The sequence below is a fragment of the Vibrio superstes genome, from assembly GCF_003569005.1.
In the GTDB taxonomy this organism is placed as follows: Bacteria; Pseudomonadota; Gammaproteobacteria; order Enterobacterales; family Vibrionaceae; genus Vibrio; species Vibrio superstes.
On record NZ_BCUR01000004.1, the window covers coordinates 2,048,482 to 2,106,152 of the forward strand.

The following is a 57,671-nucleotide window of genomic DNA, read 5'->3' on the forward strand; positions in this document are numbered from 1 at the left end:
CCAACCAAGAAGTCAATGCCACCCTCGAATAGGTCAATCGCCTCAAATACGATAGTGCCATCTTCAGAGCGAGTAACTCGTGAGCCATCACCGCCGAGTAAATCACTGCCTGCACCGCCACGAATTTCGTCAGAACCGTAACCACCAAAGATGATATCTCTATCATTACCACCGATCAGAAGATCATCACCACCGATTGCTGTATTACCGGTAGCCACCTCTATATATCTTCCGTTGGCGTCGTTGCTGATAAAGCCATCATCACCAATAATGATGCTCTCACCAGATGCGTTACGAACCTCATCATTACCAACACCCGCTATGGCATGGTCTTGACCGGCACCTAGGCTGATGACGTCGTCACCGCCAGTGCCGTTTTCAGTGTCAGTGCTGGTGATCAAACGGCGTACACCGTCAACATAGTCAACCTCACCGTTATCACCAATAACGATATCTTTATCATCACCAGTAGTGATTTGGTCACCCGAGTTACCACCCAGCACTAGGTTCTCACCATTGGCTGCATTGATGATATCCGAGCCGCCTTGGTCAAAGCCCGTGGTCTTAGCCTGAACCAAGATGCCATTGCCGTCATACTGGATCTGGCCGTTATCGCCTATGATGTGGTCCATACCGTTGGCGGTAGTAATCAAATCATTGCCGTTGCCCCCGATAACTGTATTGTCACCCTCGCCAAGGATTAATTCGTCATCACCACCAAGGGTCTCTTGAGTCGTTCTCGCCAGAATCAAATGACCATCAACGTTGTATGATAGGAAACCGTTATCTGCCAGTACGTGGGTGTCACCAGAATCAGACATCACGCTGTCGTCACCCAGACCCGCAATCACTTTATCAGAACCGGTACCAACCTTAATGGTATCGTCGCCTGTGGTGCTCTCGTCAGAATCACTGCTCTGGATAAGACGAACAACCCCATTGCTTAGCATAACCTCGCCGTTATCACCTGCTACGACGTCATCGCCAGTGAAGGTAGTAATGGTATCGTTACCCATACCACCTAGCACTAGGTTATCGCCATTGCCTAGAGTAACCTCATCATCGCCACCAAGGTTTTGAACTGTAGTGCGAGCACGGACCAACACGCCTTGAGCGTTGTAGTTAAGGATGCCGTTATCCGCAATCACATGGCTATCACCTGACTCAGACATTACGATGTCGCTGTCTAAACCCGCGATAATACGGTCAAAGCCAGTACCCGATTTGATGGAATCACTACCCGCTGTGGCATCCACGCTATCAGTGCTTTGCATAGAACGAATCACGCCACCTACAAGGTCGATCTGACCGTTATCACCGATGATGACATCGTTATCAGAGCCCGTAGTCACCTCATCACTACCAAAGCCCGCGACTACAATATTGTCGCCATTGCCTGCGTCGATAACATCATCACCGCCAAGCTCTAGTGAGGTCGATTTAACCTGCATCAATACGCCATTGGCATCGAAGCTGATCTCACCACTATCACTCGCGATAATGTCTTCACCGTTTGCCGTGTTAGCTGTATCCGAACCCATACCAGCAATAACTACGTTATCACCCTCACCTAGGGTAACGTCATCGTCACCGCCAAGGTCAGTTTCAGTGGACTTCGCATTAGTCAGAATGCCGTTGGCGCTGTAAGACAGTACGCCGTTATCCGCAATAATATGGCTATTGCCCGAATCAGACATCACGATATCGCTATCAAGGCCTGCAATCACTCGGTCAAAGCCACTACCCACCTTAATAGTGTCGCTACCCGCGGTTGCGTTCTCGGTATCCGTGCTTTGGATTACGCGAATCACGCCATCGATTAGGTCTACCTGACCGTTGTCACCGATAACCACGTCATTGCCAGAACCAGTAGTCACCTCGTCAGAACCAAAGCCTGAGATAATGCGATTATCACCGTTGCCTGCATTGATGGTGTCATTACCACCTTGGTCGATAGCGGTAGATTCTGCTTTAACGAATACGCCTTGGTCATCGAAGTTCAGCTCGCCATTATCACCCATGATGATATCGCCACCACCTGCTGTGATTACGGTATCTGCACCCTGACCCGCGATAACCACATTGTCCCCCTCACCTAGGGTCACCTCATCATCACCGCCTCGTTCGGTTTCAGTCGCCATCGCGTTAACCAAGATGCCATCAGCATTGTAAGTCAATACACCATTATCTGAGATGACATGGGTGTTACCTGAATCTGAGGTAATCTCATCATTCTCGATAGTGGTGATAAGCTCGATGCCGTTAACGGTTTCAGTAAGCTCCTCATTAAAGGTATCCAGACCTGCAATAACACGGTCTGAGCCAGCACCAAGGTGGATAGTATCGGCCGCTGCAGTAGAGCGGTCTGCATCTGTGCTTTGCATAGTGCGGATAACGCCCTCTACAAGGTCAATCTGACCGTTGTCACCGATAACAGTATCATCGCCATCATTGGTGGTTACCTCATCAGAGCCAAAGCCTGCGATGACAATGTTGTCACCAAGGCCTAGGGTGACATCATCATCACCGCCAATGTTGATATCATTGCTCAAAGCACTAACAAGCACAGAGCTGTCATTCCAAGCGCCTAAGTAATTCAACTCACCATTATCCGCAACAACATGGGTGTTACCCGAATCAGAGGTAATGGTGTCACTACCAAGACCGCCAAGCACACTGTCGTTGCCAGAGCCTAAGTGAACCTCATCATTACCAGAGGCATTGCTGCTGCCTTGCTCTGTTTTCAGCGCAATAGCGTTGTTTCTTAGGTCCACTTCACCAAAGTCACCGAACACCCAATCACTACCGGAACCAGATTCAACATAATCACTGCCTGCACCGGCTAGGATGATGTCGTCGCCTTCATCGCCATAGATGATATCGTTATTGCCAGTGTTGGTATCTGAGGTAGTAATTAGGGTAACCACACCTGTATCAATCAGGATATTACCCATATCACCTAAGATGATGTCGCTATCGTTACCTGCAATATCAGCACCCTCAGGACCATTCCCACCATAGATAGAATCCGAGGCTTGACCGCCAAGTAGGATATCATTACCTGCACTGCCCGTGATGGTGTCACCACCGCCATTGGTAAAGCCAATATTGCTCACTTCTGTTACATCACTGAGTGAGGTAGAAAGGATACGATTCACACCATCTAGTTGGTTAATCACACCCTTGTCGGCTATCACAATATCATCGCCAATGCCGGCATTGATGGTGTCGCCACCAACAGTTAGAGGGTCTGAGGTTTCTAGGTTGTCGTTCACACCATCAGCGATATTCACCACGGTTAGGATCTGAGTGCTCAAGTCCAGACGAGTGCTTACGTCGACATTAAAGCCCGCATCACCATAGATGTGATCATCACCGCCTAGGCCAGAAATAAAGTCGTTACCAGAACCACCAGCGATATGGTCACCATATTCACTGCCGGTAATCGCATCATTGCCTTGACCACCGAAGATGGTTACTGAACCGCCTGCGCCAGAGGCATTGATAATGTCATTGCCTGGGTTGTTAAACTCACGAGCCTTGTCGGTTTTCTCATCTGAGGTTGCGTTATAAGCAAAACCGTTCTGACCAGTATCACCAAATAGGATAAGCACACCATCGGCATCACTACCGGTCACGGTTAGAGTATCGCTACCACCACCGCCATGTACTACGGTAATCACATCAGCAGCCGTATCGGTAACCACTACATTGTCATTACCTTGACCTAGGAATAGCTCAACCACCTCTAGGTCTTTGTATTCGATGCCCTCACCCATACCAAAACCGGTTAGGCTGGTATCGCTAAGCATGCCACTGTCGTTCTCCTGACTGCCATCGTTAAACACATTCAGCACATCAGTCTGAAGGACTTCACTCACTTCGATATTCTTAACTGGAAGCTCGGTATCAGTCTCGCTAGGAAGCATTACCGCAACGCTCAGTGCACGCGCCTTACCTTGAGGTACACCGCCTTCAATGATCAGTTTGCCTTGAATACCAGTTAATGTGTGTGGTTGAAGTGGTGGGTTTTGAACCGGCTGAGCCTCTTGCTCTTGATACTCCTCATTTACTGATAGAGTGATGGTTATTGGTTGATCCCAGTTGGTTGAATCAAAGGTCACAGTATTGTCATCAGCATTGAAGCGCGGGTCTTCACTACTAAACAGCGTCTGACCATCGTTCAACAGATTCACAGTTACTGGAGCCGTTGGCGCTTTACTTAGCACTAAGCTGTACTCGTCATCCTGAGCCTGACTCACAAGGGTTGAGCCATCGGTCTGAGTCACGATAACCGCACCGCTATCGTTATCGGTTACAAACAGGATCTGCTCTGCATCATCCACTTGGTTGTAATCAGAATCATCGACATCACTACTTGCGGTTAACTTAACGCTACCTTGGTATAGGTTCTCTACATCTAGGTCATCCAGAGCATTCACACTAAAGCTCTTAACCTGATCCCAGTTGGTGTGGTCAAAGGTAAGCTCAGTTGTGCTGAACTCTAGTTGCGCAAAGCCGCCAGTACCTAGCATCTCTGCAATAGAGACAGTTACGGTTTCACCTACCTCTGGCTGAGTCGCAAGTCGTACATCAAATGTAGCGCTCGCGCCGCCCTCGGTAAGCTGATCGCCGCCTTGTGGAAGCACGATAATATCCGCCTGGTCATTATCAAATACATTCACCTCAACGTTAGCGATATCCAGACCATCAAACTCAGGGTTATCACTGCTTACGCTGTGGCTGATGACATAATCACGCACCCCTTCCATAGCGCTGTCATCGATAGCTTTCACATAGATCTGGGTGGTGTCTTGCCAGTTAGAGCCTGATTCATAAGTCACTACCAGTGATTCATAGAAGTTGATGTTATCGGTGGAAACCAGAATGCTGGCTGCTTGACCACTGGTGTTATCTTTGTCGCTGCTTGAAGCGCGCGCCGCAGAAACCGTCACGTAAGCCACAGTCGCGACGTTTGGTTCATCAACGCTTAGAGACAGTTCATAGCTATCTGTCATGCCAGATTCATCAACCGTTAGCGATTGAGTATCGATAGCCACAGCGCCGTTCTCTTGGCTAGCTACATTTAGAGATACACCATCAACGAAGATGCCGTTGTACGTCTCATCATCACTAAACACACTGTGATTGATAAAGCTGCTACGACCTTCAACAGAGTAAGAGACGATAGGCTTGGTCACATCGCTGGCTACATTAAATACATCAGCACCCAAACCGCCAATAATGGTGGTTTCTACATCTGCATTAGTGCTTAGTACGTAGAAGGTATCGTCACCCTCAAGGCCGTCGACTTCAGCAAATTCAATGCCTTGATATCCGATATTTAGACCTGCACCAAAGATGCCGTCCTCGGTGATCATAAAGTTATCATCACCCTCGGTACCGAGCACTACAACCTTATCGCTACCTGCACCGCCGTCGATCTTAAGGGCGGCATTGATACTGTATTCGATGGTATCGGCACCCTCACCACCAAACAGCTCTACATCTACGCTGTTGTTGGTTAGGCCACTATCGGCAAGCAAGAAGGCACGAACCACAAAGCTGTCATCACCCGCTTCACCATAAAGCTTGGTCACTGCCTTGTTTGAGTAAACCTTGATGCTATCTTCACCGTCACCACCGTAGATAACCATCGGCAGGCTGTTACCGTTACTTAAGAAGCCCAATGTGGTTTCTGTAGTCTCGATTTCATCACCGTCAGCCACAAATGGACCTACTCGGTCACTACCGAATAGCTGACCAACTTGGAAGGTATCATTGTCCGCACCGCCATCTAGGGTAAAGATGGTGCCAGTATCATCACTGTAGAAGCTATCTTCGCCCTCTAGGCCATTGATAATAAAGCGCGCATTAATGTTGCCATCGTAGTTGATGCGCTCAGCGGTATTCCCATAGCCTGCGTTGCCATCATCATGAAGCGCTGCGACAAAGTTAGCTCGAATTAAGAAGGTGTCATTGCTTACTAAACCATTAAAACTCACAACGTCAGCGCCATCATTACGGGCACCTGAGTCTTCAATATCTATGGTGTAATCGGCATCATCGCCAGTACGGTTTATGATGTAACTATCCGTACCACCCTCACCATCAAGCACCAGCTTGTCGGTACGTGTATGCAATTGATTAACAGTGATTTCATCATCACCATCTCCCATATTCACATAGGTATCGCCCAATATAGATTGTGCATCGAGAAGAAGATTATCGTTTGCATCTCCCATGCTAATGACTATCTCATCAGCTTCGAGCATACCCTGGATAATCATACTGTCTTCGTTGATACCACCAAGAAGCGCAATCTCGCCTGTAGCCGTGATGCTACCTTGGATATCTAAGATCGCACCTAGATTGTCTTGATCTCCGGTCAAGCCTGAATCTACCTGGATATTAATATCGAGAGCCGCATCCAACACCGCTCCAGCCTCAAGCACAAAACCGTCGCCAGAATTGATGTTGATGTTCTTGCTCGTCTCCAGAGTCACACCAGATACGATCGTGATATCATCATTGTCGGAGTTATCATCTGAGGTTAGGTTGATGTCCTCGCCCGCGATCAAACTCTGATCCACAGTCATAGGGCTTCGGGTAACCATGTTGATTTCGCCACCCGCCTCGAAGCCACTCGAGATGCCATCAACCACTCCGCCCACACTCAACGCGCCGGTATTCTCAACATAAGTACTACCCGTTGTTGATTGACCTTGGATATTACCCACCGCTGTCGCAAGAGCCTTGCCTTCGCTACCTATATCTAATGAAGCAAATAGATAGGTCTTGCCTGAGATAACGTTGTCGCCATTGGCGTTGTCATTCAAGATGCGACCCGCTGGCGCTGCGATAAAGGCAATCGCTGCGGCGCCCGTTTGAATGGTATTTAGATACAAATCACCGCGCGCTTCAGTGAGGTGTGTGTTGTTCGCACTGCTAACGGTGAGGTTTTCTCCCTCAACAGAGCCTGAATCTACCTCAATATCGTTGCCAGCTTGACCAACAGTATCAAAGCGTGAGGTGAGCGTTATACTCGCACCCACAACATCGGCTAGCTCACTTGGGTCATCGGTAACCGCATCTAAAATGGCCAGATGTGCGGCCAATTCAACGTCTCCTTGGCTTGACTCAACATGGTCGACATCAAGGTTTCCGTCGGTTTCACTGATGCGAATATCATTCAGCGCCGAAGCAATTAACACTCCGCCGGTTAAATTGATATCCAATAGATTACCAAAGCTACCTATATCCCCAGCGTTTGCGGTCAGCACCACATCGACAGCACGAATATTCTCATACTCGTGATCAAAGCTATCGACAATAGAGCCATTCAGAGCAACGAGATCTACCGTGCCACCACTAGAATAAATGGTCGCGATGTTGAGGTCTGAGTTGATCTCTGTAATGTAGATGTCTTGTTGTGCACGAGCGGTTAGGGTTGCGCCTGCACCTAGGTCGATAGTAAAGCGATTGCTCGAACTGCCAATGGCGCCAGAGCCTGCCTCGAGGATCAAGGTGCTACTTGCACTAACAGAGGCTGAGTTGCCGGTGTCATCGGTCAATGACTGTTTAGATTTGATACGCACATTGTCGCCGGAAACGGAGTCGATCTCCATTGACTGTTCTGAGCCAAGGTAGACATTGCCCAGCGCAGTAGCGCTAATGCCACCGGTCACTAGAACGTCGATGTCTTCACGTTGGTCAATAACAATCTTGGTAACTACGGCTGTGCGATAGTCACCCGCATCAAGGTCAACGATTGCGCTGGCTAAGTTAGGATCAACCTCCTCAAGATCAACCACCAGACCCGCGACTCGATTAATCTGATAAACCTCTGAGCCTAATGACACAAACCCATCTTGAACCAGACCCAAGCTTGCCCAGGTATCGCCATTAGTATTAATAAGCGTAGTTAAATCGGGCGTACTACTGATAGCAGCCACATCCATAGTGACAGCAATTTCAACCGAAAGTGCGGTTGAGGTTAGGGTCATGGTATTTGCCGTTACCGATGCTATCTCATAGAAGCTGCCTTCATCGTTAGCGTTTGCACTGTCTCCAGCAATTCGGATCTGCATTCCCGCAACAAAGCCATCGGTAATCCAGCTACCTGTAGAGCGAACCAGCGAATCACCGCTATCCGACTCCACCACATTTACCTCAACACTGGATGCACGCTCCGTAAACAAGAAGTACACATCATTTCGTTCAGCAGCGGCCAATTGTACACGCTCGTCATCGGTATAATCGCCATCAAGATCGATCTCAACTGACCCAACCGCGCTACCAATATCGCTTTGCGTCACAATCGTGATGTCACCACCCGCCGTGATATTTGCATCTTCTATGGTTGCCTGAGTATTGGTAATTGGCTTAAGAAGACTGCCACTAATCAGGTTGGTGAGTTCATCCTCAGTCCAAACATGAACGCTAGCGGTCAGCTCAGCACGCTTCTCATCGCTCAATTGATAAGCATAATCCGCACGATAGTCTTCCCCGCCATAGCTGGCATGAAGTGCATGATATTCCGCAGTACGCTTGTTAACTAGGGTTTGAATAGCATCATCAATAAAGGTATCCAGTGCAGAGCCACTCAAGCCGTCCTCGGCACCTATGGTCTGATACACCTCACGATAGTACGCCTCTTCGTCAACCGATAGACCTACCTCTACATCCGCAATATAAACACCATCAAACTGCCCATTGCGGATATTCCAGTAGGTACTGTATTCCATCTCACGCGCTGTTGTGTACGCTTCAATCACGTTATCAATCTTCAATTGCGCTGAGTCTGAGCCATTGATCAAACCTAGGTTTTCCCAAAGGCCTGTACTGAGTTCTTCGTAGCTACGCTCATCTCGAGCGGTTGAGCTATTGGCATCAATCAGCGAACCATAAGAAGCTGTGATGGTTACATTGCCTGAGTTGCTATTGATCTCTTTGGCTAGGAAGTCACCATCGATTTCACTCAGGTAAATATCATTCACTGCTAGCACGGAAACCGAGTCTGTGTTCTTAACTCCGCTATCGATAGCGAGAGCTTGTGTAGAGGTACCCACATGAGCCTCGGAGTTGATAAAGACCTGTCCTCCCCGTACCACACCAGCGGTACCAGATTCAGCCTCAATACCACCTACAGCAGATAGATAAACCTTACCCCCAGTGTCGTTGCTCAATTGACGACTTGTCGCTGAGGTAATGTCTTTGATCACCAAAGGACCATCGGTCTCAACAATATTGATTCGACCACCAAAGGTGCGAGCCGTAATACCTCCGTTGCCGTCATTGGTAAGATTGGTGCGCAAGGCATTGCTTGCAGCCTCAATACTGCCATCGGCATTGGTTTGAACGCTGCCACCAATTCGCTTCGCTTCGAGCACTATGTCTTCGCCACCTACCGAGCCTGTCGACTTGGTGATAATGTCGGCATCTGTGGTGATAGTAGTGGTACCTTCAGTGTTGCTGATCGCACCCTGAACAATCACACTACCGCCATTTTCAGAGGTAATATCAATAGAGCCCGCTTCCAAACCAGTAAAGGTAATGGCTACGCCGTAATCTGCTCGAATAGAATGGGTTGATTCGTAGCGAACCTTACTCTCTTCCACATATTTGGCATAGTAGGTCTTCTTACCCCACCAAGTGCTCTCGGTCCATTTGCGAACCAAAGAAACTTCATTGTCTAGCTCGATTGGGTCAGCTAACTCGCTAAAGATGTAGGTTTGACCACCCTCATCAAATTCAAAGTAAGCACCCTCACCTCTAAGAGTTGGCGATCCCACGATCTCAGGTTCACCATCGAACACCACCTTATCTGGGTCTTTGGCAAATGCGTCAATGCCAAGCCAAGACGAAGTACCTTCTGTGGTATAGCGACGCTCAAAGGTCTCTTGACCCATAGTCCAAGAATAGCGCCAGCCCGTTTTGGGGTCGTAGGTCATGTCATCGGTACCCGACGACTCAACACCGTTTGTGGTCACAGTTACGCCGTTTTCATCTTTGGTATAGATGGTTTCTAGCGGAGTATCCGAGCTACCTTTCGCTTTATCGCGAATAATCAGGGTGCCTTTACCGCGCTGCGATGCATCCAAGCCCATGATTTTCACATCAAGGTCGGTATCGTTAACGACATTAATCTCTGCATAGCCACCCAATACCTCTATCTCAGAATTCGTATTGGTGTTTAAGATATGGCCCTCTAGCTCGATATAACCGCCACTTACACGCATATCCCCAACGACTATCTGGTCATTGGTCGCATCATAGAAGACAGAGAAATCCTCACTGCCAACATCCAGACGAATCAAGCCCGTAGCTCCGTTTGCGCGAAGCTCATCAATAGTGTCTTCAATATTCTGGTCAATATTCAGGGTGAAGCTTTCTTTACCACTTTGAATCTTACCGTTGATATTGATGTATTCAGCGGTGATCGAGATATTGTCTGCGTAGATGCTAGGTCCAGTAATCGAGCGATTGATCAAGCTATTAATCTCAGCCAAGCTTGCTTCTTCTAGACCGTTATTACCGATTGCTGAGTTCCATTTCGCATACTCAGAGCCATCAACCGAATAGGTTGACCCTGGTGGCAAACTGATGACGGTAGATCCGCCCGTCATGACGACCTGGTCTTTCACATCAATATCAGCATAGATGTTGATGTCACCCTTACCTAAGGTACTAGAACCTTGACCGCTCAAGCTCTTAAGCTCTAACTTTCCGCTTCGGTTGGCAACATCACCGTTCAGTGTGATCGATGGCCAGGTCAACACGGAGTTGTTATCCACGGTATCCACGCGGTCATTCAGCTCAATTAATGCAAGGTCAAGATCTACATCATTGATAATAGAGATGATTGGGTCGCCTTCACTACCCACATCCTGGCGTTCACCATTTAAGAATACCCCACCATTTTCTTGTGGAATGGTGATGTCATTCACCACCAATGACGCCAAGGTGTGGTTCAGAATGGTGACAGAGGCGTCACCCGGAGATAATACGGTACCCGTATCCTCATAATCCCCTGAACGGATATCGATACGACCCGCTTCGGCATGAATATCGTTAACGGTAATCACTGGGATGTTAAGAGTGATGGCGAAATACTCTCCATCACCGTCCACATCCATCAATCCCTTCTCTACCATCAAGATACGCAAACGATTAATCTCTGACTTATAAAAAGCCTCAATCTCTGAGTCACTAGATTTACCATCGTTAAAGATAGAGAGTTGTTCTTCTGCGAATTCAAGGTCATCGAACAAACTTGAGCTCAGAGCCTCTATAGAGGTAGAGAAGCTCACACCATCAGTTTTGCTCACCTCATTCACGCTGCCATCATCGTTCAAACTAATGAATTCGATAGATTGGTTACGGCGAATACCCGTTTCTAGAGTACCAGCATTAATGACCGTACCTGTGGTACCTATAGTAACGTCACCGCCAAGGTCAGCGGTGCCACCGATTGCCGACGCCCAGTTGACCGTCTTGGTCTGTGCATCCATATCAGCAAAGCCAAAGCGCTCTGAGTGAAGATTCATCTGACGCGCCGTTTTCACGTGAGCACCAGAGGCAATGGTAATGTTGTTGGTTTGCGATAAAGTGGCAAATGCACCCGCATCATCGATTGGAATAATACTGTCTGAGAAGCTATCTATTAAGGCATGAACCTTGTAATCATCTCGATTGAAGTCGGTATCGGTACCTGCCGAGATGTTCATGTCGCCATAGGTGGTTAAGTCCGCTCCTAGGTCGATTAGAATGGTATTTACTGGGGTAATATTGACCCTTGCATTGGTGACTGAGACCGAGATTGCACCGCTAGAATCAGCCTCAACATTGCCCACAACCGTACCCTGACCACGAGCCGATATCTGAATATCGCCCTCAGAAAGCAATACAGCATTCTCACCAACACGTACCTTGGCTAACAGCTCATCATCTGTGATCTTAACCGTAGCCCCCGTGCCAGCCAGCGCACCTGAGGCATTCAAGATCACCTTGTCGGTAATATCTAGGTCATTGAGTGCATTCAATGCGATACCATCGGTATCCTCAATGCCCCAAGCGGTAAGGCTGGCATCATCACCCACATCAATCGTGGTTGCCATATCTAAAGTAGTAATGCTATCCGCACCTGCAGCACTTGCCAAACCTACTGCGACAACATCGATTCGGCCATTCTCATTTTTCTGAGCTCGATTAATGGCATCAACATTGATATCTGACGCGGTAATCGAAAGGTTATCACTATTGCTGGTGCCATCACCCAGAATCACATCGACATCAGAGGTGACATCGTGATTAATCTCAGCACCAGACCCAGACAGTAAACCACCAGACGCAGCCACTACCTTGGCATCAAATTTAGCTATGTGTTCCGCTTTGACATCTAAAACACCATCACCAGACGCTTCACCTAAGATGATGCTTGATTCGTCATCCACAATCACCTTAGTGGTGCTCGTTGAAGTGGTATCAGCAGCAACACCCGCTCCGGCAAGAGCACCGCCACTGCCTGCAACAGCGAGCACATAATTGTCCTCGGTTGCCTTGGCCACCATGGTAAGGTCACCACCTTGATAATCAGTAGCCGACATGCTCACAAGTGTATCTACATCGGTTTCGCTATCAGCAAACACGACACCGGCTGAAATAAAGCCAGCTGAAATACCGTATGCCTCTGATTTTTGCTTGGCATTGGCAAGCGCCTTAACCGAGCCATCACCTGCTGCTTCAACATCGGAGTCTGCCATGCTGACACCGATATCTCCGGTGACTTCACTTTCTACAAACACGCCAGCACCAGAGAAACCCAAACCTAGAGATACTGAGGTTGCGATCCCCATGGTAAACACATCATCTGTTGAGCTCGCTGTTAGGGTAAAATCACCGCTCGCATCAAGGGTTGAATTGCGAACATCACTGTTAAGATCAACATCCACCACATTGATGACACGAGTCGCACCAATAGAAATAGCGACACCACCGGCAAAGGCTCCAGCAATACTTGCAGTAGCAGCGGTAGCATCGATATCGGATGTGCTACTTGAGGTTACGGAAATGTCCGTCGCACTCACTTGAGTACTGTCCTCAATATAGCTATCTAGGTCAGAATAAACCTCATTCTCTACTCGAACGACGGCGCCAGAAATAGCGGCGCCTGCAGCCCCTGCTACAACAGCAGCACTGCCTGCCCCAACTCCCGAGTTAATGGTCATATCCTGTGTTGAATCAACGTCTAATGTACCTGACGCATAGATTTCGCTGTTGTCTATGTAGCTCTTAACCACGATTCGGTCACTGTCAGCACCAATCTCATTAACCGCTACAGAGCCACCTAGAGAGGCTCCAATACCACCACCGGCACCACCGGCCACTGCCGCTGAAGCTGCGGCAACGGTTGAGGTAATCTTAGAGGTGTTGTCTGCGCTAACATCAACATTTCCCACGGTGTTATTAGAAGCACCTAGGGTACTGTTTGCGATGTAGGCTTGAGTTTCTCCATAAATGTAGTTAGCGGTTTCAGCGCCAGCGCCACTTATCGCAACACCACCACCAACGCCACCTGCAGCCGCAATCGAAGCCGCTACTGAGGTCGCTTTAATCGTATTATCAGTCGTGGCTGAGACGCTAATATCACCACTATTTAACTCACCAACATCGGTGATATATGCAAAGGTATTCGCATCAACCGTATTTTGCGCAAGGGCAACACCTATGCTCAATGAAACGCCACCACCCGCTCCAAAGGCCGCAGCCAAAGATGCAGCACCCGCTTCTGCGGTGATCTTAGTGGTATTGTCTGCATCTAATGTGGTACTTGCGCTCTCAATCACCTTACTCGTAGCCGAGCTATTGTCGATATACGTCTCAACATCGGTATAAATATCGTTTGTGGTACTGACTCCTGCCCCCGCGCCAGAGAGTCCGCCACCGGCACCGCCTGACACTGCGACGCTACCCGCTCCGACACCTGAGAACACCGTCATATTGCCGTCAGCATCAAGGTTCAGGGCACCGCTTGTAGTAATGCCACTATTTTTCACATATGAACGAACCGCTTGGCGAGAACCGCTATTACCTATGTTATTCGTTGCCAATGCAGCACCAATCGCAAGGCCAATACCACCGCCCGCTCCACCAGCTCCACTAGCCGCTACCGCCACCACAGTGGCATCAATATCAGAGGTATCAGATGCAGTCACATCAACTTGGCTTGCACTGTTGATCTGCGAGTTTTCGATATAAGACTCGGTTGTGCCAAAGATGCTATTAACAGCCTCGGCACCGGCACCACTAATTGCAACGCCGCCACCTGCACCACCTGCGAAGGACGCGGTAGCCGCAACAGAGGTGGCATCAATATCATTGGTCGCATCAGCGCTTACATTGATAGCTCCAGCGCTATCAACCGAACCAGCACCCTTGATATAAGCTGAGGTATCTACTTCAACTCTATTTTCGGCAATTGAAATGCCAATGGTCAGAGCGCCACCCCCACCAGCACCGCCTGCAATACCAAGCGATGCAGAACCAAGCTCAGCTTCAATGGTTGATTGACTGGTTGCGCTGATAGAAATGCTGGTTGCATCTATCAGAGCGCTACCTGCGCCAGAGTTGTCAATGTAACTTTCAATCAATGCATACACATCGTTAGTCGTCACAACGCCTGAGCCTGCACCAGCAAGCCCGCCGCCTGCGCCACCAGCAACAGCCATACCGCCGGCACCAACACCAGCAGTTATCGTCATTTGTCCGTTTGCAGTGACTGACAGAGCACCTGAAGCATCGACGCTTGAATCTTGTATATACGAGGCAACTCTTAGGTTGTCACCCGAGGTGCCTATTTCATTCTCAGAAACTGATGCCCCTATGGAAACACCCACACCGCCACCTGAACCACCACCGCCTGAGACAGATACTGACGCAACGGTTGCGGTAATATCAGAGATGTTCTCAGCATCGATAGAGACAGCACCGGCACTTTCTACGTCTGCATCTTCAAGATACGCTAGCGTATCGCCGCCTATGCTGTTCATCGAGTTTGCACCAGCGCCACTAACCGCTATGCCACCGCCACTGCCGAAGGCGATACCCAAAGACGCTGCAACAGACAGCGAATCTATTGTGTTATCCGTCGATGCATCGATATCTAGGGCACCAGTGCCTAGGTCTACATCCGCGCCAGCCACATATGCCCGAGTGTTATTGTCTATTTCGTTGCGAGCCAATGCCACGCCTACTGTGATGGCCACACCTCCACCCGTACCAAATCCGGCAGCTATGGTTGCAGCAGCAGCATCGGCATCGATATCAGAGACATTGCTAGCGTTTAGGGTAAGAGAGGCACTCTTAATGGTTTGATTGGCACTGTTATCTACATAAGCATCAACATCGGCATAAATCTGATTGAGAGCACTCACACCAGAACCCGAAGCAGCAACCCCTATACCACTGCCAGCGGCGGCAATGGCCATAGAGCCTGCGCCTACACCAGCATCAATATCCAAATCCGCCGTTGAGGTAATCGAGATATCGCCCGTGGTATCAATCCCTGAGTCAATAATGCTTGCGATTACGCCCAGACGATTGCCTGACGTACCAATATTATTCTCAGTTTCAGCACCACCAATAGAAACGCCTAACCCAGCATCTGTACCACCAGCACCAGCAATAGAAACTGCGGCCACTTCTGCGTTAATCGTCGCGGTGTTACTTGCACTCACAGAGACGTTACCAGAACTGTAAGTCTGACTATTTGCAATTGAAGCAGTAGTCGTACCCTTGATGGTATTAACGGCGTTCGCGCCAGCACCACTTACCGAGATGGTGCCAGAGCTCCAACCCAAGGCAAATGATGTTGCTACTGAGGTAGCCGTAATCGTGGCATTAGTAGTCGCAACAACGTCAACATCACCCGTTCTATCATCCGAGGCACCAAGGTCCACGTTATCGATGAGCGCAACCGTGTCGTTATCAATATCATTCCCAGCCAGTGCCACACCTATGCTCAAGGAGACAGCACCGGAATTCGCAGAGAAGGTACCAGCAATAGAGGCACCAACAACCGCACTGGTGATCGTACTGGTATCTTTTGCTTCTACCGATATAGAGTCCGATTTAATGACATGATTGGCTTCCACCGCGGTAATTCCAGAGGTGGTATCAATCATGACTGAGTTATCAGCCGTTGAGCCTACCCCGCTAAGACCAACCGCTACGCCATCGGTAGACGTACCGATCGCAACTGAAGCCGCGACAACTACCGCTGTTATCTCTTGCTTACTTTCTGCATAGGTATCAACAGAGCCACTCAAGTCGACACTTGAATCAGTAATCGTTGCGCTAATGGCATTGGCTGTTCCATTGTCATCGCCAATATAGTTCTCAGCCAGTGCTACACCGATACCACCGGCAACACCGGTACCCGAAGTCGCGCCTGCCCAAGCAATCGATGCAGAAACAACGGTAGCACTGATGTCTCCATCAGCGTCGGCTTTAACAAACAAGCCATTCTCAGCATTGGATTTAGCATTAACCGTCGTTGCTTGATCAATCGTGCTGCCATCCACCTGAGCGATGGTATCGCCGTACACCTCATTTTCTACCGAGGCTCCACTACCAGAAAGGGTAATCGTTGTGTCACCGCCGCTTTGCAAACCAATAGAAGGCGCAACGACAACACCAATGATGTCAGCCTCGTTATGCGCTTTGACATCCATGCGAGATGTATCAAGGTCATGACTTGGCAGTGTAATGGTGCTATTAAGCACCTTGGCACGAGTATTCATTCGCACCTTGTTATAACTCACGGCTGCTGCAACCGATAACCCAACCTTAGTATCAAAATTAGGTGAGGTATCCTTACTTACCCCTGCACCTATGGCTACTGAGAGTATGTCAGCTTCACTATTGGCCTGATGGCGAACCTTGCCTGTTGCGACATCAATATCCACATCGCTGATAAGAGCGTCGATATCGCTGTCTATGTTATTTTCAGCGTAGGTAACCCCAACAGTAGCGTTACCTGCATAGGCCACACCTAGCGCTACCGCATAGATCTTAGAGGTATCCTTCGCCTCAATATCCACGGCGAAGTTGCTAGCGTCTTTGCCCGTAATAGAACCCGAAGATATACCCGTTAAGAAGGCATCCACATCATTATCGACGTTGTTCACCGAAACATTGCCAGTAATCGCGATACTGGTACTACTGGAGTTTGTCGGAGTATCTGAGACCCCGGAAAGAGCGGCAGAAACTGACGCAGTAACCACGGTCGTGTTGTTAGTTGCATTGATAGATAGACTTTCAAGGGTCAGGCTATTAACGCCGGCGATGCCTGCGTCAATATCCACATCTACATCATTTCGAAGGCCGATACCGGCAGCAGCCAATGCAAACTTTTGAGCATCGGAGCTTGAATAAGCGATAGGAAAAGCAAACACGCCCGAGCTATCTGTTGCACTTAGGGTCAATGCATCAGCGTTTAGACTATTGAGATTGTAAATAGAAGCGGAGGTGGTGTGGTCCGCAATATTGAAGATAAAGGATCCCGAAACCGAGATACCATAAGAACTATTATTCGTCTTAGGCGTATCCCCTCCAGATGGAGCAACCTTACCCGTGGCCCATGCCGCACTAATAGCGGAACCAATTACGAACCCTTCACTGTTCGCCTCAACCTTAACATCGCCGTTTACATCCACATCACCGGTGCGACTGCCCGCGCCACTGGTACCAATCTCAGCCTTAGTCACCTTGGTAATGATATTAACGATAGATGAAGCACCTACACCAATCGCACCACCCGAAGCACCGCCACCGGCAATCGTAATGATATCGACACGGTTATCTGCTGTTACCGTTAAACGCTCGGTTCCTGGTAGGTTGGTGATTCGCGTCCCCACCATCAAGTCTACGCCAGATTCGATGCGTGCATTGGCGCTGCTATCCACAATGTTATTGATGAATAAGCCCGAAAGACCCAATGTGCCTTTACCGTAACCGGCTGAATAACCGAGGTTAATCGCAAAGACGTTACTGTCTGCATCAACTTTGAGATCATCGGCATACACCATGGCACCATTTTCAATAATGGCATTACTGTTCAGAGTCACCGTGTTGATGTACACACTCACGCCTGAACCATTCAATGCCTCTGATTGACCCGACTTCTCGTAAATGGTTTTTAGAATTGGGATATTAGAGTTTGTCGCCGTTAACAGACCAACATAATCCACTTGCTGATTGATGGTATTTGAAGCAACCGACATGTCACGATTTGACGACGATAGAGAGCCTAAGAAGCTATCCACTAGCGTGTGGTAATCCGCCTCTGTCACTTCATCAAACGTATTTTCTAGATCTGTACGTTGGTTGATCTCGACCGTACCCAGCACCTTAGCATTGGCATTTTGGGTTACGTTTAGGTAACCAAAGTTAAGGCCGATAGATACCTTAGCACCGGCAGCCTCAGACTTAACCGTATTATCAATAAGATAAAGGTCGGAATCACCACCCAGTAACTGGCTAGGTAGACTGGTGACCTTGTCACCCAGTAGCTCCCATTCAAATGGGTCGCTAAAATCCGCCTCTGACAGACGAATAGTGGCGGTGTCATCGCCTAGATATTTATAAACTGCACCCAAGAAACCAATGTCTGGTTGTTGCGACTCAGTCTGCTTCCAATCGTAGTCTTTGTAATGAAAGCCAACCAAATCCCCTGGATTCACCGTGTAATCGGTATCTATCTCACTTGGTTGAACAAAGTCTGGTTTCACATATTTGAAGGTTGTATCAGGACTGATCAACCCGGTTAGATTCTCAGTCTCCGAATCCAACGTAATCTTATCTAGAACGTCGAGCTTAGTATTACCCTGGATGAGCGCATTGGCATTGTTGTCCATGTCTGCGATCATCACTGAAACCGCACCACCAAATGGTACCTGATTAAACTCACTCTTAGTCCCTGTTGAACCCTCCAACTGAGACGTCTGAGATACGGTACTGGAAACAGAGCTGACGCTGGTTAATTGACGACTCTCAACGGAAGCCGTCTGATCTAGAGAACCACCAACCTGTATGTCGCTACTCTTATCGGTAAGGCCAATATAGGCGTTGGCGTTGTTGGTATCATCGGCATACCCAAAGGCAATACCTAGAGTAAATTTGGTTGGCTTTAATCTATCGGATGGGGATATACGTTTTGTGATAAATTCCGGCATTCCCTTGGATGCCAATTTGTCCGCGGCTTTTTGCTTATATTTGTCTTTAAAGTTGTTGAGTACACTCGGCACTCTATCAACCACAGCCTCAACAACTGTGCCCCAAACACCATCAACTCGACCTTGTTTTTGCTCTGCATTAACATCCACATCACCGGCAATAATGATGTCGCCGGCTAGGGTTGCATTGGTATCACCGTGTTCGATATGCACCGCCACACTCGCTGCCAATTTACCCTTATCACCTGCATCACTTAGTGCACCAACGTAGATAAAGTCTGCAGTATAGGCGGATACTTCGAGATCGCCCTGACCAATAATCAACGCAGAATCAGACACTAAAGTAGTAGAGTCACTCTCCAAAATACCGACAGCGACACTAAAGGCAAAGCCTTTGAAACCAAAGAAGGGTTCCGCATTGACCTTCATGTAGTTCTCTACTTTAGAGGAGATCAATACATCCCCTTGTGCAATCACAGTACCGTTCATTTCAACGTTTGCATCAGAGCGAATGCTGCCAATCGCTACCGAGAACAAGATAGCTAAAGGTTCTGATTTAACACGTGCGATTGAGCGAGCCTCAATCACAACGTTGTCACCTTTGATTACGGCACTCTCATCAATGGTGATCGTGGTATCTACCTGAGAGCGAGAGTAGCCAAAGAAAAGAGCAAAGTTTTCTAACTCAGCCTTAAAGTCCTTGATACTCAGTTCATCAGATTCGATAGAATCTCCGCCATAGTTTACCGGGCTATCAGGGTTGGTTTCAGCAAAGGCAATGATATTAATATCACGTCCTTCGATGGTGGCAGCGCCTATGGTAATGGTTGCACTGACATCGTCAAAGTTGTAAAAACCAGCACCTTTGATCTTATTTGTAGAGTCAGATGCAATGATATTAATATCACCGCTCTCACTCAAAGAAATGCCTTTAGCCGATAGATTGACGCCATCCTCAATCACGATATTGCGCGCGTAAAAACTGATGTCACCGGCAGTATCACTGGCATCATCTGTTTCGACATTGGCCTTAACAGTGATAGTGCCACCAGCATCAAATTTAATGGACTGCCCTACCAAAAACACGTTGTTGTCTATCGTCAGATTGCCGCTAGATTCATTAACGAAAGAGAAGTTGTCACCCGTAATTGTGGCAAAGTCGAAGTCATTGATATCGAATACTTCACTCCCACCATAGAAAACCACATTGTTACTGGTAGCCAAGTCCGACACGGTCACATTGACTACGGCGATATCCGCTCGTGAACCGACATCGATACGGAATTCATTGATTCCGGTTCCACCTTTCAGCTCCGCAACAGTGCTGGATGCATCCAGGGTTGCATCAATGGTGGCACTAGAGGCATCAATCAAGGTGGCACCTGTAGTAGCACTGATCTCAGCATGCTCGATATCAGTCAAATCAACACTTTTATCGGTCTGCAAATCGCCTTTCCAGGTCAGGCTGCTATCTGCCACATCTACCTGGGTGTGAGTTGCGGTTGTGCTCGCAGCAACGGTGTCATAACCACCTTTACCGTCAACACTTGTGTCATCATCATCAATGGTGAAGAAATCAATCCCTTGTGAACCTAGATAGGTATCTGTACCCGCATTACCACGCTGGGTTGATAGTTGTACTGAGGCAAGTAGACTCAAGCTAACGCCTGTAGCCACAGAATTTGAAACGGTTTGTCCATCGAGGCCAAGTACAGACAAAATAGAGTTGTCATTACCCGCTACATCAAAAGCGGAAATGCCAGAAATCGAAAGCTGTGCAGTATTTTGGTCAAAAGAAGCAAACATAGGATCGCTTTCACGATCATCGGCAATATTAATAAGCGCAATCAGTTCTTCAAGGGTTTGCGCCGATTGAGTGTCGACTTCTAAGACTGTGCTGTCATCATCTAGCGTAAATAGCAATGAGAATTCGGCTAGATCTTCCCAACCATCGAGTAAATAGATATCTGTGCTCTCGGATAGACCATAGAAATCGGTTGCATCAAAGCTATCATCGCCATCTGCACCTATCATTTCAGCACTTTCAATGCCAAGCAGATTGATAGTCGTTAATTCAGTCGCAAGGGAGCCATCATCTAGCTCTATGGTTAATGCATCATTATTGAGGTCAAAGCTGTGATCGACAGCCGTGTTGCCACTCATATCGGCAATCAAGGTGTCTTCACCCAAACCACCATCTATGATGTCGTTAGACTTGCCGGTGACATAGATAAAGTCATCACCATCGCCAGAGTCAATGACGTTAATGCCCTGAGAACCACGTATAGTGTCAACGCCCTGCAAGGTGGCAATTTTACTGTTACCAGCAAACAATGATAAATCGACATCATCAGCGCCAACTCCACCCTCAAGATCCAGATAATCTTCATCACCAAAGTCCACTAGGGTATCTAATACTTGGCTGCCTTGTTGAGAGCTAATAACCGAAGCACCGTTGCTGACTGAAATAGACTCAATGATGGATTGACCCGAATACAAACCTGCGAACTCAATACTAAAGCCATTAGAAAGCTCAGTCGCAATTAGCTGGCCATAGGCAAGGTCTAATGCCTTTTCTATCGCACGAGAGACATCGCGAGTACGTGCATCCCATGCAATCTCTTCCGTATCGACGGTTCCACCATTCACTCCAATAGTAAGCACATAGCCTGAACCACTGGTGATGTCAGGCAAGGTAATATCAATAATGTCATTTAAGCCGTGTGATAGGTCTAATTGATAATCATCACCTAACACAGTCACAATTGCACGACCAGCGAAATTCTCAACTAGGGTATCCGTGCCAGCACCTGCGGTTATCGTATCTGCACCACCTAAACCAATTAAGGTATCACCATAGTCAGATGCAACAATCGTATCAGCGAGCTCACTACCCTCTAAGGTAATGTCATAATCGTTTGCAAGGCTTGCATCCAATATATAGCCAGCGACATCATTTTCATTTGCTTGTGTTTTGATGTAGATGGTTTCGATATCAGTCAGAGTGTCAGTTTCACTATCGCCAACTTTAATCTGGTCACCATCTAACACAAAGTCGGCCGCTCTTACTGCAATGACCTCATCGCTACCGTCACTACCAGCAATCGCATCGCTGCCTGCGCCACCGACAAATACATCATCACCAATGCCGCCAAATAGTTCGTCAGCGCCATCGCGACCGATTAAATGCACATCAAGTTCAGAAGCTGAAAAATCAAAGTAGTTGTCGCCACTACCACCCTCAGCGGCAAGTAAGGCGACATCAAAGATGGTTACCGTCTGATCCAGTGTTTCTGTGAACGTACTGCCGTCCCAACTACCGCCTTGATAGACATAGTCAATATCATCATTGTCACTGTTGAGCTGAACCGTAATATCAATTCCACCGCTGCCCGATTCTTTGAACAACACGGTATCGTATCCACCAAAGCCATCAACAGAGTCACCAAAGCCCACCACAAACACGTTATTGTTGGTGTCTCCAACAAAGCTATCAGCAAAATCTGAACCAATGATGGTGTTCATGCCGGTCACACTATCGAAACCCGTTACCGCTTCTTGCTCTAGATCTACCGTGACGCCTTCTGTGTAGGTGCTGTAATTCAGATAGTCACTGCCACTACCACCAAGCTCATCAAAACCCTTAAAGGCTATGCTGGTAGTGCTTACCGAATCTAAAAGACCGCCATCAGTCAATGTTTCAAGGGTAGATACGGTACCTTCCCCTTCCGTTGCTATCTCCCAGTTATAGCTATTATTAATCGCAGCTAGCACGTGAATAGATTCATCGCTTTGAGTTGCTTCGATATTTTCGGTATTTAAAAACTCAACGGTGCCGTTATCGCCAAGATTACCCTCATTGTCTCCATTTATTTGCCAATTACTGGTTGTGACTGTGCTCGCGACAGCGACGGTGTCATCGCCCTCACCACCATCAAATTGAACAATAAAATTGGATTCGCCAAGGTCGAGAAAGGATTGATCTACGGTGAATATGTCATCTCCATCAGTGCCGGTGACGGTGATAACGGATGCAGCACCAATACTGTCAAGCTTACGCTCACCAAGCACTGCACCATTGTCTAGATTATTGATTAACTGAATGTACTGCTCGTCCGGGGACTTCTCTATAACTTGAAGAGTCACGTCATTAGCAGTATCTGCCACTAAGGCCGCCAGCGGGTCTGCCGACAACAAAAGCCTCGGCTCGAGTTGCTCTATCGCAAAGACATTGTTTTGCGCAGGAGTAAGCCCCCAACGAGAAGACTTAATCGCATGGCTAATGCCCGTCATCAAACTAGATAAGCGAGGCATTTCGGCGTTTTTTGATGCTTTAATAGCGCCCAGTTTCGTATTCATAATTTTAACCTTCCTAGGGCTCTGCGGCACCAGATAACCCTACACTTCCTATGGCTTTTAGGGCCACTAAAAGCAAAAACGCACAGCTCAATGAGCTGTGCTATCCATTTCCTGAGCTAAGGAGCAAGCATCTGCTCCTCAGTTTTGCAACTAATGAACGTTTCCATGCTCATCAGCGCTAGTTGTTTGCGAGCCTGCATTCTGTAACATCTTGTTGAGGTTACGCAGTGAATGTAGATGCAAATAAACCAATTCAAGACCATCAGAAGTGAACAGCTGAGATAAGCTCTCTTGATCCAATGCCTTAAGCTTTTCTTTATTGATCACTTTGAAGCCGGTTAGAGTGCGCTCCTCTCCCGTAGGCAGAGTAAATTTAGCCCCCATGTCTTCAAAAAGATCCAGCTCTACTAGCTTGTTGCAGAAAGCTTGTGTTCGTTGATAATGATTTTGATAATCCTGAAGGAAGCTCAGCACCTTTTCTAGGTATTGGGTTTGCTCTCCCTCTGCATCAAAGAGGCGTTCACCTCGGTCTTCTTCATTACAACCTGAGTACGACTCGTCGATACATAGGGTTAGAGTTTTGCCCTCATCGGTACTCGCAAATACAAACGGGTAACGACGAACAAAGGCTGGAATGTATTTTGCTACCCATTGCCCCTGATCGTTAACGTATAGGTTTTCATCTTGTTTGATGCCCATCACTACCACAGGAAGCACTTGCTCTCCCTCGCCAGCAAAAACTATCGAGTAGTCTTGAGCTGCATGGGGAAACTCCGCAGCCATTAGAGGTACTGAATTGACCTTTTTAGCGAAGTCATAATTGTTCTCTGCTTTCACCGACCATTTTTGGTGGCGCTTCTTGTTTACCGCTTCTACTTGTCCATAAATTAATAGTTGAGTAGTCATGTTGAACTCCTTTTCATCCTTAAAAAATACTGCGTGTTAAGTAACATCGAAACAGTGTAGGTAAGCCCTGCCCGCTAAGCCTAGTAAGCCAATACGCTGGACAGTTCTAAGTCTTGGTCTAAGACCGATAAATCAGTAGATACCTCTTTGCCTTGTAATGCGCTATTGATCTGTTCTAGATCGAATTCAGTTAATGTGCCCACGGCTCGCTTCAAGCGCAGGTTGTTGTATAAGTAGTCATATCGTGCAGCCGAGTATTCTGTTCTTGCGATAAACAGGTCTCGCACAGCATCCAAAACGTTGACGCTGCTTTCCACTCCAGATTCAAAGGATTGCTCCTTAAAATCCACCGCAGATTCATAGGCCTCAACCGACTTTTTCAGTGCCTCAACCTTACTGATGGAACTCGTCACACCGGTAAAAGCATCGCGTGTTTCTCTCGAGGTTTGACGCCAAGTCTGCTCCAGCTCATTACGTGATTTATTGTATAGGCTCTCGGTTTCACGAACCCGCGACGATACCGAGCCACCCGCATAGATAGGGATCTTCAAACGAATCATCACATCCGCGGTCTCAATTTCACTCTCACCTTCAAAGATTGAGCCATTGATATCGGTAATGTTGTAATTCGCCACCAAATCAAGCTCTGGGTAATGCCCACCTTTTTGGCTACGAATATCCTCTCGCGCTGCATCTAGCGCACTTTGCTTAGCAATAATGGAAGGGTTATTTTTCTGAGCGTTATTTATCCATTTCTGAATATCAAACGGGTCAGGCTTTACCAAAGAAAGTTCTTCGCCAAGGGTGGCCATACTTGGGGGAATGTTGCCTGTGAGTTCGTATAACCCTTGGACTGCATCGCGCAGTGAGTTGCCAATTTCTATTTTTCGAGCTTGGGCTTGTAAAAGCCTTGCCTCAGCATCCAAGACATCGGTTTTACGTGCCAAACCGCTATTGCCCTGTGTCTGCACAAACTCATTAAGCTTCTCTAGCGATTTAACTTCGGCATCGATACCCAGATAGGTGTCTCGTCGCTTAAGTACAATAAAGTAAGCCCTTGCTACGCGTAACATGAGTTCTTGTCGTACATCTTCTAACTCAGCAGCCACTCGCTTAACGTCTTCTTCTGCTTGTGAAAATGCAGCCCAATTACTGTAGCTATAGATGGATTGAGTTAAAGAAAGATTCAATTCATTGGTTGGATAATCATAAGAGTCTGGTGCCCCCTGAATCGGGTTATCAGTGCTTATGATATCGATATAATTTTGAGTATGGCTTAACTCGAGATCCAGCGTAGGCAGTAAGAAGGCTCTAGCTTGTTCATACACTTCTTTGTCTGCATCATGCTGCGCAATACCCGCACGATAAACAGGGTCATATTGAAGAGCTTGTTGGTAAATATCGAGGAGATTTTCTGCGTTTGCGGTCGAGGTTAGTGCTCCCAGTGTCAGCGCACTGATGAGTTTCTTAATCATCTGCTATTCCCTGCATGTGACGCTGAGTAAAACAAACCTCAGCGATTTTGTTTAACCACGCCTTGTTCCTTTGGCGTGAAAATCACATTTCAGTAACAATTGTAGAAGAGTTCTGTAAAATCACCCAAAATGAGAATCATTTTAACTCTCTTTTTGATTATTCCATTAAGTGATTAATAAGAAGCAGTAGTTATTAGTTCAAAGACCATCTTGAACGTTGTTTGTTTTTCAAACAACCTCCCCGGTGCTGGGGAAAGAAGAACCCATTAACTGAATTGGTATAGATTGGGTTTAGTGGCATTAGAACAAAAAAAACCGCACCCTAGGGTGCGGTTATAAAGTACTGTTATACAGTGTACTACTCACTGCATTATCAAATAATCTCACTAAAAATGGTGAAAGAGCCAAAAGGCAAAAGGTTAAGTGAGAGATTGAAGTCAGTCTAAAAGGAAACTGTCAAAAACGTGGGCATGCAATATGCATTGAGATGTCCAACCAGATGACGGGGTGTACTATAGAGAAACTGAGTATTCATTCTTTGAATTAGATCAATTTATCTATTGTTACAACCGATAAATAAACACGCCTAACAAGGAGGTTGTGTGGCACTACTGAAGATTTTCAATAAAAAAGAAAAATCTCGAAAGAAAAGTTCGACTTCTCTGGTCGACTCTAATATGGATAAACAAAGAAAATACGAAGCGCTCGTTCGCGCTTATCATCGAGACCTATTTCGCTATGCATACTGGTTGTGTAAAGATCGCTCTATTGCAGAAGATCTTGTTCAAGAAACCTGTTTAAGAGCGTGGAAGGCACTGGACTCTTTGCAAGACGACAAAGCCGCTAAGTCATGGTTAATTACCATACTTCGACGAGAAAACGCTCGACGTTTCGAAAGGAAGCAGCTTGATCTTGTGGATATAGACGATCCTGGCAACGAAGGACACAGTAGCGATGATGGCTTTCATCAAAGTGAGTGGCTTCAAGCTCAGATAATGCGCCTTGACCTTGAATATAGAGAACCGCTATTCCTGCAAGTCGTTGGTGGATTCAGCGGAGAAGAGATCGGTGACATATTAGATCTGAATAAAAATACTGTGATGACTCGACTTTTTAGGGCTAGAAACCAACTTAAAGAGTTGCTCGATTCATCAACTTCAAATCAGGGGAGGCAAAATGGATGATTTAGAATTTCGCCGCCGTATCATGTCTGATCCGAAAGCGCGAGACGAAGACCTACTCAGTGCCATCGCAAGCAAAGACAGCAATGCCAAGTTTGCCGATGACGTGTTAAATCTCGACGCGAGGATTGAACAGGCCATGCGTGTCGATGTACCAGAGAGCTTAGCTGATAAGATTTTGTTTAATCAGAGCAGCGAAGACAACGTGGTGCGCCCAAGCTTTGCCAAACGCAGTCTAGCGGTCGCTGCTTCTGTGGCATTTGCCGCTGGGATTATGATTGGACAGCTAAATTGGTCCGCAAATATTGTACCTACGGCTCATGCTAGTCTGGCCGATGAAGCTATAGAACATGTGATTATTGAAAAGCCATTTACTGACAAACTTGACGAGCAGGTCGGATCAAATCAGATAAATACCAAGCTCGCACCGTTTGCGTATCAATTCAATGAGACTTTTCCGTACCATGTGTACTATTTAAACCATTGTGGTTTTGGTGAAAGTAACGCTTTGCACATGGTTTTCCAAGGTGAAAAAGGGCGAATCACCCTCTTTATTACCAATATCAGCTCAGATCATGCAGTGAACTTTAGCGAAAAACAAATGTCCGGCACTGTAGTACCCATTGGCACTGCTTCTATGATACTCGTCGGAGACAGTGACGAGGATGTTGCAAGTGTTGCTGAGCGGTTAGCAAGTATCATAAAGCCTATCTCATAGATATAATACCTCCATGATTTCAACCCCTTACAACTCATAATTGTTAAGGGGTTATCATTTTTCACCCATTTTTCTTATCAATAATTGATTTAGAGCAATAACTCTAAGAATCACGATATTCCACGAATATTGCACCATCTTGCTCTCAAAACTAAACAATTTAGCCATTTTGGGTAGTGGTCTGAGTTGTTAAATTTATAATAATCAATAGTATCAGCCGACTTCGACAAAAAGACCCGGTTGATGCGCTAGGATTTTGGCGTAAACCATAAGGAAATATTTCATGAATAAGACGCGTATTCTTAAACGCTCTCTACTTGCAGCAGCAGTGATTGCTTCAACTTCTCAAGCACACGCAGCAGGCTTTCAACTTAACGCACAATCAGCGACAGGTATTGGTCGTGCATTTGCAGGTGACGCAGTAATCGCAGATAACGCGTCTTCTATGGCTCGTAACCCAGCGACAATGGCCCTTTTTGATAAAACTTCTTTGTCTCTTGGTTTTGAAGCGATCATTACTGATATTTCTGTTAAAGATACAACTGCGTTCGGTCAACCTCTCCCAAGTGCTGACTACGATGATATCGGTGGCACTTCTATCGCGCCAAACATCCATTTAATAGTTCCTGTTAACGATAGATTTGCATGGGGTATTAACGCTTACTCAAACTTTGGTACTAGTACCGATTTTTCTGGCAGTGAATTTTGGGACCAAAATGGTGGTGGTGCTCCTTATGGTGGCGAGACTGACATAATGAGTCTAAACCTCGGCCTTTCTGGATCTTACCGCTTAAACGAGCAGTGGAGTTTCGGTGCTGGTCTAGACATCATTTACGGTAAAGGTACTATCCGTAGAGGTGTTCCTGCTGGTGGTATGCCTGCTGGAGATCTTGTTAACGTTGAAGACGCTGATGGTTGGGGTGTTGGTTTCAACCTAGGTACTGTATATGAGTTAAACGAGAATAACCGTTTTGGTTTGTCTTACCGTTACAGCCCAGAAATCACGGCTAAAGACGATAACAGTCAAGAGATCACCATTCCTCTACCTGATATGGCTGAGTTCTCTGGTTACCACCGTATCACTGACACAGCATTCGCCGTGCACTACTCTGTACAGTGGATTGGTTGGAGTGCATTTGACAAGATTGAGATGGAAAATCTTAACCAAGGCTTAGTTCCTGGTTCATACGAAAGTGCGTATGAGTGGCAAGACGGATGGCACTTTGCAATCGGTGGTACATGGTACCTTAACGACAGCGTAACACTGCGTACAGGTTACATGCACGACACTAGTGCTCAAGACGAACTCACGTCAATCTCTGTACCTGACTCAGATCGTAACTGGATCTCTGCTGGTGCGACGTACCACTTCAGCGATGATTCAAATATGGACTTTGGTATTACTTACCTAATCGGTGGAGATGAAGAAGTTAGCGAAGGTTACGTAACTGGTACAACTCGTGCAGATGCAATCCTAGTAGGTCTACAGTACAGCCACAGCTTCTAAGCTAAGTCTGACTGAAAGCATCTAGATGAAAGGTGTTGAACTTAGGTTCAGCACCTTTTTTGTATCTGGTGGTTTTTCACGATCTAAACTCTTATCGACAACTTCAGGCTTGTGCGTCTACAGATCCCCGATATAAGCGCTCGGGGATGACTTGGATCGCCCCTTGTGCACGCTCCTGGCTAGATAAACGCGTCATTGCCGAAGTCTCTTATCGGCAATTTTCGGCTTGTGCGGTCACAGATCCCCGATAGAAGCGCTCGGGGATGACTTGGATCGCCCCTTGTGCACGCTACTGGCTAGATAAACGCGTCATTGCCGAGGTCTCTTATCGGCAATCTATGATCTGTGCGGGCCAAAATTTCCGATAAAAGCATTCGCAGGTGGTGTGGTATCTAGAATCCTAGGTTCTAGGAACCAAAGAACCCCAGCCCCAACCCCCTAAACCCTAAACCCTATTATCCCCACAACTAAACGCAATCACCTGACTTATCTCACTCAAGCTTCTACCCGACTCTTGCTGCCAGTGGCAAAATGCTTTGTTAGCGGCAGCACGTGATTTTTTGGTGTCTCGGCCGCCATCAATAATGCCGTAATTTCGCAGGTAACTTTCAACATCTGAGGATAAAATGAAGGTATCTACGCCCATTTGGCGTAATGCGTATGGGCCGGTATTGCCGCCTAGTCTCGCGCCGTGCTTTTTCAAGTGATCCCATAGGCCAGTGATGTTTTCTGATGGCCATTCGGATACCATCTTGGCAAATGAGCCGTGTGTCAGCCTTGCATCCATCAACATCTCGGCATTGGTTTTAATGGTCATTACCTTGCCAAAATGTCGAATGATTTTTGGGTCTCTCGCTTTCGTTTCCCAGTGCTCATCAGATAGCATCAAAAGCAACTCAGGTTTAAAACCAAAAAACAGCTCTTCAAAATTTGGCCATTTGTCTCTAACAACCTTCCATGACATCCCTGACTGAAACACCTTTAGACTAAAAATAGACAGCCAGCGATCATCGGGGATCTGCGCTATTTCTTCGGTAGAAAAAGGGACAGAAAGTCGAGCTTCAAGTTGGGCACTGCCACCTTTGCGTTTAGCGGCGCGCTGATAGATATCGGAGAATTTTTCGAGATGCATAAAACAAAACCTAGCAAGCTTTTGGTAAATATTTGAGAAACAAAAAAGGGCGAAATCAAACCCGTTGATTTCGCCCTCGGTGTTATTTTGTTTAAATTACAACATCGCTTCGCGATCCGCTACCTTCTTCAGGTCGATAATTTCGCCCAGTTCAGTATCAATCAGGAAGTGGTCACTCGCCTCGCCCGTTGCGAAACGGTCAAGGATGTAGAATAGAGTACCAAAGCGCACCTTGAATACCTGTCCTACAGGCGTATGGCCCTCAGAGCCTGCTGGCAAGCGAATCTCAGTATCCATCTCAGACAGCTCATCACTCAGCAGTTTGTACTGTGGTAGACGTGACTGTTTGATATCACGGAATGCCAATTCATCAGCATTACGCAGACGATAGAAGTCTGTAGCCAGTTCAGTACCGTTCCACTCAGCAAATGACATTAGGCTCATGCCATGCTGATTAGCAAGCACAGTCGCCTTCTCTTTTGCTTTAGTCCAGTCTTGCAAGAACTTATCTAAATCTTCGTTGGCAAATGCATCTGTACAAGGGATATCTAATGCAGCTTTCAGCTGACAAACTGTAATATCTGTTTCTAGCTGAGATAGGATTAGCATCTGCTTGCCATCCATATTAAACAGCATATTCTTCAGGTCTTGTGGCCACTCATTTGGTAAGAAACGCAGTCGAGTTAGCTCCTTGATATGCCAGTCTGTTAGCTCATAGTAATCTTGAGAATCAAGGATCTCACTAGTCCATGCATCCTCTTTACCCATCGCCATTAGGTAAGCATGCTCTTCCGCATAGTGCTCAAATAGCTCATCAAAGCGTGGAACTTCTTCGATAATGACGGTTTCTACTTCAACTTGACCTTGAGGTAGGATTTCAAGAACCTTGTATGCCGGAATATAACCCGCTAACGACGGAGCTTGAATATTGAACAAGGTATAGGTTTCACCACCAATGTTGTACTGCTTTTTGCCCGTATCATTGAAGTGCATATGGCCACCCACGTGGATGCCCAAACCTGTCTGTGCCAATGCTTTCGACGTATCATCTTCTGGTACACGCTTAAGCTGGAAGTTACCCTCGCCAAAGATATCTTCAATCTCTTCTGAAGCACCATTGTAGAAATCTGTCATCGGGAAGTGGCTAAACGAGATAAGCACCTTGTCTTGCTCTTTTGCCGCTTCAACGGTATCTGCTATCCACTCGATAACATGCTCTTTGTGAGTCAGCATCATGTTATAACCAGCGTTACTAGAGCCGTCAAAGTCATTGCCATTATTTGAGTTGTCTGCGGTGCCTGCCTTTGGTCGGTATACGTTGGCGTCAATAGCCATCAACCAAACACCCTCAATAGGTTCAACCAGGTAGGTAGTATCTGGAACCATTGAACATGACGTGTAGCCTTCTTTCTTGTAGTCGCCGCCCGTGCCTTCATGACAAATCTCGAAGAAACGGTTTTCAAACTTAGACTCAACATAAGCAGTCTCATAACGATAATGGTCACGAGCTCCTTGAGATGAGTATGGAGTTTCAAAATAGAAGTGGTCTGGCGTTGGGTGGAAGCCATGTGGTGCTAGGATATCCATGATCTCCTTATAGCCCCACTCCTGTACCTCTTCAGTACATACTTGTGGCAAGTCCCACTCACCATGAATGATTGTCCAGTCACCCGCATAACCGTCACAGCCATTTGAACCACGGCTGTAGATACGCTGCTCCTTACCGCCCTCACCAAGGTAGTCGCGCTTGCCGTTTGGAATGCTAAATGGGCGCGTTGGATCGTGGTTGCCAGGGGCAGCAAAGAATTCTAAGTCATATTTTTCGGCGTAATGATCAAAAATCTCTACCAAGCCACGCATGTGCACAGGCTGGCCGTCATCACTAAAGTCGCCTGGTAGCGCAACGTGCTTAATCCCACGCTCCACCACATCATCAAGCGCAGCAATCATCGCAAAATAGTTTTCATTGAAAAGACGCGTTGATTCCATCTGAGATTGCATGGTGCGGATTGTGGCACCCTTGCCAGTGATACTATTGTACAGGCCATCAAATGAGCCATCCTTGAAATCACCGTACACATCATGAAAGTGAATATCAGGCATAAAGGCGATCTTAACACCGGATACTTCGGCCGGTGGCTTATCTCTGTCCGTAGTATCGTTTGAGCTATCGTTACACCCAGCTAGTAAAACAGCACTGGCAACAGCCAGAGCACTTAGCTTTAGTTTCATGTTTTCCCCAATAATGGTTGTCTAAAAAATCCATGGGAGAGTAATTGAATAAAATGAACAATTAGGTGAATTTTAATTACGGAGAAATGACATAATGTAAGGAAAGGTAAACAAAATAAGCTCTGAAAATCAACAGGATATAAATAACCAGCCTAAAATTTACAAGCTAGGGACTAGGGTTTTAAAATTCCTCATCTAGATAATCATCCAAGAAATCTTCTTCCTCTTCGTCAACGGCTTCGTGATCCGCAACATCGGCTTTATAGGCACGACGCTGTAGGTAGGCATCTCTAGATAACGCATAAGGATCAGGGGAGTTATTCAGCAGCTCTTCTTGTGCCACCAATGCAGAGCGAGTTTCCATCCCTTCGAACACCCACTTGCCAAAGCTTGCCCAAATATTAAGATAGGAAAGTGTCGGATATAGGCCATCGGCAAAATCCCCTACTTCGCGCAGCGTATAGGGGCCGTAGCCTGGGAACATGAAGTACCAGCCACTTCCTAGCCCCCATTTACCAAGGACATCACTGAACGCTCGATTATCTTCTTTAGCAATACCGCCATGTGCTGCCGCATCATAAAGCCCAGCAACACCAAAGGTCGTGTTTATCCAGAAGCGATTGAAGTGATTAAATGCGAGAGTGCCATTGCCCATCAAAAGGTTATTCACCACACTTGAGGGCTCGTCTAGATGAGAAAGGAAGTTGCTAATGCCGGTTCGAATAAAGCCAGGAGTGTAGCCAGTATAGGCAAGGGATACAGGGCGAACAAAGTACGGATCTAGGATGTCATAGTTGAAATCCCACATGGTGCGGTTAAAACCTTCAAAGGGATCATTGGGATGAGACAGGTCTTGTACTTCGCTATCCCCCTCGGGATTAGAAGCACAGCCTATCATCAATGTGACAATCAAGATCCAAATTCGACTCATATAGGAGATCCGTTCCCTGTCGATTCAATTAGTTAGGTGCAAAGGCGTAACCTTTGCACCCTCAATAACTAGTATTGACTATTAATGACTAAATTAACATCTTCCCCTTTAGTCGTCACTTCACTCTCACCATACCAATCGCCACCTTTAGTAGAGACATTGCCGTCGGTATCAATACGCGCACGTACGATGAACTCTTCTAGGTCTGACAGGTTATTGCCCTCTATCATGCTGTTTCCATCATCCATCATGATCATACGAGGGAAGGTGCCTAAGCCATAGCGCGCTGCTGCGACAGGCATCGGTGAACCATCGGCTCTATGCACAGATACGATCAACACGCCTTGTTCAGGTAGAGCCACATCGTCCGATAATGAAACACCAATACGCACCAGACCTGGGGCGGCTTCGCCCTCTGTGCCAAGGCTTCGCTGGGCACTATTAATGCTTCGCTCTAGCATCTCATAACGACTATCGTCAGGGCCGATAAGCTGCTGCATGGTTCTCCAGTAACGAATTGCGCCCGCATAGTCTTGCTTCTCAAATGCGCTAAAGGCAAGCAATGAGAACACACGTAAATCAACATAATCTTTGCGTAGCAAATCATGAAGAAGACGTTCGGCTTCAAGTTGATCCACCTCATCACCAGATAGGGTTAGCGCTTGCGCAAGACCTAGCTGAATATCAGGGTTCTCAGGTTCTAGCTTACGCGCTCGCTCCATTGCGCCAATAGCGGTTTGGATATCACGATTAGCCAGTCCAATACGACCCAATAGTAGCCAGCCAGTCGCATCATCACTGTTCTTATGCAGGCTAGTTCTTAGCGCTAAAGTAAGGTCTTTAAGCTCATCGTCGCTCATTGGTTGCCCATTAGCATCCATAAGCTTTTTGCTAAGAGCCGGTAAGTTAGCACTTACCCCTTGCCAATGTTTCACATCATTGATTGCGCCAAACTTAGCATAGAAGCCGTAAGAAACGCCCAATAGAAGAGCCGCTGAGACCACGGCAACAAGGACTGGAGAGGTCAATTTTGTTGACGCTAGCTGCTGATCTTGTGGAATATCATCAAGAAGAGCTTGCTTCAAGTCGACGATCAGCTCGTCTTTATCAACAACGATACCTTCTTCATCTTCAACGCCAAGCTCGGCAACACGCTCTTTAAATATCGCTTTGTTGAGCTCATCGCGACGCTCTGCATCGTTAACCGCTTTTTTGCGAACCAGTGGAATTACAATTAGTGCCGCCGAAAAGAGGACAATAACTAGGGTAGAAATCCAAAACAACGTCATTATTTGTTGTCTCCATTGTCTTCTTTAAGCAATGCATCAAGGCGTTGTTGCTCTTCTGCACTTAGTGGGGCGCTCTTTACTGCCTTGGCAGGTTTACGTCGGCTTCTAGTGAGGATAAAGCCAAATCCAACCAAGACTACGCACAATGGTCCAAGCCATAAAATAGCGGTGGCTGCGGTAAACGGCGGCTGATAAGTCACAAAGTTGCCGTAGCGCGCCACCATATAGTCGACAATTTCTTGCTTAGACTTACCCTCTTTGGTCATCTCATACACTTTCTCACGAAGATCGAGGGCGAGCTCTGCATTAGAGTCACCAATAGTGTTGTTCTGACATTTTGGGCAACGAAGCGTTTGATTGAGCTCGTGAAACTGCTGCTCTTGCTCTGGAGAATCAAATTCATGAATCTCGATAACAGCAAACGCAGTCATGCTAACCATCATTGAAGCAACTAAGGTAATTAACCACTTTTTCATGATTTCACCTCATCAAGCATCTCTTGATACATAGGACCTAGTTTTTCACGCCAGTTTGTTGCATTCACATCACCCACATGGCGATAGCGAATGACACCGTTAGCATCAATTAAGAAGGTCTCTGGCGCACCATAAACCCCTAAATCAAGTCCTAGCATTCCTCTGCCATCGAACAGGCTCACCATGTAAGGGTTGCCTAGCTCTCTTAACCATTTGATGGCTTTAACGCGATCATCTTTGTAATTCAAACCAATGATCTTCACGCCTTGAGATGACAGTTCATTCAGATACTGATGCTCTGCATAACAGGTCGGGCACCACGTTGCCCAAACATTAAGAAGCAAAGGCTGCCCGGTAAATATTGCCTGATCGTGCTGAAGCCCTTCTGTTTCTAAGTCTTCAAGCTTAAACACAGGCACTTGCTTTCCAATCAACACCGATTCCAGCTTAGTAGGATCATCGCCCCCAGCATTGCGAGTGAGCTGAGTAGCAAACACCATTGCTAACACCATAAACATCACTAGAGGTACAAATAATACTTTCTTATTCATTACGACTCCTTTTTCACCGCTTTATTACGAAAGCGGTAGCGTCTATCGCTGATGGCAATAGCGCCGCCGATAGCCATTAACAAACTACCAGCCCAGATCCAACGAACGAATGGCTTGTAATAGATACGCACAGCCCAAGAAACACCATCATCAAGCTTCTCACCCATGGCTATATACAAATCACGAGTCACACCAGCATCAATGGCCGCTTCAGTCATCATAGAGCGAGCAGTGGTGTAGAAACGCTTCTCCGCGTGTAACGTATTGATGTGCTTTCCATCTTTAGTGACATCAAAGTCGGCAATATAACCGTCGTAGTTTGGACCGTCGTTATCACGTACTTTATCAAAGTAGAAGTTATACCCTTGAATCTCGAAGTTATCACCCGGAGCAAGGCGGACATCGCGTTCGATACTGTAGTTTTGCACCATAGCGATACCAATCACCGTGACCGCCAAACCAATATGCGCTGACATCATTGCCCAGTGGTTGCGAGGCAACTTAGTGATGCCCGTTGCAAACGAATGACGGTGCGTCGCTCTGGTATAAAGCTCAAACGAGTGTAGACAGATGATCCACAGCGCCATCACCCAACCAAGGTATGCAAGGCCGGTAAAGCGCTCACCTAATAGCGTCACCATTACCGCGCCTAAAACTAGCGAGATAACCCCACTGATCACGATTGGCTTGGTAAAGTTCGCAATGCTGTCACGCTTCCAGCGCATCAAAGGACCAATACCCAATAGGAAGGCAAACGGTACCATCAACCAAGTAAACAAGGTGTTGAAAAACGGCGCACCGATAGATACCGACCCTAGGCCAATTTGTTTGTGTACTAATGGCAACAATGTACCAACAAGCACTACAACCAAAGCGGCTACGAGTAACACGTTGTTCGCCAGCAGTGCGTTCTCGCGAGAGACTAAATCAAAGTTGCCACGTACTCGTACTGAAGAGCCTTTTAGAGCGAACAGCAATAGCGAGCCGCCGATAACAAATACCAAGAAGCCCAGAATAAACATGCCACGAGCAGGATCAGATGCAAAGGCGTGCACAGAGACTAAGATACCTGAACGAACCAAGAAGGTGCCGAGCAAACTCAATGAGAAAGCAGAAATCGCCAGTAACACTGTCCATGCTTTGAAGGTTCCGCGCTTTTCAGTCACTGCTAATGAGTGCATCAAAGCGGTACCCGCTAGCCAAGGCATAAACGAAGCATTCTCTACTGGATCCCAGAACCACCAGCCGCCCCAGCCAAGCTCGTAATAAGCCCACCATGAACCCAGTGCAATACCCACAGTCAAGAAAGCCCATGCCGCAATTGTCCAAGGTCTTGACCAACGAGCCCATGCCGTATCAAGTCGACCCGTCATCAAAGAAGCGATAGCAAATGAGAAAGCAACAGAGAAACCTACATAGCCCATGTATAACATTGGCGGGTGGATAATCAAGCCGGGGTCTTGAAGCAGTGGGTTAAGGTCTCGCCCATCGACAGGAAAGTAAGGTAGCGTTCTGTCAAATGGATTCGAAGTGACGATGATAAATAGCAAGAAGCCCACAGTAATGAGGCCCATAACCGCGAGTACGCGAGCCACAGACTCTTGAGGCATTCCCTTACTGAAGGTCGCAACAGCAACCGTCCAAGCAGCTTGAATCAATACCCAAAGTAGCAGCGAGCCTTCGTGCGCACCCCAAACAGCAGTAATGCGGTAGTACCAAGGCAGGCTGCTGTTGGAGTTATTCGCGATATACTGCAGCGTAAAATCGTTGTGATAAAAAGACCAACACAAGATGTAAAACGAAATCGCTAGCAGGATAAACATTCCCCAAGACAAAGGTCTTGCCGTGTTCATCAGCAGTGCATTGTTTTTAGAGGCGCCCCATAAAGGCAACACACTCAACAATATCGCCATCGCTAGTGAAACGATGAGAGCAAAATGCCCTAACTCAGCAATCATTGAGCGCTTCCTTGTTTTTGTTCTTGAGTGTACTCAAGAGGCTCGTGAACCACCTTCATTGCTTCAGCAACCTCGGGTGGCATGTATTCTTCGTCGTGCTTCGCTAATACTTCAAAGGCTTCAACAGTATGGCTATCCGTCAAAACGCCTTGCGCTACGATACCCTGCCCTTCACGAAACAAATCCGGCAAGATGCCATCGTAAGTAACTGTCACCGCTGGGCCAATATCCGCAACATCAAAAGACACACGTAGCGACTCTGAATCGCGAGATACGGTACCCGCGACAACCATGCCGCCAATACGCAGGCGCTGGCCCACTTCGGGTTTCTCACCGTTACTCTTACCGTTTACGATCTCAGTCGGCGTATAGAACAAATCCATATTCTGGTTTAGTGCATACAGCATTAAACCTATCGTGGCTCCCAAACCAACCAATAGAGCGACAATTAAGCCCATTCTCTTTTTACGTCTAGGATTCATAGTGTGTTCTCCATATTTTTAGCCGCATCGATGCGCGCTTGGCGATCCATCCGATTTTTAACCTCTTTTAAAGTCGCTTTACTGTCTAAGCGACTCGATAGAAAAATCAAACCTAGGGCGCCAAACGTGATGGCAAAAGCACCCCAAACGTAGGAGGCATAACCTCCCATATAAAATAAGTCCGACAGGGAATCAAAATGCATGCGTTACCCTTTAGCAAAAGTACGTTTAGCGAGTTCTTGCACCCAGGGTCTGTGTCCCTCTTTTTGCAGAATCGCGGTTCTAAAACGAGTCATGGTCACTGAGCCAAAGAAGAAGGCAAAGCCGAAGATGTTGAGCAGTAATGGCCATAACATATCATTGGAAATTGATGGTTTTTCAAACTTAGTAATAGTTGCGCCTTGATGAAGTGTATTCCACCACTCCACAGAGAAGTGAATAATGGGCAAGTTGATAACACCGACCACAGCAAGTAAACCCGCTGCTTTTGCTGCTGTCTTTTGGTCATCAAAGGCGTGATAGAGCGCAATAACGCCTAAGTAGAGAAATAGGAGCACTAGCTCGGAGGTCAGGCGTGCATCCCATACCCACCAAGTGCCCCACATAGGCTTACCCCAAACTGCGCCTGTTACTAGTGCAATAAAGGTAAACACAGCGCCAATTGGTGCCATTGCTGAAGCTGCGATACTGGCTAGGCGCAACTGCCAAACAAGCCCAATAAAGGCCGCAATCGCCATCGACATGTAGGCACCCATTGACCAAATTGCTGAAGGCACATGAATGTAGATGATTCTGAAGCTGTCGCCTTGTTGATAATCACTTGGCGCGAAAGCCAGTCCCCACACTGTTCCCCAAACGAGACAAACTACAGCTAACGCTGTAAACCAAGGTTGCAGGGTTCCGCATAGGTTATACGTTGCTTCAGGTTTTGCGTAAGGATGGAGCCACTTCCACATGTTTTTCACTCTCTGAGAAAATTAAGGTTAATTTACCGATACGCGCAATGCTGCGCTAGTTGCGAATGGCGTTAATGTTATCGAGCCCACTAACATGGCCGCTAAAATTGCGATTTGGCCGTTGTATGCAACGCCTAGCCCTGCAGAGTCAATTGCAGAGGTAGCAAAAATTAGTACCGGAATATACAAGGGTAAGATCAAAAGACTCAGTAAAACACCGCCTTTTTGTAGCCCAACGGTCAAAGCAACACCAATTGCCCCCAAAAAGCTTAATGTTGGGGTGCCGAGCAACAAGGTAATCAATACCGCACTCCAAGACTCCCAAGTCAGACTTAGCAGTACAGCCAATAAAGGGCTGATGAGAATCAAGGGTAAGCCAGTCAAAATCCAGTGCGCGATCACTTTAGAGATAACCACTAATGGCAGTGGTAGTGGCATAAGCATTAATTGCTCAAGCGCACCGTCCTGATAATCATCGCGAAATAGTCGTTCCAAAGATAAAAGTGCCGCTAACAGCGCTGCTACCCATACAATGCCAGGAGCAATACGCATCAGCAAATTGGGTTCAGGGCCAATACCAAGTGGGAACAGCGTGATGACGATGATAAAAAACCACAATGGGTTAAAGACATCTGCACGACGCCTAAATGCAATCAACAGCTCACGGCGAATAATTGCCCACATATGCTTGAACATTAGTGACCCAACCTTATCTTGCGTAGCTTGCTGTTATTCTCAAACATATCTTGGTGGGTAGTCAGCAACACCATCCCCCCCTGCTCAGTATGCTGAAGAAACAGCTGTTCAAGGACTTTCACGCCTTGCTTGTCTATGGCCGTCAGTGGCTCATCAAGGATCCAGAGTGGGTGTTTGCTTAACCATAGTCTTGCCAAAGCGACTCTACGTTGTTGTCCCGCAGATAACTGCGCTACTGGCACATCTTCTCTCCCAGCAAGACCCACTTTGGTTAGTGCTTGCCAAACTTCATCATGGGTATAGGAATGGCCACTGATATTGAGATAAAACGAGAGGTTTTCAAAGGCACTCAAATCGCGCTTGATACCCGTTTGGTGCCCCAAAAATAATAGGTCTTGGTGGAAACTGTCTCGGTCAGCAAAAATAGATTCATTCTTCCATGCAATATCACCGGCTTCTTTATCACCTAAACCAGCAATAATTCGAAGCAGCGTCGTTTTACCCGTACCATTTCGCCCTTCGATCTGAATCAGATCTCCAGCCTCTACAGTAAAAGACAGGCTTTCGAATAAAATCCTTTCATCGCGAATTGCAGTTAATCCATTTACTTCCAGCATAGCCCGCCAGTACCAATTCCAAAGAAATGGCATAGTAACACAGGCTTATTATGGCCAACCAATGTAAACGATTAATTAGTAAGCGTTTCTTCACAGAAAAGTGAAGTATGTCGTCAGGATTTGAATCGGGTCATACTCTCAACCCTTAATGCCCTTAGTATGAGTAGGTCATTACCATATTTACCAGATTTCGTTCTGGTCCTGCTACTAGCTCAAGACTGGTGCCAAATGAGTCTGCAAAGTTCCAGTTCATACCAACAACAGCAGCGTATTGCGAAGAGCTACTTTGCTCTAGAGAGTAACTTAACCCTTCAACCCCTAAAGCATCATCTTCCGCAACGCGACCTTCGGTATTCATATAAGCAGCCCCCACATATCCATAGATGGCGCCATAGCCCTCAATGGGAAACAATTGGCCAATACGAGGACTGAACATCACGGTTTTTGCTGTAGTACGCCCGTCATCCGTTTTGGTTTGAGTCATGCTCAGTGGCATTACATAGGTAAACCCGCCAAACTGACCCACAAAATTCGCAGAAAAACCCCAGTTTGTTCCTTTGATATCATCAATCTCAAAGGTGGGTATCTCTATCACCTCACCTATCTTGTCACACAGTTCACCACCCAATCTTGGGTCCGTTTGGCAATGCTCAGAGAAGCGTTCAAATATCGATGTTGGTATTGCAACGCTAAGAGCAGTTCGCCCTCGAAAGCGACCGCCATGCACTCCTACCTGCAAATTGGGCAAAACCCATGCTGCTGCTCTTAATTGCAAAGTCGCACTTTCAATCTCTGGGTCTCCCCACGTTACCTGAGAAAGGTCATACTTATCACTTAAATTGTTGTCTCCGAAAGAGACCTCAAGGGAATGGATATCGTAGCCTTGCTTCCCCACACTAGGAACCAAAGAGAGTGAAAAAGGCAGTGGTAGATGGTAACCAAGGTCGATAGCCTGCTGAGCATGAAACGGTAACATACGGTCGTACTTTTCATTCAGTTTCTGTTGCTGTTGTTGATCGGGAAAATCAATACGAGCAGAATCAGCCTGAGCCATCGCACTAAAAAGACAAAGAATCATTGAGCAGATTAAGAAGCGCATAATCAAAACGCCTCAGTAAAGGTGAGATAAAACCCCACCTCATCTTGATTTGAGAAGCCCAAGTCTGCGCGAACATTCATCCTTGGTTGCAATTCATAGCGATAACCCACGCCATAAGTCACAACCCAATCCTGATAAAGGTCACTTGCTTGCTCACCAATAGAGCCAGCTCCAAGCCATAACGTGACACCGTGTCGGCTCAAACTGTCACCGTCTCTAAACGTATGACGATACTCCACGGTGTTTTCTGTGGCATTAAGGTCTCGAAAGTGGCCTAGGTAGGTGCCTCGCATGAAATCCATACCGCCAAGGGTTGCCATATCGTAATAAGGAACATCGCCTTCACTCCATTCGATTCGGTTCAAGAAAGCAAAGGTGGATCCCACTCTTGGAGTAATGTAGAAGCGATAATCAAAGAGCGCTTTTTCATACTCAGAATCACTGCCCCAATCTGGAGAGTAGCTTGAGTATTCGAGATTAAAGAAGTGACCACGCCGTGCATTAACCGCGACATCTCGGCTATCCCATTGAATGGCGGCGCCAAGGCCGAGGCTTAACGGTAAGTCTTTGAAGTGGTTAAAATTAGGGTCTTGCAGTGCGGAATCTGGGATCTTATCTTCGGTTGGCGAGAAATACTTCAAGCGTAATATAGGCCCAATATAAAGCTGGTCATAAACCCTGAAGGTAAGGTCAGCGTTATATTTGACGAACTCAAGATCCACCAGTAAGTCATCACTTGCCTTCTGCGATGTGCCCGCCTCATAACCGATACCCCAGTAATAGAGACTCTGATGGCCCGCATCTAAATGCCCAAAGTAACGAATATCGTCATCAGCAAAGAAGACCTTTTGCTTTGAGCGAACCCCAAAACCAATGCCCTCTTCAAGCTCGTTGGCAACGCCGACCAAGGTAATCGAAGAACGCTGAAGCGCATCATCATCCTCTGTTTTAAACGAGAACAACCCGCCAACGGCCAACATTAGCCCAGTTTCTGGCATATACCCCGGACCGCCAAGGATGGAAAACATAGAACGATTGGGATCTTTAGACTCAGAGCTTGAGGCAAGCGCATGCCAAGCCCACAGAGGGCAGAAAAAAATTACAGATAGGAATGCTTTAGTTGAGAGTGAGCATAGACGCATACAGAAACACAGACAAAACAGCCATGTTAAAAGCCGAGGTGGTATTCACCTAATCAACTGTTTGCATTTCAGATATGCATGCACAACATATCGATACTGCTTATTGCTGTATAAACATGACTACTTCCCACAAACTAAAAAGCCTCATCAAATTTGATGAGGCTATCTTTGGAGTTTTGATCTCTTCAATCTTACTTGGCAACAAAAGGCAGCGAACACTCAAACACACTCTGAATTTGTTCTTTCATCCAAGTATGCGAACCGTCTTTTTCATTCGCTTGATGCCAGTTCAAATAGGTATTGAATCTGTCATCTTTGCCAGGTAATGGAAGCATGCGAGTATCAAACTGGCTTCCTGCTTGCTCTATCACGCGGCGCGGGGCAACCGTAATTAAGTCTGTATTCGTAACTACTGCCATCACCTCGTCTAAACTGCTCGAAAGGTATGTTGGCTTTTGGCTCAACGCTTTAATTTTTTGAACGCGTGTCTGCATATTCGCGGTGACTGCCACTTTCTCTGCTTGTAAGAGCTCAAAACAAAGGTTTGAATATTGAGTTAGGCGTGGATGATTATTGGCAAACACCACGACCAGTTCATCGGATACTAGCAAGCTATTGGTAAAGCCCTCTGACATTACAGGCTCTACATCAATAACAAAATCAACATTTTGATTAAGGGAAGTAGTTGTCTGATTCGCATCTGAAACCAGAGAAAGTGTAATACCTGGCGCTTGCTCAGATACCTGAGTAATAAGATTGCTCAAATAACGCTGATCTTGGGGGGCACGAAGCACAATATGGTAGTTGCGGCATGATGATTCAGCCACAAAGCGGCTGTTGGGTAGTTCATCTCTAATAATATGCATAGCATGACTCAACGAACTCTGAAGTTGTTCAGCGCGAACAGTAGGCACAATGCCACGACCCATGCGTTCAAACAACTCATCGTCAAACAAAGCACGTAAACGCGATAATGCGTTACTTACGGCTGGTTGAGACATGTTTAAGATCCTCGCTGCGCGAGTCACGTTCCTTTCCGCCATTACAGCCGCGAACACTACAATTAGGTTGAGGTCTACTTTCCTTAGTAGCGATATCGTATCGGGATTGGTTGAGGTAAAGGTGGGGGGAAGGGTTGCCTGCATGGTAATTCTCTCTGTGTCTAAGCCAAATATGCACGCGAATACCGTATTATTTTTTGGAGTATGGCATCGCTGTACAGAGAGTGAACTATAAATGAGGCTGATGATTTATATGGAATAGTCGATATAACATTTCGGGAAATATCATTAAGTGAAAATAAAACAATCTAAAACAAAGGGTTATAACTTGGCATTATCCTGTTGTTATTTGATGGCTGAAACATTAGAAACAAAAGTGTAACTAAATACAACAAGGGCAAGCCTAAAGGCCTGCCCTACGTTATCAATTAGTCATGAAAACCATTATTCAAACGTATAGGTGTATACGCTATAGCCTTCATTATCACCAACATTGCCAGTTGATTCTGTAAATTTAATTGATTCTACTTCATAGGCAAAATCTTTGGCTCTTGGAGAAGATAGGAAGTTCACTGTCAAGCCTGATGTAGCTTCAAGGCTAAAGTTTTCAGCGTTAACAAACTCATGCTCAGGAATACTACCCTCTACTGGAGAAACCGATTCTTCTGCAAGGTGTTTTAGATATTGATCAACAAGCTCGCGGTTAGAGTAAGCTGCATCTTCAAGAACAAGCTCTGCATTATCAACACCTGGGATCCAGTTGTTTGAAGCGCGATAGTTGTTAGTCACTACGTATACAACTTGAGTTTCATCTAACACCTCACCATTATAGGTAATATCACCAATACGGCGGTTGTCGTTAGGATCTAGCTGAGGAGTTTCACCAACAAGCTCACCAGTACCATCAACTAGGTAACGAGGCTCTTTAGAAACATCAATAGTGTAATGCAAGGCATTGCTTTCACCATTTTCAGTCCAGCCACCATAGAACACATCATAGTTATAACTACGGAACATCTGATGAAGAAGGTCATCCCCTTCGTTCGCCACTGTTTTATATTGCTGAGATGCAATGGTTTCTAGCCATTCTTTAACGTCAGCAACCGTTAGTTTTAAGATTGCTGGAGTGTTGTTATCAAACACATAAAGGTCAGCAACACTCGCGTTAGTTAGCTCAGTGCCATTTATATCGGTGTAGTCATCTCTACCGCCACGGCCGCCTTTAAAAGGTGCAGAAACGGATAATAGAATTTCATCATCCTTAATCTCTAATCCACCTTCTTCGATCAATTGTTGTCCCCAGTGGAACTGTGCTTCATTAACAATCTGTACTGATAGATCAGGTTTAATTGCAGAGAAGAAGCTATTAATCTTCTGCGAGATACCCAGAATTGGCTCTGCCATGTACTCTTGTGTCGCGGTATGCTCTTTTGCCACAGAGGCTGCAATCAGTGTCGATATCTGTGTTTTATCTTCAGGCAAAGTACGAAGCTCCGCAGTGCTTTGACCGTAGTTCACAGCCCAAGTATCACCTTCGTCACGCGTCTCAAGAACAAGGTCAATAACGCCTACGTGGTTACCCCAGAAGCCAGGCATTACCGCAGGTTTACCAAAAATCTTGCCTGCAGGCGCATCAACACCTTCCATACCATCGTAACTACCTGCCGTCGTTGGGAAGTTATTGTGGTCATGACCAAACATGATCGCGTCAATGCCGTCGATCTTCGCCAATTGCCATGTTGCATTGTCTGCAAACTCAACGTCAAGGTCTGCACCAGTCAAACCTGAGTGAGGAACTGCAACAATAATGTCAGCGCCCTGCTCTTTCATTAGTGGTACATAGTGAGCTGCAGTCTGCTTAATGTCAGAAACGACAACTTTACATTCCAAATGGCTCTTGTCCCAACTCATAATGTTTGGCGGAGTAAAGCCAATCACACCAACCTTAATGGTGTAGTCCTCACCGTTTCGAGCGGTGAAGGTGCGGTCTAGCATCACATAAGGTTCAAAGAAAGGTTTGGCTACCCCAAGAAATTCCGAATCCACTCTCAACTCACAAGAGTTAGTATCAAAATTATCCGCCGTAAGAAGGTTCTCATCATACTCAAATACGTTTGAGACAACATAAGGGAAGTTGGCGTGCTCTGTTGCAGCATCAAGGAATTCCAATCCATAGTTGAACTCGTGGTTGCCGATATTTGCAGCATCGTAATCCATAAGGTTCATTGCTTTGTAAACTGGATGAGGATTGCTCTTAAGATAATCTTCATCTTGATCAAATTGGTTCGCAATGTAGTCAGCCATCGGGCTACCTTGGATAAGGTCACCATTGTCAAACAACATGCTGTTATTCACTTCACTACGTGCCTCATTGATGATCAATGCAGTACGCGCGAATCCATAACTTGGCTCATACTTATTTGCGAAGTAATCAAACGGCATCATGTTGCCGTGCAGATCTGTGGTCTCCATCAAGCGTAAATCCATAGAAACCTTGGAGTCACTTGAACTATTACAACCCAACAAAGCTAGTGATATAGCACCGCATACTGCAGCCTTTTTAGTAAAAAACATTAAATCCCCGTAAAAATGCAATATAAAAGTCGGCTGGGATAATAGTTGTATTTTGTGACGTTACCATGGCTTGGTGGGTTAGATATGTTTCTAGTTATTAATCAGAGCGTGATGACATTTAGAGTTAAAACTCTAATTTGGGATCAAATAGCACCACATTGAAGACATTTAGCAGCGAAGATTGCCATGCAATCGGTTGCGCCACCGTTTGCATAAGATGTAACTTTTGAAATAACTTTTTCTTAAGAACAGAATTAAAGAAGTTAAATTGAAGTCTTAACTCCCGATAAAAGCCAAGAGTTCGGCCCTGCGACCGCAAGGATGAGTGAACTACAATAACGGCCTAAAAGAAGAATCAATCTAGATACTCCGTTTTTTAGGTGCTTTTAAAGTAGTGTTTGCTTTATATATGAAAAGCCCTCGCAATACAGCGAGGGGGTCAAAAGTGGCAAGACCAAAAAGTACCAATAATGGCTCAAAGCATTTTGCTTCAAGCTTCAGCTTTCATGCTTCAGAGCTTAACTAATAGATAGCGTTAGTTATCTAGGGGGTTAGTTATAAGCTCGAGCAAGAACACCGTTCCCTTGATATTGGTAAACGCTAGAATTATTGCTAACAAAAACTGACTCACCCGGTTTTAGGGTGATGCTTTGCCCTTCGGATGAAATCGTCGCCACACCTTCCACACAGAACAGAATCTCTGCGCTGCGTAAGTATTGTGCCTTGCTCTCATCGGTAGCCGACAAAATATCAAAACCAAAATCGTCCACCGGGATTGGGTAGCTCATCTTGCCTTCCTTCAATACCGGGTTTAGTCGAATATCTTCAGGCTTAATTGGCTCAAAAATAGTGTTGTCGATTAACTCAGGTACATCGATATACTTGGGAGTAAGGCCAGCACGAAGTACATTGTCTGAGTTTGCCATGATCTCAAGCCCAGTCCCTTGCACGTATGCATGAGGGGTTTCTGCGTGAAGGAACATCGCTTCGCCAGGAGCCAATTCAACGGTATTGAGCATCAATGGCGCAAACAAACCGATGTCATCGTTATAGTGCTGCTTGAACTCTTTAGAGTATTGCAACGCTTCTCGTCCCATCACCGTTTTGGCTGGGCGAGCATGAGCGGCATACAGCTCAGCTAATGCCGCTTCTTTACGTTCCCCCTCTAGAGACATAATGGCACTAAAGAACGCTTTCAATGCATCACTATCCCCAATAGCCTTTAGGACGTTTAATTCAATGTTAAGCGTGGTGATGTTTGCTTCTTCAAATAGCGCAACAATGTGCTCGATAGGTCGAAAGCCATTCATTGCTTTATAAAACGTTAACGCATACACCAGCTCTGGCTTGTGGTTGGGATCCTTGTAATTACGATTTGATGCATTTAGTGGAGTACCCTCAGCATTCTCGCGCTCAAAACCCAATTCGGATTTACGCTTATTCGGATGCACTTGTATCGAAAGTGGTGTTTCTGCTGCTAAAACCTTAAATAGAAAAGGCAATCCACCAAATCGTGCTGCAGTATATCCACCCAGAACATCCAATTTGTTTTGGTCAATCACTTCCGATAGCGGTTCACCTGTTGTGCCCAGCTTTGAACAGCCATTTGGGTGTGCGCCCATCCAGATTTCAGCTTGTGGTTCATGGTTTGGATTTACAATACCAAACAGTTGATTGATGGAGTCTTTACTGCCCCATGCGTAATTTTGAATAACGTTATCAAGTTTAAAAAGAGACATAATTACTTCTCATTGAAAATCTGTGCGCCAAGCTTGAGCGTGGCTGCGATATTACGGGCAGTACGAGTTAGATTGTTACTCGCCTCGGATAAAACTTGCTCTAGTGGCTGAGGTGAGCGAACCGTACCAAACGTGCTCTCAATAGTGTTGTATAGCTCATCAATCTCTTGACCCAATGAGCCTGCAATACCTATGCTCGGAATGCCCTTCATCTGTGCACGCCTAGCGATACCAAAAGGGGTTTTACCCTGCAGGGTTTGATTGTCCATCTGACCTTCACCAGTGATGACTAGATTTGCACCTTCCAATACCTTGTCGGCTTCAAGTACATCAAGCACCATCTCGATGCCTTGCTTGATTTGAAGTTCAAACAGCAGCGAAAGCCCCATAGGTGTGCCACCCGCTGCCCCAAAGCCTTTAGAGCCAGAGTGATTAACGCCCGTTTGCTGTTCACGAATCGACGCAAAATGAGATAAAGCTTTATCAAGGGACTTCACAAGCTCGGGCGTGGCGCCTTTTTGTGGGCCAAAGACATGACTTGCACCACTTTCACCAACCAATGGATTGGCAACATCGCAAGCAACAATAAACTCAACCTCTTTGCATCGAGGATGAATGTCATCAAGATTGATGCTGGCTAAGTCTGCAAGTGCAGCGCCGCCAAAGGGCAGTTCTTTACCCTCTTTGTTCAGCAGCTTTCCACCCAGAGCTTGGACAATCCCCGCACCCGCGTCGTTGGTCGCGCTCCCCCCTAGACCTAACAAGATCTTGGTGGCTCCAATATTGAGGGCCTCTTTAATCAACTCTCCAGTACCAAAGCTTGTAGTTACCGCAGGATTACGCTGTTCAAGTTTGATGAGGTCCAAACCTGATGCTGCTGCCAGTTCAATTAATACCGTTTTCCCGTCATCAGCTTGCTTGTTGGCAAGGACCGCCCAACTGGCATTAACCTTCTCACCCAAAGGGCCAGTTACTTGTGTTTGGCGAATTTCACCCTCAAGTCCTTGCAGTAATACATCCACAGTGCCTTCGCCACCATCTGCCAATGGCAAATGAACATACTCTGCGTCGGGGAACACTTGGGCAAACCCAGATTGAACACTTTCGCAAGCTTGCTTCGCGGTTAAAGATTCTTTGAAAGAATCGGGAGCAATAACAATCTTCATCATCAATTACCTTTTCCGCCTGATTGCTCAGGCGGACTCTCAAATTTGATAACCTAAAACTTCACTTGGAATGTTTTAGCCTGGCAAGGCTTCAGTCCACCAAAGCTCTGCATCTCAACTTGGGTCTCACGTACCTTCTCGTCTAGGCTCGCTTCTTGCCAAGAGGTAACCAATGGAGTGAAGCTGATGGTATCTTCAACCTCACCATTTTCTGCTGGGTTGTAGACACGTAAGATAAGTGCATCTTCATCTTCCGCTTTTTTAAGAACGCTCAAGACTGCGCCTGACTGATCCTTGCTAAGCAATGAATAGGTCATTGGTTTGTCTTGCTCACCAACGTTTAGCTTCATCGCGTTATATGGGATCTTGTTGTAGCATTCAATCGGCGTCACGTTATCGCGAGCTTCTGCCATAATGTTTGCTTCAACATGATTGCCAGCAAAGCCAAACAGTGCGAATTCACAAACAATCTTGCCACGAGTTTGAGAATCTGGTGTTGGGATCTTGATGCCGGATGGGCGGCCAGGACGAAGAAGAAGTTCCTCTTTACCTAGCACACCTACGCCACGTAACAGGGTCAAAGCAAAGGTGTCGCGTTGTTCACTGTTGTTTGAAGAGATCACCTCAAACTCACGCAGACCGTTGGTCATTAATGCCATGCCGCCTGTGGTATTCTCAACAGCAGCGAAGTTCATCAGCTGATAAACAGGAACTGGTGCTTCTTTCCATTTCTCTTGTTCCCATACTGCCATTGCTGGGTCGTTGGTTGGGCGAGTAATAAGGCCAAACTGGTTGTCCGCAACTACTGTTTCTGAAACAAATGGGGTTGGTACAAGAACACGAACACGGTGGTCATCCGCTTGGTTGTCCAACTCCATACGAACTTCAATGCGACGAGAACCATTCTTCAGTACCACTTGGCAATCCACGTCAACAAAGCCATTTTGGCCTGTGCGCTCCTCACGCTCTTGTAGATTTGCAGGTACGTCCATGCGCAATTTGATGCTTGCTACAGACTGGAAGCCTTCGTGCTTGATGTGGGTTTCCGCTATAAATTCGTCTGAGTACAACAACCACTCTTGACGCGATGGTGAGTAATCGTACTCATCACCATCGTCTGATCCATCTTCCATGCGAAGGACTTGGTCAAACAGCATCTCGGTCTCTTTATCGAAGATGGTCAGTGTACCGTTGTCATTCACGTTGATGCGGTAGAACTCATTCTCCAGAACATAATCTTTTTGCTCTGCGATCATTTTGTTGCCTTTCGAATTGGCTTCAATGTGCAGAGTAGTGAAGCCCATTGCTGGTACGGCACGCTTGATTTGAATATCGTATTCAATAAACGGGTCATAGTTTCCATAATGCACGATTTGACGGTCAATCTTGCCTGGGTCGATTACACGCTGGTCTTGAATGTAGTATTCAACCTGGTTGCCATCTTCATCGAAGATATTGAACTCGCTGGCACGGATAGTAATTGTGGTGTTGATCACCTCTTCTCGCTCGTAAGGAGAAAGGTTAAAGAAGGCGAGCTTGTCACAACCTTCACGCGCTGGCATATGATCAACAATCTTACGCTTGTAGAAGTGGATAAGATTGGTTGCCATATCGTCCGCTAGGATGTAACGATTTAGGATCTCTGCGTGTACCTTATCTGAGCAGCAGCAACCGATGGAGTCGTGAGCGTGATTCTTCATGCTCTCTTTCCACATCTTCTCAATTAGGCCGTGGTGGTATTCAAAGCCTAAAGACCATGCAATGGACGCTAGTGGTTCTAGGATGTTGACGATCTTGTTTTCAACTTCTGCGTGGATCAGTTTAATGTCCATACGGGTTGAAGAGATGGTGCGGTGAACACGCATGTATTTACCGTCATTGAACTCACCTTTGATAGTATCAAGGCTGTCACGCTCTTCACGAATACGGTCAAACACCTCTTCAAAGCGGCTCATTACGAACTCACGCTCTGGGTAGATTTCGCGTAGCTTATCCATCACCTCGAAGATGTCTTTTTGGATAGGCATCTGGTCATGGCCGTTTGGCAATAGAATGTCTTTGGTGACTGATGGCTTTTCTAAAACAGGGAAATATTTGTCGAGACGAGCACGCAGACCTTCTTCGTCTTGAGGCAGGTATTTACCAATCGCGTAACCAAGAGGAAGCACTTGTGCCATGACCTCTGAGCCGTCGTTTGACTGCCATAAGAATTCTGTCTTGTTTGTGCCATGACGCTCAGAACAACCGCGCCAGAACATCGCAGTATCAATGCCAAAGCCGTTGTAGATCATCGGCAGCTGTGAGCTCATCGAGAACGAATCCGGCAGATAACCAATCTTCATCGGTTGGCCTAATTCAAGACAATCACGCATTCCGTAAAGCATGTTACGTACAATCGACTCACCGGACACCTGCATGGTATCTGTCTGGGAATACCACGGTCCTACAATCAGTTTGCCAGCCTCTGCTAGTGCTTGTACGCGCACTTTATTTTCTGGTTTGATGGCAAAGTAATCTTCAAGCACCGCTGTTTGGCCATCAAGCACGTAGTACTTGTACTCTGGATCACTTTCCAGACGCTGCATGATTTCTTCCATGTTGTTCACTAAAAGAATGCGAGATTCTTCTGTTGTGAAATACCATTCACGATCCCAGTGCATGTGTGGAGTAATATGAACGCGTGATGTAGTCATTTTGCTTACCTTTAGAGACTATTCGGTCTTTGATAGACCAAATAGAGGGTTAATTCTTATATCAAGGAAATTGAATATCAGCCTGATTTTGGGCACAGTAATCCTGTGCCCATCAGTTACTTATTTTTTATGAGCTTTCTGTTTAATACTTAGTGTTTTAAGTCTGAGGAGGTTAAGCGGCAGCCTGAGCCTGAAACTTACCCTTTTTTACTGCATGACCACGCCACATCAGTAAGGTAATGGTAGAGATAACCGTACCAACAATGGCTGCACCAAACCAAATACCTGCGGCCATAAAGCTACCGATACCTGCATCATGCAGTAAGAAGAGTGAGAAAATGCCTGCACCTGGAGTTGATAGCCCAATACCTGCAGCACCTACCATGGCACCTGTTACGACAGAGCCTAGAAGGAATGAGCCGATTACGCGGATTGGATCTTCAATCGCCATTGGAATTGCACCCTCAGTGATACCAGCAAGGCCAAGTAGCCAAGTTGATTTACCCGTCTCAATCTCAAAGTCTTTGAATAGGCGTGGAGCAATCATAGTTGAGGCTGTTACCGTGAACGCCGATACCATTTTCACTGAACCAAAGATTGCGTATGGGCCGTAAACACCATTTGCCATTGCACCTAAACAGAATGCGTAAGCGGCTTTGTTTACAGGTCCACCAAGGTCGAAAGAAACAAACAAGCCAAGGATCGCGCCTAGCAATAAGGCGTTTGTTCCAGACATACCATTTAGCCAATCCGTTAGGCCTTGGTTTAGCATGGCAACAGGCTTACCGATGACAAACAGCATCAGTGAACCCGCGATCAAGGTACCGATCACTGGGTATAGGTAGAAGGTTAGGAAACCATTAAAAGCTGGACCTAAGCGAACGTTCTCTTTTACCCAGCGCATCACGTAACCGGCAATCAAGCCACCTACAACACCACCTAGGAAACCAGAACCGATTAGGTTTGCGGCAATGCCGGCTGCGAAACCAGGGCCTAGCGCAGGTTTATCAGCTAGTGAGTAAGCAGTATAAGCAGCCAGCACTGGCACCATTAGTGTGCCTAGAAGACCACCACCAAGCTTACGGTACATCCATAACCAAGAATCTTTTGTAGCGTAGAGCTCTTGCAGGTCAAAAATTTGGGCAATAAGAACGGCGACCGCAAGAACAGTACCACCAGCAACGATCAAAGGAACCGCGTAAGAGATACCTGACAATAACGCTTGTTTAAGTTCTGTCTTCAAAGGCAATTTCTTCGGCGCATCATCGACTGCGACTGCAGCATCAGCACTGCGCCCAGCCTTACCGGCTTCGACTGCTTCATTAAGGATGCGCTCTGAATGCTTGATTGGTTCTGCAACAGGAACCTCTATTCTAGGAATGCCGTTAAAGCGCTCACTTTCTTTAATTGCTACTTCAGCAGCAAACACTACAGCGGTTGCATTATTTAGTTGCTGTGCAGTCAAGCGGTCTTCAATACCATTTGCACCCTGCTTTTCGACATAAACTTTATAACCAAGCTTTTTGCCTGTTTTTTCAAGGTACTCAGCAGCCATATAGGTATGTGCAATACCTGCAGGGCAAGCCGTCACAGCAACAATTGTTGGCGCATCAGCATCAATAATGTCTTGTTCTTGTGCCTCTGACGCATCTTCATTGCTCAGCAAAGCCATAATTTGTTCTACATTTGTAGCATCAAGAACAGCTTCACGAACTTCATCATCAACGAGTGTCGTTGTCAGCTCTGTAAGCAAATGCATGTGGGTGGAACCCGCTTCCGCATTCGGGATCGCAATCAAGAAGATAAGATTTACATCCTCGTCTTCATCAAGCCCTTTCCACTTCAAATCTTCCTTTAGTGTTGCTACTGCAAAGGCAGCTTCTTTTACTGCGTCTGTTTTACCATGAGGTACAGCAAGGCCTTCTCCCAGGGCTGTTGGGCCTTGTTCTTCGCGAGCAAATACCGCTTTTAGATACTCGTCTTTATTATGTAGTTTTCCTTGCTGATTTAGTTGTTCAGCAAGTGCTTCAATCGCTTCATTACGACTTGTAAATGTCGTTTGTAGGGTAATCAGCGATGAGTTGGTCAGAGATGTCAAATTCATAACGTATGTCCCAATGTCTCAATGTTTGACTGTCTATTTACGTACAGTGCTTCCGTACAACAGTGAGACAATAATACCTTTTAAATACAAATAAACCGTGACCAAGATCTCACGTGCAGGAATATATGTATTGTATTTGTATTGCTTGGTTTCTCCATATTTGTAAACTAATACTTGTTTTAGTCAGTTTAAATCGTATTATGCTAGCTAAATAGAGAAGATTTACTGGATATCATAGCCTATGTGAGTGAGTAAAACGGTTACTCCGATCATATCTATGGATATCTTTCGTTTCTCCATGAAGAATATGTATTCTTTCTCATTACATTTGTATTGTCTGTAGAGGTTTTAATGGCAAGATTGCCAATGTATCGTCAAATTGCTGATGCTATTCGTGAAAAGATCAGCACAGGTGAGTATAAAGTCGGCGAAGCTCTTCCTACCGAAGCTCAACTTCGTGAAGAATTTTCAGTTAGTCGAGTGACAGTAAGACAAGCTATCAAGCTGTTGGTGGAGAGTGAAGAACTTGAAAGCATTCAAGGTAGCGGCACTTACGTTAAAGAAAGCAAAGTGAACTATGACATTGATCAACAGAGTAGTTTCGCAGAAAAGTGGGCCCACCTAGAAGGAGTCACTCACAGCAATGTGCTTGCATTTGAGATACAACCCGCTTCGCTAAGCATCGCTGATATCCTAGAGATCAACGAAAAAGAGATGGTGTTTTACATCAAGCGTGTCCGCTTCTTAAATGATCAGCCTATTACCGTTGAAGAGACATGGATGCCAACGGAGATGTTCCCTGATCTTACCTATCAAGTAATGCAAGGCTCTAAGTATGACTTTATAGAAAAGCAAAAAGGCATGGTGATAGATCGTAGTGAGCAAGAGCTGATCCCTATCCTGCCACAACAAGATATCGCTGATCTGCTTAATATTGATGCTGCACTGCCAATTATAGAAAAGCGTACTCGTGGGCATTTGCACGATGACACAGTGTTTGAGTACAGTCGGAACTATTTCACAACAAATGACTACAAGTTCAAACTTATAGCTAAACGTCAGCGCCCATAACAGGTTCGCTTTTTAGCGTGTATGAATGAAGCATTAAATGCATAAGCTTTTTACTGGCACCTAAATCGCACCCAGTACATTTGCTGATTGATGTAACCAATTAATAGACAAAGAAAAAGAGGTAAAGTGGCGTCCCCTACAGGATTCGAACCTGTGTCTAAGGCTTAGGAGGCCCTTGTTCTATCCAGCTGAACTAAGGGGACGTAACAATATGTTTACCATAGCTTTTCTAAGGCAACAATCCCAAGTTATTTAGGTGGTGTGTTTTTGTTCAATTAAAGGCTAACACTTTGAACACGATCGATTCTTGGTGTGATAATCGACAAGCTCTCCCTGCTCATTGACTGAGAAATTACAGCACTGATTGAATACCTCGAATAAAAGTCTTCGCCCTTTCTGTACTCTCGACTTTAGCGTTGAGTAAGCCACACCTATTTGCTGAGCATACTCTTTCTGCGATATCCCTTCTATCTCAATAGCAGTAAGCAGTTTAGCCTCTTCTTCAGGTAAAGCTTGAATAAAGGGAATCACGCAATGGGTCATCTGCTGGTATAAGCTTTTCTCTATATGTTCATACCAAAGGTCATCAGGATCAAAATTGTCTTTTTTAGATCTAGAACGATAGAAGTCAATAACCGCTCGATTGGCGACCTGAAAAAGCCATGGCTTCAATTTATTAACGTCTTCAATACGATGCAAGTTTTGATGAGTCTTGAGCATAATTTCTTGCAATAGATCATCGACATCATCCGCATTTGAAACATGCTTTAGTAAGAACGCCTTAAGGGTCGTCTGATACTCAGACCAAATAGCTTCTATCTTCATTGTTTTCCTTTGTGAATCAAAGCCCCTTCATAAGAGGTTCTTGCTTTTATCGATCTTAACAACAACTGGCGTTTGTTCTACACCCTTTAGGCTCGGCGATATTTTTGCTTTCCGCAAGATAAGTATTCTTTAAGTAAAAACTCTTAAACGCAATCTCAAAATCGCCTGATACCGTCTGTTCAACAAGCCCAGAACTCAATATACTCTTTTGCCATGTCTGAGCCTTTGGCAAACCACACAAGAAATCGTAACCACTATGCTGTTTAATAATATGCGCTCTATGAAGCAAAGGTAACCAAGCAATATCGATGTTACTTATATCGTTTGATTTAAAGAAGGCGAAGTTAGGGTCTAGCTTTTTCTCTACTTTATTAAATGCTGCAATTAACTTTTCAGAACGCTGCTCTAAGATATCTGCACTCTTGCTACTCATCGCCCCACATTGCGGAAGATAATGCTTCGTACCCAAATAACTCCAAGCTCTGTCTAGTGCACGCTGCTCGTTACTCACATTCTCTTCAAGTGGGCCATATTCATCTTCTATATATTCAACGATAGCATCAGACTCAAACAATGCCGTATCCGATTCCGTAATCAATACCGGTACCTGTCCATTAGGAGAAAGATCTAAAAACCACTGTGTCTTTTCCTTAAGACTAATGTATTCAATCTCAAACGGAATGCCTTTGGCCGCTAGAGCACCTGTCACTCGTTGAACAAAAGGGCAGATTTTAAAACTGACTATCTTTAACATGTTTCACTCTCTTAGTAGTTATCTAACCTCTATAAGACGGAGTGAGTAAGTAAAAGACGACAACTATCTGAGCTTTTTTCTGAAACTAGCCTCTTATTCAAGCTAACTATCTGACAAAACAAGGACTATTCTTCTGTACAGGTAGACACATCTTGTTTCATAATCTCGGCTTTTAATCAGCCAAAGCTATCAGGACATTGAATGGATACTATATCAGCCGCTGTGATGCTATTTCTTATCATGGACCCTATGGGCAACCTGCCCATCTTTACGTCATTACTAAAACATATTGATAAGAAACGACGTCGCCTTGTATTGATTCGTGAACTAGTAATAGCGCTCGTGGTGATGTTCCTGTTCCTATTCGCCGGTGAACAGATCCTCACTTTCCTAGGCTTGGACAAAGAAGCCGTCTCAATTTCCGGGGCTATCATTCTATTTTTGATCAGCCTGAAAATGATCTTTCCACCGGAAGGTGGCCTAGGTGCTAGCTTAGGCGCGGGCGAAGAGCCCTTAATAGTGCCATTAGCTATTCCAATGATGGCGGGGCCGTCTATTATCGCGACCTTAATCTTGCTTGCTCATCAAGACCCACACCGCATGATGGATTGGTCATTAGCTCTCGTTGGTGCATGGCTAGCCTCTGCTGTGATCTTAATGTTCTCAGAGCTATTCCAGCGTATCGTCGGCGAAAAGGGCCTAAAGGCTGTTGAACGATTAATGGGAATGCTACTGCTAATGATCGCGGTTCAGATGTTCTTGAACGGCATTGAAAGCTACCTCGGTTAATCTCTAAACCAAA

Annotated in this window: 30 protein-coding genes and 1 tRNA gene (1 of these 31 running past the window's edge); 5 read left to right on the top strand and 26 right to left on the bottom strand. The window is 46.1% G+C overall.

The window, feature by feature from the left end; all coding sequences use genetic code 11:
• From D5I41_RS17380 to D5I41_RS17390, 3 genes are all read right to left on the bottom strand, one after another.
• Positions 1 to 23,594, bottom strand: the 5' portion of a protein-coding gene (locus D5I41_RS17380; protein ID WP_119010891.1) for a calcium-binding protein. The gene continues 667 nt to the left of window position 1, outside the view; the window shows 23,594 of its 24,261 coding nt (coding positions 1-23,594); it begins with the start codon at positions 23,592 to 23,594; the stop codon falls past the left edge of the window.
• 150 nt (positions 23,595 to 23,744) lie between these two features.
• Complete coding sequence (locus D5I41_RS17385; RefSeq protein ID WP_119010892.1) at positions 23,745 to 24,500, bottom strand: SapC family protein; 756 nt, start codon at positions 24,498 to 24,500, stop codon at positions 23,745 to 23,747.
• 80 nt (positions 24,501 to 24,580) lie between these two features.
• Positions 24,581 to 25,975 carry a TolC family outer membrane protein gene (locus D5I41_RS17390; RefSeq protein WP_119010893.1) on the bottom strand — a complete coding sequence of 465 codons (1,395 nt, stop codon included), beginning with the start codon at positions 25,973 to 25,975 and terminating at the stop codon, positions 24,581 to 24,583.
• A 602-nt stretch (positions 25,976 to 26,577) separates the two neighbouring features.
• On the opposite strand from D5I41_RS17390, the gene D5I41_RS17395 reads away from it, so the two are divergent.
• From D5I41_RS17395 to D5I41_RS17405, 3 genes are all read left to right on the top strand, one after another.
• Positions 26,578 to 27,159 carry a sigma-70 family RNA polymerase sigma factor gene (locus D5I41_RS17395; protein ID WP_119010894.1) on the top strand — a complete coding sequence of 194 codons (582 nt, stop codon included), beginning with the start codon at positions 26,578 to 26,580 and terminating at the stop codon, positions 27,157 to 27,159.
• On the top strand, positions 27,152 to 27,874 hold the full coding sequence (locus D5I41_RS17400; protein ID WP_119010895.1) for a DUF3379 family protein: 723 nt from the start codon (positions 27,152 to 27,154) through the stop codon (positions 27,872 to 27,874). The genes D5I41_RS17395 and D5I41_RS17400 overlap by 8 nt, the downstream gene beginning before the upstream one ends.
• Positions 27,875 to 28,157: 283 nt before the next feature.
• Complete coding sequence (locus D5I41_RS17405; protein WP_119010896.1) at positions 28,158 to 29,381, top strand: outer membrane protein transport protein; 1,224 nt, start codon at positions 28,158 to 28,160, stop codon at positions 29,379 to 29,381.
• 445 nt (positions 29,382 to 29,826) lie between these two features.
• Here D5I41_RS17405 and D5I41_RS17410 read toward each other — a convergent pair whose 3' ends face one another.
• The 20 genes from D5I41_RS17410 to mngA all read right to left on the bottom strand — a co-directional run bounded on the left by D5I41_RS17410 (position 29,827) and on the right by mngA (position 54,219).
• Positions 29,827 to 30,513, bottom strand: a complete 687-nt coding sequence (locus tag D5I41_RS17410) for a DNA-3-methyladenine glycosylase I (protein WP_119010897.1) — start codon at positions 30,511 to 30,513, stop codon at positions 29,827 to 29,829.
• Positions 30,514 to 30,609: 96 nt separating this feature from the next.
• The gene (locus D5I41_RS17415; RefSeq protein WP_119010898.1) at positions 30,610 to 32,745 is read right to left on the bottom strand and encodes a metallophosphoesterase family protein; all 2,136 of its coding nucleotides are present in this window, start codon (positions 32,743 to 32,745) and stop codon (positions 30,610 to 30,612) included.
• A 181-nt stretch (positions 32,746 to 32,926) separates the two neighbouring features.
• The gene (locus tag D5I41_RS17420) at positions 32,927 to 33,676 is read right to left on the bottom strand and encodes an MlaA family lipoprotein (protein WP_119010899.1); all 750 of its coding nucleotides are present in this window, start codon (positions 33,674 to 33,676) and stop codon (positions 32,927 to 32,929) included.
• A gap of 68 nt (positions 33,677 to 33,744) precedes the next feature.
• A complete protein-coding gene (gene ccmI / locus D5I41_RS17425) occupies positions 33,745 to 34,965 on the bottom strand; it encodes a c-type cytochrome biogenesis protein CcmI (protein WP_119010900.1) in 1,221 nt (406 codons plus the stop codon).
• Positions 34,965 to 35,441: a cytochrome c-type biogenesis protein gene (locus D5I41_RS17430; protein WP_119010901.1), complete on the bottom strand. Its 477-nt coding sequence runs from the start codon at positions 35,439 to 35,441 to the stop codon at positions 34,965 to 34,967. Before D5I41_RS17430 ends, ccmI begins: the two co-directional genes overlap by 1 nt.
• Positions 35,438 to 35,992 (bottom strand): DsbE family thiol:disulfide interchange protein, encoded by a 555-nt coding sequence (locus D5I41_RS17435; RefSeq protein ID WP_017027779.1) that lies wholly within the window; start codon positions 35,990 to 35,992, stop codon positions 35,438 to 35,440. Before D5I41_RS17435 ends, D5I41_RS17430 begins: the two co-directional genes overlap by 4 nt.
• Positions 35,992 to 37,950 (bottom strand): heme lyase CcmF/NrfE family subunit, encoded by a 1,959-nt coding sequence (locus D5I41_RS17440; RefSeq protein ID WP_119010902.1) that lies wholly within the window; start codon positions 37,948 to 37,950, stop codon positions 35,992 to 35,994. Before D5I41_RS17440 ends, D5I41_RS17435 begins: the two co-directional genes overlap by 1 nt.
• Positions 37,947 to 38,432, bottom strand: a complete 486-nt coding sequence (gene ccmE, locus D5I41_RS17445) for a cytochrome c maturation protein CcmE (protein ID WP_102334154.1) — start codon at positions 38,430 to 38,432, stop codon at positions 37,947 to 37,949. The genes D5I41_RS17440 and ccmE overlap by 4 nt, the downstream gene beginning before the upstream one ends.
• Entirely contained in the window at positions 38,429 to 38,635 is a 207-nt protein-coding gene (gene ccmD, locus D5I41_RS17450) for a heme exporter protein CcmD (protein ID WP_017027776.1), read from the bottom strand. The genes ccmE and ccmD overlap by 4 nt, the downstream gene beginning before the upstream one ends.
• Positions 38,636 to 38,638: 3 nt before the next feature.
• Positions 38,639 to 39,388: a heme ABC transporter permease gene (locus tag D5I41_RS17455; protein WP_017027775.1), complete on the bottom strand. Its 750-nt coding sequence runs from the start codon at positions 39,386 to 39,388 to the stop codon at positions 38,639 to 38,641.
• 27 nt (positions 39,389 to 39,415) lie between these two features.
• Complete coding sequence (ccmB, locus tag D5I41_RS17460; RefSeq protein WP_017027774.1) at positions 39,416 to 40,084, bottom strand: heme exporter protein CcmB; 669 nt, start codon at positions 40,082 to 40,084, stop codon at positions 39,416 to 39,418.
• The gene (gene ccmA / locus D5I41_RS17465) at positions 40,084 to 40,701 is read right to left on the bottom strand and encodes a cytochrome c biogenesis heme-transporting ATPase CcmA (protein WP_017032495.1); all 618 of its coding nucleotides are present in this window, start codon (positions 40,699 to 40,701) and stop codon (positions 40,084 to 40,086) included. Before ccmA ends, ccmB begins: the two co-directional genes overlap by 1 nt.
• A 154-nt stretch (positions 40,702 to 40,855) precedes the next feature.
• Complete coding sequence (locus tag D5I41_RS17470; protein WP_119010903.1) at positions 40,856 to 41,800, bottom strand: hypothetical protein; 945 nt, start codon at positions 41,798 to 41,800, stop codon at positions 40,856 to 40,858.
• Between the two features lie 2 nt (positions 41,801 to 41,802).
• Positions 41,803 to 42,942, bottom strand: coding sequence for a BamA/TamA family outer membrane protein (locus tag D5I41_RS17475; RefSeq protein ID WP_235868943.1), 1,140 nt, complete (start codon positions 42,940 to 42,942; stop codon positions 41,803 to 41,805).
• A 191-nt stretch (positions 42,943 to 43,133) separates the two neighbouring features.
• Positions 43,134 to 44,087, bottom strand: coding sequence for a transcriptional regulator LeuO (gene leuO / locus D5I41_RS17480; RefSeq protein WP_119010904.1), 954 nt, complete (start codon positions 44,085 to 44,087; stop codon positions 43,134 to 43,136).
• A gap of 300 nt (positions 44,088 to 44,387) precedes the next feature.
• Positions 44,388 to 46,517, bottom strand: a complete 2,130-nt coding sequence (locus D5I41_RS17485; protein ID WP_235868944.1) for a bifunctional 2',3'-cyclic-nucleotide 2'-phosphodiesterase/3'-nucleotidase — start codon at positions 46,515 to 46,517, stop codon at positions 44,388 to 44,390.
• 551 nt (positions 46,518 to 47,068) lie between these two features.
• Positions 47,069 to 48,256, bottom strand: coding sequence for a mannose-6-phosphate isomerase, class I (gene manA / locus D5I41_RS17490; protein ID WP_119010905.1), 1,188 nt, complete (start codon positions 48,254 to 48,256; stop codon positions 47,069 to 47,071).
• Between the two features lie 2 nt (positions 48,257 to 48,258).
• Positions 48,259 to 49,422 (bottom strand): glycerate kinase, encoded by a 1,164-nt coding sequence (locus tag D5I41_RS17495; protein ID WP_119010906.1) that lies wholly within the window; start codon positions 49,420 to 49,422, stop codon positions 48,259 to 48,261.
• 53 nt (positions 49,423 to 49,475) lie between these two features.
• On the bottom strand, positions 49,476 to 52,115 hold the full coding sequence (mngB, locus tag D5I41_RS17500) for a mannosylglycerate hydrolase (RefSeq protein WP_119010907.1): 2,640 nt from the start codon (positions 52,113 to 52,115) through the stop codon (positions 49,476 to 49,478).
• Between the two features lie 172 nt (positions 52,116 to 52,287).
• Positions 52,288 to 54,219 (bottom strand): PTS 2-O-a-mannosyl-D-glycerate transporter subunit IIABC, encoded by a 1,932-nt coding sequence (mngA, locus tag D5I41_RS17505; protein WP_119010908.1) that lies wholly within the window; start codon positions 54,217 to 54,219, stop codon positions 52,288 to 52,290.
• Positions 54,220 to 54,570: 351 nt separating this feature from the next.
• Here mngA and D5I41_RS17510 point away from each other — a divergent pair, with 351 nt between their 5' ends.
• Entirely contained in the window at positions 54,571 to 55,290 is a 720-nt protein-coding gene (locus D5I41_RS17510) for a GntR family transcriptional regulator (RefSeq protein ID WP_119010909.1), read from the top strand.
• Positions 55,291 to 55,417: 127 nt separating this feature from the next.
• Here D5I41_RS17510 and D5I41_RS17515 read toward each other — a convergent pair.
• The 3 genes from D5I41_RS17515 to D5I41_RS17525 all read right to left on the bottom strand — a co-directional run bounded on the left by D5I41_RS17515 (position 55,418) and on the right by D5I41_RS17525 (position 56,869).
• A tRNA-Arg gene (locus tag D5I41_RS17515) sits at positions 55,418 to 55,493 on the bottom strand.
• 79 nt (positions 55,494 to 55,572) lie between these two features.
• Positions 55,573 to 56,115 carry an RNA polymerase sigma factor SigZ gene (gene sigZ / locus D5I41_RS17520; protein WP_119010910.1) on the bottom strand — a complete coding sequence of 181 codons (543 nt, stop codon included), beginning with the start codon at positions 56,113 to 56,115 and terminating at the stop codon, positions 55,573 to 55,575.
• A 55-nt stretch (positions 56,116 to 56,170) separates the two neighbouring features.
• The gene (locus D5I41_RS17525) at positions 56,171 to 56,869 is read right to left on the bottom strand and encodes a glutathione S-transferase family protein (RefSeq protein ID WP_119010911.1); all 699 of its coding nucleotides are present in this window, start codon (positions 56,867 to 56,869) and stop codon (positions 56,171 to 56,173) included.
• 201 nt (positions 56,870 to 57,070) lie between these two features.
• Between D5I41_RS17525 and D5I41_RS17530 the strand changes: the two genes are divergently transcribed.
• On the top strand, positions 57,071 to 57,658 hold the full coding sequence (locus D5I41_RS17530; RefSeq protein ID WP_017027760.1) for a YhgN family NAAT transporter: 588 nt from the start codon (positions 57,071 to 57,073) through the stop codon (positions 57,656 to 57,658).
• The last annotated feature ends 13 nt before the right edge of the window (positions 57,659 to 57,671 follow it).

Coding starts and splice junctions, on each gene's coding strand:
- D5I41_RS17385 (WP_119010892.1), bottom strand. CDS start 24,500: ATGACTACTCAACTATTAATTTATGGACAAGTAGAAGCGGTAAACAAG.
- ccmB (WP_017027774.1), bottom strand. CDS start 40,084: ATGTTCAAGCATATGTGGGCAATTATTCGCCGTGAGCTGTTGATTGCA.
- D5I41_RS17390 (WP_119010893.1), bottom strand. CDS start 25,975: ATGATTAAGAAACTCATCAGTGCGCTGACACTGGGAGCACTAACCTCG.
- D5I41_RS17525 (WP_119010911.1), bottom strand. CDS start 56,869: ATGTTAAAGATAGTCAGTTTTAAAATCTGCCCTTTTGTTCAACGAGTG.
- D5I41_RS17410 (WP_119010897.1), bottom strand. CDS start 30,513: ATGCATCTCGAAAAATTCTCCGATATCTATCAGCGCGCCGCTAAACGC.
- D5I41_RS17400 (WP_119010895.1), top strand. CDS start 27,152: ATGGATGATTTAGAATTTCGCCGCCGTATCATGTCTGATCCGAAAGCG.
- D5I41_RS17420 (WP_119010899.1), bottom strand. CDS start 33,676: ATGAGTCGAATTTGGATCTTGATTGTCACATTGATGATAGGCTGTGCT.
- sigZ (WP_119010910.1), bottom strand. CDS start 56,115: ATGAAGATAGAAGCTATTTGGTCTGAGTATCAGACGACCCTTAAGGCG.
- D5I41_RS17470 (WP_119010903.1), bottom strand. CDS start 41,800: ATGCGCTTCTTAATCTGCTCAATGATTCTTTGTCTTTTTAGTGCGATG.
- D5I41_RS17475 (WP_235868943.1), bottom strand. CDS start 42,942: ATGCGTCTATGCTCACTCTCAACTAAAGCATTCCTATCTGTAATTTTT.
- manA (WP_119010905.1), bottom strand. CDS start 48,256: ATGTCTCTTTTTAAACTTGATAACGTTATTCAAAATTACGCATGGGGC.
- D5I41_RS17530 (WP_017027760.1), top strand. CDS start 57,071: ATGGATACTATATCAGCCGCTGTGATGCTATTTCTTATCATGGACCCT.
- ccmI (WP_119010900.1), bottom strand. CDS start 34,965: ATGACGTTGTTTTGGATTTCTACCCTAGTTATTGTCCTCTTTTCGGCG.
- D5I41_RS17495 (WP_119010906.1), bottom strand. CDS start 49,422: ATGAAGATTGTTATTGCTCCCGATTCTTTCAAAGAATCTTTAACCGCG.
- ccmE (WP_102334154.1), bottom strand. CDS start 38,432: ATGAATCCTAGACGTAAAAAGAGAATGGGCTTAATTGTCGCTCTATTG.
- D5I41_RS17430 (WP_119010901.1), bottom strand. CDS start 35,441: ATGAAAAAGTGGTTAATTACCTTAGTTGCTTCAATGATGGTTAGCATG.
- D5I41_RS17485 (WP_235868944.1), bottom strand. CDS start 46,517: ATGTTTTTTACTAAAAAGGCTGCAGTATGCGGTGCTATATCACTAGCT.
- D5I41_RS17435 (WP_017027779.1), bottom strand. CDS start 35,992: ATGAATAAGAAAGTATTATTTGTACCTCTAGTGATGTTTATGGTGTTA.
- D5I41_RS17440 (WP_119010902.1), bottom strand. CDS start 37,950: ATGATTGCTGAGTTAGGGCATTTTGCTCTCATCGTTTCACTAGCGATG.
- mngB (WP_119010907.1), bottom strand. CDS start 52,115: ATGACTACATCACGCGTTCATATTACTCCACACATGCACTGGGATCGT.
- leuO (WP_119010904.1), bottom strand. CDS start 44,087: ATGCAGGCAACCCTTCCCCCCACCTTTACCTCAACCAATCCCGATACG.
- D5I41_RS17510 (WP_119010909.1), top strand. CDS start 54,571: ATGGCAAGATTGCCAATGTATCGTCAAATTGCTGATGCTATTCGTGAA.
- ccmA (WP_017032495.1), bottom strand. CDS start 40,701: ATGCTGGAAGTAAATGGATTAACTGCAATTCGCGATGAAAGGATTTTA.
- D5I41_RS17405 (WP_119010896.1), top strand. CDS start 28,158: ATGAATAAGACGCGTATTCTTAAACGCTCTCTACTTGCAGCAGCAGTG.
- D5I41_RS17415 (WP_119010898.1), bottom strand. CDS start 32,745: ATGAAACTAAAGCTAAGTGCTCTGGCTGTTGCCAGTGCTGTTTTACTA.
- D5I41_RS17455 (WP_017027775.1), bottom strand. CDS start 39,388: ATGTGGAAGTGGCTCCATCCTTACGCAAAACCTGAAGCAACGTATAAC.
- ccmD (WP_017027776.1), bottom strand. CDS start 38,635: ATGCATTTTGATTCCCTGTCGGACTTATTTTATATGGGAGGTTATGCC.
- mngA (WP_119010908.1), bottom strand. CDS start 54,219: ATGAATTTGACATCTCTGACCAACTCATCGCTGATTACCCTACAAACG.